Annotated in this window: 36 protein-coding genes (2 of these 36 cut by a window edge); 27 read left to right on the forward strand and 9 right to left on the reverse strand. The window is 62.8% G+C overall.

Annotated features, from left to right (window positions below):
* The 4 genes from V6M89_RS01515 to glnE form a co-directional block, all read right to left on the reverse strand.
* On the reverse strand, positions 1 to 120 hold the 5' end (the start) of the coding sequence (locus V6M89_RS01515) for a TonB-dependent receptor plug domain-containing protein (protein ID WP_332851495.1). Its footprint begins 2,838 nt before the window's first position; only the first 120 of its 2,958 coding nucleotides appear in the window; the start codon lies at positions 118 to 120; its stop codon lies off the left edge, out of view.
* A gap of 143 nt (positions 121 to 263) precedes the next feature.
* Positions 264 to 3,188, reverse strand: coding sequence for a TonB-dependent receptor domain-containing protein (locus V6M89_RS01520; RefSeq protein WP_332851496.1), 2,925 nt, complete (start codon positions 3,186 to 3,188; stop codon positions 264 to 266).
* 199 nt (positions 3,189 to 3,387) lie between these two features.
* The gene (locus tag V6M89_RS01525; RefSeq protein ID WP_332851497.1) at positions 3,388 to 3,849 is read right to left on the reverse strand and encodes a cache domain-containing protein; all 462 of its coding nucleotides are present in this window, start codon (positions 3,847 to 3,849) and stop codon (positions 3,388 to 3,390) included.
* 120 nt (positions 3,850 to 3,969) lie between these two features.
* A complete protein-coding gene (gene glnE, locus V6M89_RS01530) occupies positions 3,970 to 6,717 on the reverse strand; it encodes a bifunctional [glutamate--ammonia ligase]-adenylyl-L-tyrosine phosphorylase/[glutamate--ammonia-ligase] adenylyltransferase (RefSeq protein WP_332851498.1) in 2,748 nt (915 codons plus the stop codon).
* A gap of 176 nt (positions 6,718 to 6,893) precedes the next feature.
* Here glnE and V6M89_RS01535 point away from each other — a divergent pair, with 176 nt between their 5' ends.
* The 5 genes from V6M89_RS01535 (at position 6,894) to V6M89_RS01555 (ending at position 17,955) form a co-directional block, all read left to right on the forward strand.
* The gene (locus V6M89_RS01535) at positions 6,894 to 11,090 is read left to right on the forward strand and encodes a YhdP family protein (protein WP_332851499.1); all 4,197 of its coding nucleotides are present in this window, start codon (positions 6,894 to 6,896) and stop codon (positions 11,088 to 11,090) included.
* A 23-nt stretch (positions 11,091 to 11,113) separates the two neighbouring features.
* Positions 11,114 to 11,911, forward strand: coding sequence for a carbon-nitrogen hydrolase family protein (locus V6M89_RS01540; RefSeq protein WP_332851500.1), 798 nt, complete (start codon positions 11,114 to 11,116; stop codon positions 11,909 to 11,911).
* Between the two features lie 40 nt (positions 11,912 to 11,951).
* The gene (gene tldD, locus V6M89_RS01545; protein ID WP_332851501.1) at positions 11,952 to 13,412 is read left to right on the forward strand and encodes a metalloprotease TldD; all 1,461 of its coding nucleotides are present in this window, start codon (positions 11,952 to 11,954) and stop codon (positions 13,410 to 13,412) included.
* A gap of 273 nt (positions 13,413 to 13,685) precedes the next feature.
* Positions 13,686 to 14,765, forward strand: a complete 1,080-nt coding sequence (gene aroG, locus V6M89_RS01550; RefSeq protein WP_332851502.1) for a 3-deoxy-7-phosphoheptulonate synthase AroG — start codon at positions 13,686 to 13,688, stop codon at positions 14,763 to 14,765.
* Between the two features lie 277 nt (positions 14,766 to 15,042).
* Positions 15,043 to 17,955: a TonB-dependent receptor domain-containing protein gene (locus V6M89_RS01555; protein ID WP_332851503.1), complete on the forward strand. Its 2,913-nt coding sequence runs from the start codon at positions 15,043 to 15,045 to the stop codon at positions 17,953 to 17,955.
* A gap of 73 nt (positions 17,956 to 18,028) precedes the next feature.
* Here V6M89_RS01555 and V6M89_RS01560 read toward each other — a convergent pair whose 3' ends face one another.
* Positions 18,029 to 20,698: a TonB-dependent receptor gene (locus tag V6M89_RS01560; protein WP_332851504.1), complete on the reverse strand. Its 2,670-nt coding sequence runs from the start codon at positions 20,696 to 20,698 to the stop codon at positions 18,029 to 18,031.
* 450 nt (positions 20,699 to 21,148) lie between these two features.
* Positions 21,149 to 23,974 carry a TonB-dependent receptor domain-containing protein gene (locus V6M89_RS01565; RefSeq protein WP_332851505.1) on the reverse strand — a complete coding sequence of 942 codons (2,826 nt, stop codon included), beginning with the start codon at positions 23,972 to 23,974 and terminating at the stop codon, positions 21,149 to 21,151.
* 510 nt (positions 23,975 to 24,484) lie between these two features.
* On the opposite strand from V6M89_RS01565, the gene V6M89_RS01570 reads away from it, so the two are divergent.
* The 16 genes from V6M89_RS01570 (at position 24,485) to V6M89_RS01645 (ending at position 50,586) form a co-directional block, all read left to right on the forward strand.
* Positions 24,485 to 26,269, forward strand: coding sequence for an ABC transporter substrate-binding protein (locus V6M89_RS01570; RefSeq protein WP_332851506.1), 1,785 nt, complete (start codon positions 24,485 to 24,487; stop codon positions 26,267 to 26,269).
* The gene (locus tag V6M89_RS01575) at positions 26,266 to 27,204 is read left to right on the forward strand and encodes an ABC transporter permease (protein ID WP_332851507.1); all 939 of its coding nucleotides are present in this window, start codon (positions 26,266 to 26,268) and stop codon (positions 27,202 to 27,204) included. Before V6M89_RS01570 ends, V6M89_RS01575 begins: the two co-directional genes overlap by 4 nt.
* Entirely contained in the window at positions 27,201 to 28,307 is a 1,107-nt protein-coding gene (locus V6M89_RS01580) for an ABC transporter permease (RefSeq protein ID WP_332851508.1), read from the forward strand. The genes V6M89_RS01575 and V6M89_RS01580 overlap by 4 nt, the downstream gene beginning before the upstream one ends.
* A complete protein-coding gene (locus V6M89_RS01585; RefSeq protein WP_332851509.1) occupies positions 28,307 to 30,031 on the forward strand; it encodes an ABC transporter ATP-binding protein in 1,725 nt (574 codons plus the stop codon). Before V6M89_RS01580 ends, V6M89_RS01585 begins: the two co-directional genes overlap by 1 nt.
* A 25-nt stretch (positions 30,032 to 30,056) precedes the next feature.
* A complete protein-coding gene (locus tag V6M89_RS01590; protein ID WP_332851510.1) occupies positions 30,057 to 31,010 on the forward strand; it encodes a VTT domain-containing protein in 954 nt (317 codons plus the stop codon).
* A gap of 286 nt (positions 31,011 to 31,296) precedes the next feature.
* Positions 31,297 to 32,322, forward strand: coding sequence for a glucokinase (locus tag V6M89_RS01595; RefSeq protein ID WP_332851511.1), 1,026 nt, complete (start codon positions 31,297 to 31,299; stop codon positions 32,320 to 32,322).
* Between the two features lie 320 nt (positions 32,323 to 32,642).
* Positions 32,643 to 33,422: an SMC-Scp complex subunit ScpB gene (gene scpB, locus V6M89_RS01600; protein WP_116993387.1), complete on the forward strand. Its 780-nt coding sequence runs from the start codon at positions 32,643 to 32,645 to the stop codon at positions 33,420 to 33,422.
* Positions 33,409 to 35,643, forward strand: coding sequence for a pseudouridine synthase (locus V6M89_RS01605; RefSeq protein WP_332851512.1), 2,235 nt, complete (start codon positions 33,409 to 33,411; stop codon positions 35,641 to 35,643). The genes scpB and V6M89_RS01605 overlap by 14 nt, the downstream gene beginning before the upstream one ends.
* A gap of 354 nt (positions 35,644 to 35,997) precedes the next feature.
* Positions 35,998 to 36,486, forward strand: a complete 489-nt coding sequence (gene rimP, locus V6M89_RS01610; protein WP_026335094.1) for a ribosome maturation factor RimP — start codon at positions 35,998 to 36,000, stop codon at positions 36,484 to 36,486.
* Positions 36,483 to 38,048 (forward strand): transcription termination factor NusA, encoded by a 1,566-nt coding sequence (gene nusA / locus V6M89_RS01615; RefSeq protein WP_008445733.1) that lies wholly within the window; start codon positions 36,483 to 36,485, stop codon positions 38,046 to 38,048. Before rimP ends, nusA begins: the two co-directional genes overlap by 4 nt.
* 46 nt (positions 38,049 to 38,094) lie before the next feature.
* Complete coding sequence (gene infB / locus V6M89_RS01620; protein ID WP_332851513.1) at positions 38,095 to 40,965, forward strand: translation initiation factor IF-2; 2,871 nt, start codon at positions 38,095 to 38,097, stop codon at positions 40,963 to 40,965.
* 90 nt (positions 40,966 to 41,055) lie between these two features.
* Complete coding sequence (gene rbfA, locus V6M89_RS01625; RefSeq protein ID WP_332851514.1) at positions 41,056 to 41,472, forward strand: 30S ribosome-binding factor RbfA; 417 nt, start codon at positions 41,056 to 41,058, stop codon at positions 41,470 to 41,472.
* A gap of 93 nt (positions 41,473 to 41,565) precedes the next feature.
* On the forward strand, positions 41,566 to 42,489 hold the full coding sequence (truB, locus tag V6M89_RS01630) for a tRNA pseudouridine(55) synthase TruB (protein ID WP_332851515.1): 924 nt from the start codon (positions 41,566 to 41,568) through the stop codon (positions 42,487 to 42,489).
* Positions 42,490 to 42,679: 190 nt separating this feature from the next.
* Complete coding sequence (gene typA / locus V6M89_RS01635) at positions 42,680 to 44,512, forward strand: translational GTPase TypA (protein WP_332851516.1); 1,833 nt, start codon at positions 42,680 to 42,682, stop codon at positions 44,510 to 44,512.
* A gap of 573 nt (positions 44,513 to 45,085) precedes the next feature.
* Complete coding sequence (locus V6M89_RS01640; protein ID WP_332851517.1) at positions 45,086 to 48,211, forward strand: TonB-dependent receptor; 3,126 nt, start codon at positions 45,086 to 45,088, stop codon at positions 48,209 to 48,211.
* A gap of 137 nt (positions 48,212 to 48,348) precedes the next feature.
* Entirely contained in the window at positions 48,349 to 50,586 is a 2,238-nt protein-coding gene (locus V6M89_RS01645; protein ID WP_332851518.1) for a DUF3141 domain-containing protein, read from the forward strand.
* On the opposite strand, the gene V6M89_RS01650 is transcribed toward V6M89_RS01645, so the two are convergent.
* The gene (locus V6M89_RS01650; protein WP_332851519.1) at positions 50,587 to 51,057 is read right to left on the reverse strand and encodes a GNAT family N-acetyltransferase; all 471 of its coding nucleotides are present in this window, start codon (positions 51,055 to 51,057) and stop codon (positions 50,587 to 50,589) included.
* Positions 51,058 to 51,092: 35 nt separating this feature from the next.
* On the opposite strand from V6M89_RS01650, the gene V6M89_RS01655 reads away from it, so the two are divergent.
* The gene (locus tag V6M89_RS01655) at positions 51,093 to 51,665 is read left to right on the forward strand and encodes a helix-turn-helix domain-containing protein (protein WP_332851520.1); all 573 of its coding nucleotides are present in this window, start codon (positions 51,093 to 51,095) and stop codon (positions 51,663 to 51,665) included.
* A 4-nt stretch (positions 51,666 to 51,669) separates the two neighbouring features.
* Here V6M89_RS01655 and V6M89_RS01660 read toward each other — a convergent pair whose 3' ends face one another.
* Entirely contained in the window at positions 51,670 to 52,818 is a 1,149-nt protein-coding gene (locus V6M89_RS01660) for a Fic family protein (RefSeq protein ID WP_332851521.1), read from the reverse strand.
* Between the two features lie 186 nt (positions 52,819 to 53,004).
* On the opposite strand from V6M89_RS01660, the gene dusA reads away from it, so the two are divergent.
* The 5 genes from dusA (at position 53,005) to V6M89_RS01685 (ending at position 57,508) form a co-directional block, all read left to right on the forward strand.
* Positions 53,005 to 54,030, forward strand: a complete 1,026-nt coding sequence (gene dusA, locus V6M89_RS01665; protein ID WP_332851522.1) for a tRNA dihydrouridine(20/20a) synthase DusA — start codon at positions 53,005 to 53,007, stop codon at positions 54,028 to 54,030.
* 347 nt (positions 54,031 to 54,377) lie between these two features.
* Positions 54,378 to 56,126: a methyl-accepting chemotaxis protein gene (locus V6M89_RS01670; protein ID WP_332851523.1), complete on the forward strand. Its 1,749-nt coding sequence runs from the start codon at positions 54,378 to 54,380 to the stop codon at positions 56,124 to 56,126.
* 98 nt (positions 56,127 to 56,224) lie between these two features.
* Positions 56,225 to 56,563, forward strand: a complete 339-nt coding sequence (locus V6M89_RS01675; RefSeq protein WP_116993398.1) for an energy transducer TonB — start codon at positions 56,225 to 56,227, stop codon at positions 56,561 to 56,563.
* A 66-nt stretch (positions 56,564 to 56,629) separates the two neighbouring features.
* A complete protein-coding gene (locus tag V6M89_RS01680; protein ID WP_116993399.1) occupies positions 56,630 to 56,977 on the forward strand; it encodes an energy transducer TonB in 348 nt (115 codons plus the stop codon).
* Positions 56,978 to 57,115: 138 nt separating this feature from the next.
* Positions 57,116 to 57,508: a hypothetical protein gene (locus V6M89_RS01685; RefSeq protein WP_332851524.1), complete on the forward strand. Its 393-nt coding sequence runs from the start codon at positions 57,116 to 57,118 to the stop codon at positions 57,506 to 57,508.
* Between the two features lie 27 nt (positions 57,509 to 57,535).
* Here V6M89_RS01685 and V6M89_RS01690 read toward each other — a convergent pair whose 3' ends face one another.
* Positions 57,536 to 57,671, reverse strand: the final stretch of a protein-coding gene (locus V6M89_RS01690) for a hypothetical protein (protein ID WP_332851525.1). Its footprint extends 1,427 nt past the window's final position; only the last 136 of its 1,563 coding nucleotides appear in the window; the start codon falls outside the window, past its right edge — the gene reads right to left on this strand; it ends in the stop codon at positions 57,536 to 57,538.

Below are 57,671 nucleotides of genomic sequence, written 5' to 3' on the forward strand. Positions count from 1 at the left end.
TTGTACTTTCTGCACCGGCTCCGTAGAGGCATCCTGGGCGTGGGCAGCTTGTAAGCCGAGCGCCAGTCCGCCCACGCAGATCATGCGTACAGAACGGGACAACGTTGTTTCCTTGATCATTACCAACTCCTCCATTTTTCATTAGCATTGCAACTTGCCGGAAAAACATTTTTTCCGATCTGCTAATGTATTGGGTCGATGGTATATTTGTAAACATAAAATGACAAAATAATCAAAAAAGTAACGTTGCTGTTCTTTTTATGCTACAAGGTGATGCGCAAGCCCAGGTAATAGCGCCGGCCGATCGCGTCGTAGGTCGAGGTATCGGTCTCGGTGCCGGTCTGGTTGCCGGGCAGGCCGCTGATGATGGGCGGCGCCTTGGCGTTGAACGCGTTGTCGACGCCCAGGTACAGCTGCAGGTATTTCTTCACGTCATAGGTGAACTGGAAATCGTTGTAGGTGCGCGAACCCACGCCCACCGTGCCCGGCGCGATGCTCAAGCTCTTCAGGAACTGGTCGTCCAGCGACACCGGGCCGGTGTAGGTGGCGCTCCAGTTGATGCCGGCCGGTCCCCATTTGTAGGCGAGGTTGAGCCCGGCCCGGTTGCGCGGCGCGTTGGTGTTGGCCGCCGTGACCTCGCCGACGTCGCTGTTCTTGTCCGCCTCCGGCGTCGCCTTCTGCCACAGCTGGCGCAGCCAGGTCCAGGCCAGGCGGGCGCTCAGGTTGCCGGGGCCGACCTTGTCCGACCACGAGGCCGTGACGTCGACGCCCTCGGTGCCGAAGCCGCCGCTGTTGGTGGAGGCGATGTTGCTGTACTGGATGGAGCCGGAACTCAGGTTGCCGACGGCGGCGGGGCGGCGCGTGATGAAGCTGCAAAACGCCTGGTTGTTCTGGTTATAGCATTGATCCAGCGCATATTGGCGGTCGGTGCTGACGATGGCGTCGGCGATCTTGATGGTGAAATAGTCGAGCGTAAAGGTGAAGCGGCGCAGCATCGGCACCGAGCGCGGCGTCACCACCAGGCCTATCGTGGTCGAGCGGCCTTTTTCCGCCTTGAGATTGGGATTGCCGCTGTTGTAGCCGCTGATGCCCTGCTGGTCGGCCTGATTCAGCGTGAAGATGCCGCCATGTGCCGCCATATTGGCGGCAACTCCCGGGGCATTGCGGCAATTGACGGCCAGCGCGCTGGTCCCGGACGACGCCACGCCCTCGCAGGGATCGACCAGTCCGGTCGGGAAATCCTGGCTGGGCGCCTGGAACAGTTCGTTGATATTGGGCGCCCGGGTCGATTGCGCGCGCGTGCCGCGCAGCTTGAAGTCGGAAGTGACGCCCCATTCCAGGCCGGCGTTCCAGCTGTTGGTGCTGCCGACGGTGGAGTAATCGCCGTGGCGCACCGTGCCGAGGAAGCTCAGCTCGCGGGCGAACGGCCGCTCCTTGAGCAGCGGCACCCTGGTTTCGACAAACACTTCGCGCACCAGGAAGTTGCCGAAAGTGGGGGGCAGGGCGTTGCCGGCGTTCAGGCCGGACTGGGTCAGCGGGTCGGGAATCGCGCTGGAAGCCTCGCTGCGCCACTCGAAGCCGGCGGCGATGCCGATGCGGCCGGCGGCCAGGCCGGGCACCTCGCCGGTGACCGAGCCGCCCACCAGCTTCTGCGTGATCGCGGTTTCCAGCGAGCCGGGCGCGGTCACGTATTTGAGCGCGGCCGGGGTGATGCTGTTGTAGCCGAAGATGTTGATCGGCACGCAACCCTCGGCCGCCGCATGCACGTCGCGGCACACCGGCGCGCCGTCGGGACTGGGAATCGCCTCCAGCGCATTGCGCAAGCTCATCACATTGACCTGGCCGGTGGAATTTTGCGCTTCCTTGGTCTTGCCGTAGGCCAGGTAGGCTTCATAGCCCCAGTCGCGGACCGTGCCCTTCAGGCCGGTGGCCAGGCGGAAGGTGTCGCGGTCGGCCGTCGAGTGGCGCGGGCCGAACTCGGCCAGGCGGCGGGTGAAGAAGTAATCCGGCACGCCGTCGCCGTCGATGTCGCTGATGCGGTCATACAGGTACTGCGGCACCAGCGGATTCTTGACCAGCACGCCGTTGACGAGGGTGGCGGCCGGCACCTGGCCGCTGGGCTTGTACACCTGGTCCGAGCCCAGGGCGAACGGTTCGATGTTGGCATCGACCTTGGACGAGGCATACGTGCCCTCGAAAAACGCGCTGTGGCTGTCGTTGAACGCCCAGTTGCCGTTGGTGGCGAACAGGTAGCGCTCGGTCGGCACGGCGATCAGGCGGTAGGCCGAACGGTTGAAACCGGTGGCGCCGGCGCCGCTGCCGGCCGCGCCATTTTGATTCCAGGGGATAATGTTGTTGTTTGCATCATAGGTGAAATCTTCGCTGTCGCCGAAGAAATGGCCCTGCGGCGCGTAGCCGGAAAAGTTGGGCCGCTTGACCGCGAACGCCAGTTCCGGGTGGCCCTGGGTGATGGCCGAGGTCTGGTCGACGGCCGAGGCCGGCCGGTCGCGCGAGTACACCGCGCCCTGTTTCGAGTAGCCGAAATGGCCCATGACATTGCTGGCGCCGTCGGCGCTGGTGGTGCCGAAAGTCAGCGCCAGTTTCTTTTTGAAGTCGTCGCCTTCGCTGCTGCGGCCGGTTTGCGCGTCGAGCAGTACCCCGCTAAAGTTTTTCTTCAAGATAATATTGACCACGCCGGCCACGGCATCCGAGCCATAAGTGGCGGAGGCGCCGCCGGTTAATAATTCCACCCGGTCGATAAAATCCGTGGGAATAGTGTTGAGGTCAACCGCAGTATCTCCAGGCACGCCGGAAACAAAACGGCGGCCATTCATTAATACCAGGGTGCGTGAATCGCCGAGGTTTCTGAGATTAACCGTGGAAACGCCGGCGCTCGATGTCTGGAAATTCGAATTGGCGCGGCTGATGGTCGGCGTCCCCATCGTCGGATTCTTCTGTAATAAATCCTGCAGATTGGTGGCGCCGGACGCGGCAATATCAACCGAGTTTAATATCTGCAATGGCGAGGGCGATTCCGCCGCCGGCGAGGCAATACGGGAGCCGGTTATCAGCACCTTCTGCATGGGCTCGGCAGTTTCCTGGCCCAGCGCGGTTTGCGTGCCGAATGCCAGGCCGCTGATGCACAGCAGGCGAATTGAGCGGGCGATCGTGGTTTCATTGTTCTTCATTATCCGACTCCTAGGGTGTGCCACGGTTATTTTGGAATGTCACCGCTGATAGACTGACTAGGCTGCCGAAGAGTTCCCCCGACCGTAAGCTCGTTTCTGGCGTTTACACGCCAATTTTTGGCATGATTCCAGAATGAAGGCGAAAAAAAACCGGGACATCGTCCCGGTTGTTGCGCTCCGCTACTGCTTTTATTTGCTTTTATTTGTAGATGCCGGAGCCGACCAACATGTCGTCGACCTTTTCAATATAACCGGACTTGGCTTCCACCGCTTTCGTGACCGGATTCGGCCATTTGAAATCCACCCAGCCCTTGCCCTTGGATTTGGCGAGCTCGACCATTTCTTTAATCATTGGTTTTCCTTCGTTATCCTTGAGGGTAATCAAAGGTTTGCCAACCATTTTAGGATTATTACCATGGGCCAAAGCGATGCCATTTAAATCGTACACATATATATACAGATCGCGGTCATGGAAATTCGTATTGGCCGGATCGGAAATCGCGGCGAAAGCTTTTTCCTTGCCATCGGATTTAATCAGGGCAACCGCTTTCTTTACCATGGCGACCGCTTCGTCAGGCGTTCCCTTGTCGGCGGCCACAGCGGTCGATGACATTGCAAACATGCTCAAGCTTAACGCTGCGGCACCGAATAATGCTTTCATATCATTTCTCCTTTGAATAAAACTGCGATGGCGCTGGGCGCTCTGCTGTTGTGGTTTTCAATATTACTGTAGTTGACGAGTTTAAATCACAACAGCGGCAATTTAACAAAGGAGTCGTTGTTATATGGCAACATTGTCTTCAAAGATAGTACGCCATAACTCGGTGACCTGGGCCGCGTGGACCGCCACCAATTGCCGATCGACGCGCGCCAGGTCCTGGCCTTGCAGGCGCAGCTGGTGTTGTAACTTGCGCAACTGGCGATAGGCGTCGCCGACCCGCGCCGCCAGGCCGGCGTCGATCAATCCCAGCTCGCCGCACATTTTTAAAAGTGCAATGTTGCCGTAATTGGCGGTCAATTGCGGGTAGGCCGCGGCGTGCTGCAAGACCAGGAACTGGACGATGAACTCGATATCGATCATGCCGCCCGGATCCTGTTTCAGGTCGAACAGCTCGCTGTGATTCGGCTTGGCGTCGACCATACGTTTCCGCATTGCAATGACTTCCTGCTTCAGCGGACCGTCGGCCGGACGCTCCTTGCGCAGCACCGCCTCGCGGATTTCCTCGAAGCGCAGGCCGATCGCCGCGTCGCCGGCGCAGAAGCGGGCGCGGGTCAGCGCCTGGTGCTCCCAGATCCAGGCCGAGCTGCTCTGGTATTTCTCGAACGCCGACACGCTCGACACCAGCATGCCGCTGGCGCCGTCCGGGCGCAGCGCGGTATCGATGTCGAACAGGATGCCGGCCGAGGTGTGCGATGTCATCCAGGTAATAAACCGCTGCGCCAGCTTGGCGTACTGGGCCGGCGCCTCCTGGTCGTTGTCGTCGTACAGGAAGATCACGTCCAGGTCGGACACATAACCCAGCTCCTTGCCGCCCAGCTTGCCGTAGGCGATCACCGCGAACTGCGGCACCTCGCGGTGGCGCGTGGCCACCATCTGCCAGATCGCCTTGATGGCGGCGGCGACGATGGTGTCGGCCAGCGCCGACAGGTGGTCGGCCAGCTTTTCCACCGTCAGGTCGCCGGCCAGGTCCTGCGCCAGCAGGTGGAACAGCTGGGCGTGGTGGATCTCGCGCAGGATATCCATCTGCCGCTCGGTGTCGCCGGGCGCCGAGGCCAGTTGGATTTCCAGGTCGGCCGCCAGCGCCACCGGGTCGAACACGGCGTTGCGGACGCGGTCGTCCAGCAGCTCGTCCAGCAGGATGGGGTGCTGGCTGAGGAATTGCGCGGCCCAGCCGCTGGCGTGCACCATGCGGATCACCCGCGCCAGCGTGTGCGGATACTCGGTCAGCAGCGACAGATAGGCCGAGCGGCGCGCGATTGCCTCCAGGAAATCCAGCAACCGGCCCAGCGTGGCCTGCTGGTTGCCGCCGCTCGACTCCAGCGAACACTGCACGATCAGCGGCAGCGCCGCGTTGACCAGTCCCAGCAGGCGGTTGCGGCTGGCTTCCGGCAGCGATTGCAGGCGCGGCGCCTGCCAGGTCGCGATCAGGCGCTTGGCCGCGCCCTCGGGATCGTCGAAACCCAGGGCGGTAAAGCGCGACACCATGGCTTCGCGGTTGTCGGGATCGGCGCACTCGTTGCTGGACTGCGGATTGATATCGTTGTCGCTGCCGCTGGTCTTGTCCGAGAACATTTCATCGAACTGGCCGGCGACGAACTGGCGGTGGGCTTCGATCTGGGTCAGCAGGGTGGCGGTGTCGGCCAGGCCCATCATCTGCGCCACCAGCAGGCGGTCGGCGTCGTTGGCCGGCAGGGTGTGGGTCTGGGCGTCGTCCAGGTATTGCAGGCGATGCTCCAGGTTGCGCAGGAAGGTGTAGGAAGCCAGCAGTTGATAGACGATGGCGTGACTTAATAAGCCCTTCTCGGCGATGATGCGCAGCGTGGTGCGGGTCGAACGGTCGCGCAGGGCGGCGTCGCGGCCGCCCCGTATCAGCTGGAACACCTGTGCCAGGAACTCGATTTCGCGGATGCCGCCACGGCCCAGTTTGACGTTGTTGCTGCGGTCAGGGTGCAGCCGCTCCTGGCGGTTGACCTCGGCACGGATCTGCGCGTGCATATTGCGGATGGCGTCGATCACGCCGAAATCCAGGTAGCGGCGGAACACGAACGGCCGCACGATGGCGTCCAGCGCGGCGATGTCCTCGGCGCGGCCGGTCACGGCGCGCGCCTTGACCCAGGCGTAGCGCTCCCACTCGCGGCCCTGGACGATCAGGTATTGCTCCACCATGCTCAGGCTGGCGGCCAGCGGACCCGAGCCGCCGTTCGGCCGCAAAGCCATATCGACCCGGAACGTGTAGCCATCTTCCGTTATCTCCGACAAAGCAGCGATCAGTTTCTTGCCCAGCCGGATGAAGAACTCGTGGTTGGACAGGCTGCGCTGGCCCGGCCCGGCGGCGGTGTCGCCATCTTCCGGGTAGACGAAGATCAGGTCGATGTCGGACGAGACGTTCAGTTCGCCGCCGCCTTGCTTGCCCATGCCGAGCACGATCAGTTCCTGCGGCAGGCCGGAATCGCGGCCGATCGGCGTGCCGTGCGCCGCCGTCATTTCGGCGTAAACCTCGTGCATATGCTGCTGGATGGCGAAATCGGCGAAGCGGGTCATGGCTTCGACCACCTCGGCCAGGTTGGCCTTGCCTTCGAGGTCGCGGCGGATCAGCACGCATACCAGCAGGTTGCGCAGCCGGCGCATGGCGCGCGGCAACGGCAGCGGCGGGGCGCCGGCGGGCACGTTGGCGGCTTCTTTTGCTAAATAATCAGCAAGATTGATCTGGGCAAGCGATAATTGCGCTAAATCATCAGCCTTGGCGGCGCGGTCGGGAGCGGCGGCCAGCCAGCGCTGGTAAAAACGTGACGCGGTTGGTGCAATCATTGGCAACGTGTTTCCTGAAACAAGTTAGTCGGTAACAGCATGTAAAACCGGTGCAGACCCGTCCTGAGTGGCGCTGGTAGGTACAGGTGATGCGGTAGAATTGCTGCGCAGGCATAAAAGCTTGAAACCGAGTTTAGCGATTTATTTGACGCATGGCCTGATTTATTAGCTTATTGATGCAAAAACCAGAAGAGGAGACTGTGACAGGCGAGGGGCCTTTGGCCGCGCGCTGGCACCGGCTGCGTGCTGCCTATCGCATCTGTAATCTTGCCAGCCATCATGTGCTGGGCTTCACGCTGAAGCTGTTCCTGCTGCTGTATTTCGCCTTCGCCATCCTGTTCCTGACGCTGCGCTACGTGGTGCTGCCGAATATCGACCACTACAAGGGCGATATCGAGCGCCTGGCCAGCGGCGCGGTCGGCAACCGCGTCACCATTTCCCGCATCTATGCTTCGTGGACCGGCCTGCGTCCCAACCTGTTCCTGGGCGACGTGGTGCTGCACGACCAGCAGGGCCAGCAGGCATTGACCCTGCCAAGCGTGTCGGCCACCCTGTCGTGGTGGAGCGTGCTGGCCGGCGCCGTGCGCTTCGAATCGCTGGAGCTGGTGCGCCCCGAACTCGAGGTGCGGCGCGAAGCCGACGGCCGCCTGCTGGTGGCCGGCATCTACATCGACCCGCACAAGCCGAGCGACGGCCGGGGCGCCGACTGGCTGCTGTCGCAGCGCGAGATCGTCATCCGCGAAGGCCGCCTGCAATGGACCGACCTGCAGCGCAACGCGCCGCCGCTGGCGCTGGACGGCGTCAGCATCCTGCTGCGCAACCAGTGGCTGCACCACCAGCTGGCGCTGAAGGCGACGCCGCCGGCCACGCTGGCGGCGCCGCTCGACCTGCGCGCCGATTTCAGCCATCCGGCCTTCGGCGCGCGCGTCTCCAACCTGTCGATGTGGAAGGGTGAGCTGTACGCCGACGTGCGCGGCACCGACCTGCTGGCATGGAAGCCCTGGCTGGACTTTCCGTTCGAGCTCAACAGCGGGGGCGGTTCGCTGCGCGCCTGGGTCGGCATCGACCAGTCGCGCGTGACCGGTTTTACCGCCGATGTCGGCCTGCGCGACGTTTCCGCCGTGCTCGGCAAGGAGTTGCCGCTGCTGGACCTGCGCCAGCTGAGCGGCCGCATCGCCGCCCGCGAGGAAATGTCCGCCACCGCGCCGCTGGTCAAGAAGGGCGCCGTGCGGCCGCGCTTCGGCGCGCTGGGCCACAGCGTCGAGCTGACCAACCTGACCTTGACTACCAGCGACGGCCTGCTGATGGCGCCGACCTCGCTGTCCGAACACTACACCGTCGCCAGCGGCGCCAAGCCGGAGCGCTATGAAATCCGCGCCCGCCAGCTGGACCTGCAAACCATGGCCGGCCTGGCCGAGCGCCTGCCGCTGACCGAGCACCAGCGCAAGCTGCTGGCCGATTTCGCGCCGCGCGGCCTGCTGCAGAACTTTTCCGCCGAATGGCAGGGCGCCTATCCGGCCTTGCAGTCCTACCGCGTCAAGGGCGACCTGGTCGGCCTCGGCCTGAAGCCGCAGCCGCCGCGCCCGGCGCAGGCCAAGACCGCCAAGTCGCCGGCCATCGCCGCCTTGCCCGCCATTCCCGGCTTCGACAACCTGACCGGCGCCATCGACGCCACCGAGAAGGGCGGCAGCTTCAGCCTGGCCTCGACCCAACTGGTGCTGCAGATGCCGGACTACTTCAGCGAAGCGTCCATGCCGTTCGACCGCCTGAACCTGAAGGCGCGCTGGTCGTTCGAGCCGGACAACCAGCTGCTGTTCCAGATCGACAGCATGGACTTCCTGCAGAACGGACTGAGCGGCACGCTGCAAGGTTCGCACAAGATGCCGCTGGGCGGCAAAGGCGCCGGCAATGTCGACCTGACCGGCACGCTGAACGGCTTCCAGTTGAACCGCATCGACAACTACCTGCCGATGCAGACCCCGCACGACCTGCGCGCCTGGCTGACCGGCGCGCTCGAAGGCGGCGTCGCCAGCGACGTCACGCTGCGCCTGCGCGGCGACCTGGCGCACTTCCCCTTCCACGGCGACGGCGGCGCCGACAAGGCGCGCGGCGAATTCCGCGTGGCCGGCAAGCTGACCGAGGGCAAGCTGAATTATTCGCCCAGCCATTTCCTGCACGACGGCAAGGACTTGGGCAAGGACGGCAAGCCGCTGCCGCTGTGGCCGCAGGCCGAGCATATCAAGGGCAGCTTCGTGTTCGAGCGCGCCCGCATGGAGATCCGCGGCGACACCGCCACCACCGCCGGCGTCGCGCTGTCCGGCGTGAAGGCGGTGATCCCCGACCTGATGATCCACGATTCGATGCTGGAAATCGACGGCAACGCCGCCGGTCCGATGCAGGAATTCCTCAAGTACATGAGCATCAGCCCGGTACTGGAATGGATCTCGCACTTCACCGACGAAACCCAGGCCAACGGCAACGCCAGGCTGGCGTTGAGCCTGCGCCTGCCGCTGTCGCACCTGATCGACGCCAAGGTGCAGGGCGCGCTGCAACTGGCAAACAACGACATCACGCTGATGAACGACTTGCCGCCGGTGCAGGCCTCGCAGGGCAAGATCGAGTTCAACGAGCACGGCGTCAACCTGAACCAGTTGTCGGGCAACTTCCTGGGCGGACCGGTCAGCATCACCGGCGGCAGCCAGAAGGACAACGCCATCGTCGTCAAGCTGGCCGGCGCGATGACGGCCGAGGGCTTCCGCAAGACCTATCCGATGCCGGCCATGCAGCGCCTGTCCAGCCACTTCTCGGGCGGCACGCGCTACACCGGCACGGTCACGGCGCGCGATCACCAGGTGGTGGTGGCGGTGGACTCCACGCTGAGCGGCCTCGGCATCGAACTGCCGGCGCCGGTCAAAAAGGCCGCGCCGGACGCGCTGCCGGTGCGCTTCGTGCTCACCAGCGCGCTGACGCCGGACGCCGCCGGCGCCGTGCATGACGAGATGCGCATCGCCCTCGGCGGCAATATCAACGCGCGCTACCAGCGCCAGAAAATCGGCAAGACGCCGTGGAAGCTGGTGCGCGGTGGCATCGGCGTCAACGTGCCGGCGCCGGAGCCGGACAGCGGCATGGCCTTCAACATCAGCCTGCGCGCGCTGAACGTCGACTCGTGGCTGGACTTCGGCAGCGAGATCGCCGGCAAGGCCGAAGCGTCCGCCGGGCCCGATGCCGCCGACGCGGCCGATGTGGCCCAATACGTGATGCCGGACACCATCGCGGCGCGTGCCAGCGAACTGGTGATCGGCGACCGCAAACTGGACAACGTGGTGGTCGGCGTCAGCCGGCAGAAATCGGTGTGGCAGGCCAGCGTCGACTCCAGCCAGGCCAACGGTTATGTGACCTGGAGCGAACCTTCCACCGGCCAGGGCCTGGGCAAGGTGACGGCGCGCCTGTCGTCGCTGGTGATACCCGAGTCGGCCTCGAAGGATGTGCAGGATCTGCTGGACGGCAAGAGCGCGGCCGCCACCATCCCGGCGCTGGACGTGGTGGTCGATCGCTTCGAACTGTTCAACAAGCAGCTGGGCCGGCTGGAACTGCAAGCGAGCAACGCGCAGTTGCCGAACGCGCGCGAATGGCGGATCGGCAAGCTGTCGCTGGCCAATCCGGACGGCGAACTCAAGGGCACCGGCAAATGGGTCACCCGCGACGGCGCCCACACCACCAGCCTGAACTTCAACCTCGACATCGCCGACGCCGGCAAGCTGCTGGACCGCTTCGGCTTTGTCGGCACGCTGCGCAACGGCAAGGGCACGCTCAACGGCGACATCTCCTGGAAGGGCCTGCCGTATTCGCTGGACCTGCCCAGCCTGTCCGGCGACATCAAGCTGAACGTGGAGAAGGGCCAGTTCCTGAAGCAGGATCCGGGTGCCGCCAAGCTGCTCGGCGTGTTGAGCCTGCAAGCCTTGCCGCGCCTGCTCAAACTGGATTTCCACGACGTCTTCTCGGAAGGCCTGGCCTTCGACGGCATCACCGCCAACGCCGCCATCAACCGCGGCATCGCCAAGACCGACAACTTGAAAATGCACGGCGTGGCCGCCACGGTGCTGATGGACGGCACCGCCGACATCGCCAACGAAACCACCAACCTGCATGTGGTGGTGATACCGGAAGTGAATCTGGGCACGGCGCCGCTGGTGTACGCGCTGGCCGTCAACCCGGTCATCGGCCTGGGCAGCTTCCTGGCGCAACTGTTCCTGAGCGCGCCGGTGATGAAGGCCTTGACCTATCATATGCAGGTCACCGGGCCGTGGAAGGCGCCGGTGGTGACCAAGCTCGATGCCTCCAAAGTGGAACCGCCCGCCAAGGGCGCGCAGTGATCAACTCGTTGAACGGGACAGCCATGAATACAGTCGCCGCAGTACAAATGATTTCCTCGCCGTCCGTGACGGAAAATATCGCCACCGCGCGCCGCCTGGTCAAGCAGGCCGCCGAGGCCGGCGCCACCCTGGTGCTGCTGCCGGAATACTGGGCCATCATGGGCTTGCAGGACAGCGACAAGGTCGCCGTCGCCGAGCCGCTGGGCCAGGGACCGATCCAGGACTTCATGTCCGCGCTGGCGCGCGAGCTGGAGATCTGGCTGATCGGCGGCACCTTGCCGTTGGCCTCCGACGATCCGGAAAAAGTCATCAACACCACGCTGGTCTACAACCCGCAGGGTGAACACGTGGGCCGCTACGACAAGATCCACCTGTTCGGCTTCACCAAGGGTACCGAGTCGTACAACGAATCGAAGACCATCGTGCCGGGCCTACATGTCGGCGTGTTCGAGGCGCCGTTCGGCAAGGTCGGCATGTCGGTCTGCTACGACCTGCGCTTCCCCGAGCTGTACCGCGCCATGGGGCCGGTGTCGCTGATCGTCGTGCCGGCCGCGTTCACCTACACCACCGGCCACGCGCACTGGGAAATCCTGCTGCGCGCGCGCGCCATCGAAAACCAGTGCTATGTGCTGGCGGCGGCGCAGGGCGGCAACCATCCGAACGGCCGCCGCACCTGGGGCCACAGCATGCTGATCGACCCGTGGGGCGCGGTCAAGAGCGTGCTGGCCGAGGGCGAGGGCGTGGTCCACGGCGACATCGACCTGATGTTCATGGACAGCGTGCGCCAGAGCCTGCCGGCGCTCAAGCACCGGACGATGTGAACTCCGCTACAATTGCAACACACCACTAGAAGACACCATCATGAAGCCATTTGAACCGAATCTGTCCACCCTTGCCGTTGCGCGCGACATCCTGCTGACGCCGTTCGGGCTGGACGAAGCCAAGCTGCTCAAGACATTGGGCTCGATGTTCACCCACAAGGTCGACTACGCCGACCTGTATTTCCAGTTCACCAAGAACGAAGGCTGGAGCCTGGAAGAGGGCATCGTCAAGACCGGCAGTTTCTCGATCGACCAGGGCGTCGGCGTGCGCGCCGTGTCGGGCGACAAGACCGCCTTCGCTTATTCGGACGATATTTCGGAAGCGGCCCTGATGGATGCGGCCTCGGCCACGCGCACCATCGCCCGCGCCGGCGCCGGCAAGATCAAGGTGGCCAGCGCGATGACGCCGACCGGCGGCCGCTCGCTGTACCTGCCCAACGATCCGCTGGCTTCGCTCGACGCGACCGCCAAGGTCAAGCTGCTGGAGCGCATCGAAAAGATGGCGCGCGCCAAGGACCCGCGCGTGGTGCAGGTGATGGCCAGCCTGGCCGGCGAGTACGATGTGGTGCTGGTGGTGCGCAGCGACGGCGTGCTGGCGGCCGACATCCGCCCGCTGGTGCGCGTGTCGCTGACGGTGATCGTCGAGCAGAACGGCCGGCGCGAGATGGGTTCGTCCGGCGGCGGCGGCCGCTACGACTACGGCTACTTCAGCGACGCGCTGCTGGAAGAATACGCGGCCGACGCCGTCAAATCGGCGGTGGTCAACCTGGACGCGCGTCCGGCGCCGGCCGGTCCGATGACCGTCGTGCTGGGACCGGGCTGGCCCGGCATCCTGCTGCACGAGGCGATCGGCCACGGTCTCGAGGGCGACTTCAACCGCAAGGGTTCGTCGACCTTCTCCGGCATGATCGGCCAGCGCGTCGCCGCCAAGGGCGTGACGGTGGTGGACGACGGCACGCTGGCCGACCGCCGCGGCTCGCTCAACATCGACGATGAGGGCAACCCGACCCAGTGCACCACGCTGATCGAGGACGGCATCCTGAAAGGCTACATCCAGGACACCATGAACGCGCGTCTGATGAAGATGCCGGTGACCGGCAACGCCCGCCGCGAATCGTTCGCCCACCTGCCGATGCCGCGCATGACCAACACCTATATGCTGGGCGGCGACAAGGACCCGGCGGAGATTTTGGCGTCGGTGAAGAACGGCCTGTACGCGGTCAACTTCGGCGGCGGCCAGGTCGACATCACCAACGGCAAGTTCGTGTTCTCGGCCAGCGAGGCCTACATGATCGAGGACGGCAAGGTGACCTATCCGGTCAAGGGCGCCACCCTGATCGGCAACGGTCCGGAAGTGCTGAACCGGGTCTCCATGATCGGCAACGACATGCGCCTCGATCCGGGCGTGGGCGTGTGCGGCAAGGAAGGCCAGAGCGTGCCGGTGGGCGTCGGCCAGCCGACCTTGCGCATCGACGGCGTGACCGTCGGCGGCACGGCTTAAAACTTCGGGCGGTGAGGCATTAGCTTATAGCCATAAACTACTTGCCAAGCCGTTAGCAATAGCGTTATAGTCATTCCAATACTTTCGGAACACCATCATGACCCGCTTCTTCTTTACCACCTACTTTTACTTTAGCGATTCCAACCTCGAGGCGGTGGAGTAGCGGCCGGTGCACGTAGAAGCAAAGACGAGTTCCTGCAAATTCCTAAAAAACCGCCTCTCGAGGCGGTTTTTTTTTACCCTGACTTTTAGATTCATTACCTGGAGAACAGCATGCCCCGTACCGATGATTTGCGCATCCGCGAAATGAAGGAATTGACGCCGCCGTCCCATCTGATCCGCGAATTCGCCTGCACCGAAAACGCCGAGCAGACCGTGGCCGACGCCCGCATTGCGCTGCACCGCATCCTGCACGGCCAGGACGACCGTCTGATGGTGGTGGTCGGCCCGTGCTCGATCCACGACCCCAAGGCGGCGATGGAATACGCGCGCCGCCTGGTGCTGCTGCGCCGCGAACTGGCGGGCGACCTCGAGATCGTGATGCGCGTCTACTTCGAAAAACCGCGCACCACGGTCGGCTGGAAGGGCATGATCAACGACCCGTACATGGACAGCAGCTTCCGCATCAACGACGGCCTGCGCATGGCGCGCGAATTGCTGCGCGACATCAACGAGCTGGGCTTGCCGGCCGGCACCGAATACCTGGACGTGATCAGCCCGCAATACATCGCCGACCTGATCAGCTGGGGCGCGATCGGCGCCCGCACCACCGAGTCGCAGGTGCACCGCGAGCTGGCTTCCGGCCTGTCGTGCCCGGTCGGCTTCAAGAACGGCACCGACGGCAACGTCAAGATCGCGGTCGAGGCGATCAAGGCGGCTTCGCAGCCGCACCACTTCCTGTCGGTGACCAAGGGCGGCCACTCGGCCATCGTGTCCACCAACGGCAACGAGGATTGCCACATCATCCTGCGCGGCGGCAAGGCCCCGAACTACGACGCCGCCAGCGTCGACGAAGCCTGCAAGGCGATCGCGGCCCAGGGCCTGGCGGCGCGCCTGATGATCGACGCCTCGCACGCCAACAGCTCCAAGAAGCCGGAGAACCAGGTGCCGGTGTGCGCCGACATCGGCCGCCAGGTGGCGGGCGGCGACAACCGCATCGTCGGCGTGATGGTCGAATCGCATCTGGTGGCGGGCCGCCAGGATCTGGTGCCGGGCAAGGAACTGACTTACGGCCAGTCCGTCACCGACGGCTGCATCGACTGGGACAGCAGCGTGCAAGTGCTGCACGGCCTGGCCGCCGCCGTGCGCCAGCGCCGTCTCGCCACCCAGGCGGCGGAGTCTGCGTCCAAGTAACAAAACGTCGCGCCGTTACACTCAAGATACAAAGGGACCCAATCGCCATATGGGTCCCTTTGTTTTTGCGGATCGCTATCAATAGTGTTGTAAGAACCCCGCATGCGTCACGAGTTCGATTGACGTTAGCTTCCGTACATGTTTTTATACTAAGCATGGATGGTGTCGTCGAACACCTTCCTACGTTACCCACCCGTCCTGTTGTCTGCGCGACCTGTTGCCACCTCGGCAGCGGGCGTTGGATCGGTGTATTCAAAAATAATATCGGAGGTAAGTCATGATTCAAGAAAGAGTGTTGTCGCGTTCCTTGCGATTGATGTTTTCGGGCGGCGCCATCGCCGGCTTCGGTTTGCTGGCGCTGCCGGCCATCGCGCAAGATGCCGCAACCGACAAGCAGCCCATCCAGCGGGTCGAGATCACCGGCTCGGCGATCAAGCGCATCGCCAAGGAGGGCGCGCTGCCGGTGCAGGTGCTGACCGCGGCCGACATCAAGCAGAGCGGCGCCACCTCCGCGACCGACCTGATCCAGATGCTGCCGTCGATGCAGGGCTTCGTGCCGGCGTCCAGCTCGGTCAACGGCGGCGGCGCCGGCGTCACCACGGCGGCGCTGCACTCGCTGCCGTCGAAGTACACGCTGGTGCTGCTGGACGGCCAGCGCCTGGCGCCCAGCCTGCTCGGCACAGGGCAGGGCGGCGGCTACGCCGTCAACATCGAGAGCATACCGCTGGAGGCGGTGGAGCGGGTCGAGATCCTCGGCGACGGCGCCTCGGCGCTGTACGGCTCGGACGCGATTGCCGGCGTGGTCAACTTCATCCTGAAAAAGAACATGACCAAGGGCGAGGCTTACGCCACCTACGGCCAGCCGCGCAAGTCCGGCGGGCGCTGGTCCAGCGCCGGCCTGACCAAGGGCTGGGGCGATCTCGACACCGACAAATTCAATATCCTGTTTTCCTACAGCCATGACGAGCAACAGCGCCTGACGGCCTTGCAGCGCCCCTTCTCGGCGCAGGGGGCTTTCTTCAAGTTCGGCAGCGGCGGCAAGCAGTACTGGTTCGACCAGCGCACCGGCAATACCGAACCGGCCAACATCACCTTCAATGTGCGTCCGCGCGGTTCGGCCAGCACGGTCGAGACCAGCGGCGTGGCGATCAATCCCTACCTGGCCGCCAACGGCAATTGCGGCGGCCCGCTGGCCGGCCCGCTGGGCACGCAGTGCCGCTTCAACTACGGCGCCACCGTCGAGGACGTGCCCGGCTCGCGGCGCGACAGCGGCCTGTTGAAAGGCACCTGGCAGCTCAACGACGACACCAAACTGTGGGGCGAACTGGTGCTGTCGAGCTATTCGATGACCGCCCAGTACGCGCCGTCGGCGCAGCCGATGGGCGTCAATTCCACCGACCGCTTCCCGCAGCTGTACCAGCGCTACATCCAGCCCTACCTGGACGCCAACAACCTGGAGAACCCGACCGGCGACGGCACGCTGGGCTACCGCTCGGTGCTGATCGGCGGCCGCGCCGACGAGTACATCACCGACGCCCGCCACTTCGCCGTCGGCGTCGACGGCAACGCCTGGGGCTGGAGCTACAACGCCAGCCTGATCCTGTCGGAAAACAAGATCAAGGACAACGCGGCAGGCGGCTACTCGGACTTCGACAAGCTCAACGCGCTGGTGGCGTCGGGCGTCTACGATCCGGTGATGGGCACCGGCGCCGACCAGTTGCGCGGCGCGCTGGTCAACGGCACCACCTTCTCGACCAACACCTCCAAGCTGAACACGCTGCACGCGGGCGCGCAGCATGACCTGTTCAACTTGCCGGGCGGCACCTCCATCATCTCCTTGGGCGGGGACTATTCCAAGACGCACTACCAGATCGCCTACCACCCGACCATCCTGGCCAATTCCGGCTACGCCAGCCAGCCGGCGTCGGCCAACTACCCGGTGGGCGGCAACTACGGCCAGGTGCCGTTCGACGCCCGCCGCGACAACTGGGGCATCTACAGCGAGGTGCTGCTGCCGTTGGCGAAGACGTTTGAAGCGACCGTTTCCGGCCGCTACGACAGCTACGACAAGACCCACAGCGACTTCATCTTCGCCAAGCTGGCCGACGCCAGCGGCCTGCGGCCGCAGCTGGCGTCCGGCGAAGTGGGCAACTCCTTCAGCGCCGGCACCTACAAGGTCAGCGCGCGCTGGACGCCGGTCGAGACGCTGCTGCTGCGCGCCGCCTACGGCACCGGCTTCAAGACGCCCAACATCAGCGACATCGCCGGCGCGCCGACCTTCTACGGCAGCACCGCCGGCAGCTATGCCTGTCCGTTCCCCGGATCGCCCGGCTGCCAGGTGGGCCAGGCGCAGTACGACTTGCTGACCGGCCCGAACGGCGCCAGCGGCAGCGAAGGCCTGCAACCGGAAAAATCCAAGCAATGGACCTTGGGCGGCCGCATCGAAGCGCTGGGCGGCCTGTCGCTGGGGCTGGACTTGTGGAATGTGCAGATCCGCAACCAGGTGCTGTCGGCCGGCGTACCGGAGCAGGTCGGCTTCGCCAATCCGCAGCAGTACCAGCGCCTGTTCGTCAATCCGTATCCGGATCCGGCCGGCTACACGACGATCGGCTACCTGCAGGCGCCGATCAACGGCGGCGTGGCCAACTACCGCGGCGTGGACTGGGACTTCAGCTACCGCAACAAGTCGCCGTTCGGCGACTGGAAGGCGGCCTGGACCGGCACGTATATGATCAAGCAGAACTACACCACCCAGGCCGGCGGCGACATCAATTCCAACCTCGGCCGCTTCGGACCGGACAATGGGGTGGTGTTCCGCGTGCAAAGCAACCTGGCGCTGAGCCTGACCAACGGCAAGCTGACCAACACCCTGACGGCGCACTACAAATCGGGCTATCACGACCAGGCTTATCCGCTGGACACGGCCATCTTCGCGGTCAACCCGGACGGCAGCGTGGGCGATTCGGTGGCCTTCGGCGGCTTGTGGACGCCGTCGTACACCACCGTCGACTGGCAGGGCAAGTATGACTTCGGCCGCTTCACGTTGACCGGCGGCATCAAGAACCTGTTCGACCGCAATCCGCCGCTGACCTTGCAGAACGCCGGCGGCGGCAACCAGCTGGGCTACGACGGCCGCTACACCGATCCGGCCGGACGCTCGTTCTACCTCACGGGCAACTACAAGTTCTAGGCGCCCAAAAGAAAGTGGCGATGCGCCGGCCGGAGCCGGGGCATCGCCACTGGGGCGTGCTGCTTAAACTAGCTTAGAAGGTGTAGCTGGCGCGGGCGTACAGTGCGCGGCCGACCGGATCCGTGTAGCGTGGATCGTAGCCCTTCTGGAACAGCGTACCCTGGTTCGAGAACGGCGGTTCCTTGTCCAGCAAGTTCTTCACGCCGGCGGTCAGGCTGACGCCCTTGAAGCCGGTGTAGGTGCCCGACAGGTTCCACAGCGAGTAGGACGGCACCGAGTTCACGAACTGCGGCGCGATGTCCAGGTTCTGGTCTTTGTAGCCGGACTTGTACGATTGCGCCAGCGTCGCGCTCCAGGTGCCCAGACGCCAGTTCAGCGCGGCGTTGTGCTTCCAGCGGAACACCGGATTGTTGGCGGCGTAGCGGCCGACGTTCTGGATGAACGGACCGTCGCGCTCGTCCTGGTACTCATACTTGTGGACATAGGTGCCGTCCACGGTCAGCGTGAAGTTGCCGTAGGCGCTAGGGTTCGAACGCAGCGTCAGGCTCATGTCGACGCCGTCGGTGTTGACCTTGCCCAGGTTTTCCTTCAAGTCCAGGATCGCGAACGGCGAACCGTCCGGGTTGCGCAGGAAGCGCGCCTGATACTTGGCGTAGTCGCCGTAGATGGCCTCTTCCGGCAGCGCGTTGATCTTGTCCTTGAGCTTGATGTTCCAGTAGTCCAGGGCCAGCGTCGCTTGCTGGATAGGCTCAAGCACGATGCCCATCGAGAAGGTCTTCGATTTTTCCGGACGCAGATCCTGGTTGCCGCCTTGCAGCTTGAACTGTTGCAGGTCGCAGTCGCGCAGCGGGTTGGCGATCGGGTTGGTCGACAGCACGCCGCCCGGGCACAGGATAGGATCGTTGTACGAGTTGTTGGTGTCGTTCTTCGAGCGCGGCGCGTTTTTCTCGAACAGCGTCGGTGCGCGGAAGCCGGTCGAGGCCGAACCGCGCAGCAGTACCTGCTTGGTCGGCTGGTAGCGCACGCCCAGTTTCGGATTGGTGGTGCTGCCGACGTCGCTGTAGTCATCGTAGCGGGCGGCGAATTGCACTTCCAGGTCCTTGATCAGCGGCATGTTCAATTCGCCGAAGATCGCCTTGATGGTGCGGTCGCCGGCGGTCGACTGCGAACCCGACAGGCCGGAGCTGGCGGCCTGGCCGGCGATGTCGCGGTTGACGAAGAAGTCCGCCTCTTCGCGGCGCAGTTCGGCGCCCACGGCCACCGCCATCTTGCCGCCGGCCAGGTCCATCAGCTCGCGGCTGGCTTTGGCGTCGATGCCGGTATTGCGGGTTTTTCCGCTCTGTACCTTGCCGCGCAGCGCGGTGCTGTCGAGGTAGGTCTTGCCGGCCGCGTCCTGCAGGCCGAACGGGTTCAGGATGCCATTGGCGACGCCGGCGGCGAAACTATCGTCGCGCACATAGCCGCCGGTGAAGTATTCGGACGAGCGGCTTTCGGACAGCGTGAAGCCGGCCTTGTAGTCCCAGTCCTTGTACAGGCCTTCGGCGGCGATGCTCAGGCGGTCAGCCGCGCCCTTGGAGTTGATGGTGCGCTGGCCGGCTTCGGTCGGACGCCAGTTGACCGACAGCGGGTCGCCCGACAGGCCAGGCATGGCCGGCACGCCGCCCGAATTGCCCGGATAATATTTGCTCGACTTCGGCAGGATCAGGCCGGTTTGTGGCGGCGGCGCGGTGTGCGACACCACATCGTTTTCCGCGTGCAGGTACTCGATCGAGGCCTGGTGGTCGTTGTTGATCTTGAAGGTGGCCTTGCCGAAGAAGGCGGTCTGCTTTTGCGCCGGCAGATCGTCGATCAGGCGGGTGTAGTCCTCGCGGCAGGTGCCGTTGCTGGCGCGCGGCACCGACAGCGGCGCATCGCAGCCCTTGGCGAAGCCGGGGTTGCCGGTGGCGCCCGAGGTCGGATCGAAGTAGTTGCCCGGATAAGTGGTGCCGGAGGTCAGGTTCAGGCCGCGTTCAGGGATCACGCCGGTCTTGGAGAACTCGCGCTGCTGCGAGGTCAGGATGTCGAGCTTGTGGTAGTCGAACACGCCGAACACGTTGAAGCCATCGGCGTCCAGGTCGCCGTAGCCGGTCGACAGGTTGAGGCGGTGTTCATCGGCGCCGACCTTGCGTGGCGCGACCGCTTCGGCCGTGATGGTGGTGGTCTTGACCGAACGCTTGGTGATGAAGTTGATCACGCCGCCGATGGCGTCGGTACCGTAGATCGCCGAGGCGCCGTCGCGCAGCACTTCGACGCGTTCCAGGGCCGACACCGGAATGATGTTCAGGTCGACGCTGGCGCCGTCATACGGGTGGTTGGCGATGCGGCGGCCGTTCAGCAGCACCAGGGTCTTGTCGCCGCCCAGGCCGCGCAAGTCGGCGCTGGCCTGGCCGCCGGTCGGCAGGCCGCTGCTGTTGCCGCCGACCACGTTGCCGGAGCTGAAGCTCGAGCTGTTCGACGGAATGCGGTCCAGCACTTCCTGGGCCGTGGTCAAGCCTTGCTTGATGAAGTCGTCCGATTTGAACACGGTCAAGGGGTTGGCCGTTTCCGAGACCAGGCGCTTGATCGACGAACCCGTCACTTCGACGCGTTGCATAGGCTGGTCGGTGGTTTGGGCTTGCGCCAGTGGAGCAATCAGGCCCAGGCCCAGCAAGCCGCCGGTGCACACCAGACGCACAGATCGCGCCAATACTGTTTCAACCATCATTATTTCTCTCTCCCATTTGAAAACAATGAACACCAAGTAAGTACTGTCTTTTAGGTCTTATGCAAAGAACCAGATGTTCTTTGCTTCTTCATAAGAGCATCTGCCCGTCTTTACTGTCAACGAGCAAATGTTTGTGAATGTACAAAATTGCCGCGTCTTGGGGGAGAACAGTGCCGCATTAAATTTGAGCAGAAAAACACTCTAATTCGGTGCGGAACGCTTCTCAGTACATAAAACATTGTTTGAATATTAAAAAGCAGGGAAAGTATTGCGGGGGCGTCGCGGGCGTGCAACATGCTGGTGCGTAGGAAGGGGGGCAGGTGCCGTCCGGTCGCGTACACATGACGTTACATTAATGCCACAGTTGTCGCTGCCCAGAACGCAAAAAGCCCCGTCTTCCGAAAAAGACGGGGCTGCAAGGCCGTCGGCGTGGAGCCGATGGCCTGGGGCTTAGAACTTGTAGGAACCTACCAGGTAGAACTGGCGGCCCAGCGGGTCGGCGTAGCGGCCATCGTAGCCAGCCTGGTTACCGCCACCGGCGTTGCGGATGGTGAACGGCGGCGCGATATCGAACAGGTTCTTGATACCGGCGGTCAGCGTGAACTTCTTGCTGAACGCGACCTTGCTCTGCCAGTCGAAGGTGGTGTACGACGATACCTGGCGCTTGAACGCCACGGCGTCGCCCTGGCTGCCGTCGGCGTTCAGCACGTTGACCACGCTGTCGTCTTCGCTGTACACCTGGTCGGTGTAGCCCGAGTGGTAGTTGGCCGTCAGCGCGTGGGTGTAACGGTCGTTGACGCGCAGCGAGGCGGTCAGCTTCGAGATCCAGCGGAAGGTCACGTCCGAGTAGGAGTTGAAGCGGCCGATGTTCTTCTCGACGCCGCTTTCAGGGGTTTCCTGTTCAGCCTTGGTCATGAAGGTACCGGTCCACTGCACGTTCAGCTTGCCGAACGGGGTGGCGGTCTTGTAGGTGTGATCCCAGTCGATACCCTGGAAGTGCGAGGAAGCCAGGTTGAACGGGGTCAGCGCGGCCGCCAGCACGTTTTGCTTCTGGATCGGGTCGAAGTAGCTGCGCAGCAGGCTGTCGTAGACCTTAGGGCTGCCGAACACGGTGTCTTCCGACAGGGTCTGGATCTGGTTGGTCAGCTTGACGTCCCACAGGTCGAAACCGATCGACAGACTAGGCATCGGTTCCAGGCGGAAGCCGGCGGTGAACTGCTTGGACTCCTCTGGCTTCAGCGCGCCGGCGCCGGTTGCGCCGTTACCACCGGTCAGCAGATTGTATTCCGACGAACCAGGGTTGCACAGCGGGAAGCGCGGATCGGTAGGCGAGGTGATCGGGCAGGCGTGGAACTGCGACGAACCACCGTTGACCAGCGGCTTGACGATGTTGGTCAGCGTCGGCGCCTTGAAGCCGGTACCGTAGGAACCGCGGATCAGCAGCGACTCGACCGGATTCCAGCGCAGCGCCAGCTTGTAGGTGGCTTTGCTGGCGCTTTCGCCCTGCTTGCCCGGAGCAATCAGGTTGCCTGCGGTGTCGAAGTTCTTGTCGTTGGTGACGGCGCTGAAATCATCGTAGCGGGTCGATGCGGTCAGGTCCATGTTCTTCATGACCGGCAGCAGCAACTCGGCATACGTACCCCAGTTCTTGCGGGTGGCGTCGATCGGCAGGGCGCCGGCGCCGCCGCCGACGATGGCGTCGGTGAAGTCAGGCTGCTGCTTGTTCTGGCCTTGCGAGTAAGCGTCCGGCGCTTCCGTGTAGTGCTGCTTGGTGTAGTCGGCGCCGACCGCCAGCTGGGCCATGCCGGCTGGCATCGCGAACAGCTCGCTCGAACCGCTGACCTGGAACACGTCGATCTTCGACTTGGTTTCGCTCAGCACGTTGTGCAGTACGGCCGGAGCCAGCACGCCTTGCGAGCTGCCCGACGGTGCGAACGGATCGAACTTGCCGGAGCTGACCAGCGCGTCGAAGGCGTTCAGGCTCATGTAACCACCGGCAGCCGTATCCTTCTGGGTGTTTTCCGAGTGGGTGTACGCGGCGCGGTAGTCGAAGCCCTTGAACGAGCCGTCGACGCCGAAGGCCAGGTGACGGGCGTCGGTCTTGTATTCGTCGGCGCGGCCGCCGGCGTCCACCAGGCGCAGGTTCATCGCCACGCTGGTGACCGATGCCGGGTCGATGCCCAGGCGGGCCAGGTATGGCAGGATCGATTTCTTGTACAGCGCGCTGCCGACCGGGATGCCCAGCGGCTGTGCCGGCGGAGCGTACTGGGCGGTGTTGCTGAACGATGAACCCAGCGCTTCAGCGAAGAAGGTGGTGTCGTTGTTGATCTTGTAGTTCAGCGAGCCGAACAGGGAATCGCGTTTCAGGCCAGGCGTGTCCTGCACGGTGGCGGCGTAGTCGAACAGGCAGCGGTTGCCGACGTTGAACAGGTTGGGGCCGTTGCACTTGCCGGTTTCCAGGAAGTTGGGACCGAACGCTTTGCTGGTGGCGGTGCCGGCGGCGTTCTTGTACTTGACGGTGGCGTTGCCCGGAATCGAGTTCGAGCTCAGCTGGTACAGATTGTATTGCTTGCCGTTGTCCATGAACGGGATCACGCCGCTCTTGGAGAAGTCGCGGTCCTTGGCGTACAGCGCGCGGCTTTCGTCGTGGGCGGCCGAGACCAGGATGTTGTAGCCATCCTTGTCCATTTCGCCCCAGCCTTTGGAGATCGACACGTTGGAGCTCTGTCCACCGCTGCTCTTAGGCGAGTTGAAAGTGCCTTCGACGATCAGGTCGGTCTGGTTTTTCTTCAGGATGAAGTTGACCACGCCGGCAATCGCGTCCGAACCGTACAGCGTGTTGGCGCCGTCGGTCAGGATCTCGACGCGCTCGACCGCGGCCAAAGGAATGCTGGCCAGGTTGACGGTGGAGCCGGAGGTGGCTGGCGCCAGGCGGCGGCCGTTCAACAGCACCAGGGTGTAGCCTTCGCCGATGGCGTGGATCGACGCGGTCTGGATACCACCGCCGCCGCCGTTGACCGACATCGAGGAAGTGGTGAAGCCTTGCATCGATGGCAGCGTCGCGATCAGGTCGGCCACGCTGCTGGCGCCGCTCTGCTCGATCTGAAGCTTGGACAGGGTCTGGACCGGCAGCGCGCCTTCTGCGGTGATGCGCTTGATGCTGGAGCCGGTGATCTCTACGCGCTGGATCGGTGCGTCCGGCGCGGTCTGAGCAACAGCCGCTTGCATGCCGATCGCCAGGCCACTGGCGCAGATCAGGCGTACAGAACGGGACAATACAGTTTCAACCATCATTATTTTTTGCTCCCAATTAAAAACGATGAAACACACGGGTGTGAATTATTTTTTTTATCGGCGATAGCTCGCCGTTCGAAAAAAACACTAACGTTCTTTTCATTTGTTCATCAGATCACCCGGCGACATTTACTGTCAACGGACAAACTTTCAAATCGATAGCTAAAGGTCATTCTTTACGTGATGGCAACAGTGCGCCAAAAACGTACTGAAAAACGCTCTAATTTGGTGCGCGTAGCAAAAAAAACGCGCGAAACATTGCCTGACTATCAAAAAAGAAGCGAATATCTTGCGGGTCCGTCGGGTGCGTGCAACAAGTTGGTGCATTGCAACTCCATGAACCTATATTCATTCCGAAATGCAACGTTACATTTATGCGACAAGAACGGGCCTGCGGGGAATGGTTGTTATTTAATCGCTATCAAGCCGCCATTTCAGCTATGGAAGATTTGTTGTATTGTTTCGGCACTTACCAGCGGCTTGAGGACGCGTATGCAGTGCATTAAATTCGCCGTCGCGGTGGCCGCCGCATGCTGGTGCCTGTCGGCGCAGCCGGCGGCGCCGGTCAAGACCCTGCGTTACATCCTGCCGGCCGCCGAAGCGAGCTTCGATCCGGCCCTGGGACGGGATCTCTACACCGGCCACATCACCGAAGCGATCTTCGAAACCCTGTACACCTACGATTACCTGGCGCGGCCGGTCAAGCTGGCGCCGGAGACGGCGGCGGCCCTGCCGGAAGTGTCGGCCGACGGCCGCACCTACCTGATCCGCCTCAAGCCGGGTGTCCACTTCACGCCCGACCCGGCGTTCGGCGGCAAGCCGCGCGAGCTGACCGTGGCCGATTACGTCTATTCGTGGAAGCGGCTGTTCGACCCTAAGCTGGCCTCGCCGAACAGCTGGCTGCTGGAAGGCAAGGTCGTGGGCCTGGACGCGCTGGCCGAGCAGGCCAAAAAGACCGGCCGCTTCGACTACGACGCACCTGTGCCCGGATTCGAGCAGGTCGACCGCTACACGCTGCGCATCCACCTTACGCATACCGACTTCAGCCTGGGCATGATCCTGGCCTACGAACCGATGGCGGCGGTGGCGCGCGAGGTTGTGGAGAAATACGGCGACAGCAAGGGCGAGGTGGCCGGCCATCCGGTCGGCACCGGCGTCTACCGGCTGGGGCAGTGGATACGCGGCAGCCGCATCGTGCTGGAAGAGAACCCCGGCCACCGCGCCGAGTTCTGGGACTTCGAGCCCAGCGCCGAGGACCGCGCCGACGACGAGCGCATCGTGCGCCAGATGAAGGGCAAGAAGATCCCGCAGATCGGCCGCATCGAGATCAGCATCCAGCTGGAGGACCAGTCGCGCTGGCTGTCCTTCACCAGCGGCGAGGCCGACTTGTTCTGGCTGGACGGTCCGCTGTCGCCCAAGGGCCTGGTCGACGGCAAGCTGCGGCCGGAGCTGGCCGCGCGCGGCATCCAGCTGTCGCGCATCGTCGATCCGGTGCTGACCTATTACTACTGGAATATGCGCGACCCGGTGGTGGGCGGCTTCGGCAAGGAGAAGATCGCGCTGCGGCGCGCGATCGCGATGGCGCACGACGTCGACGAGGAAATCCGCCTGGTGCTCAACAGCGAGGCGCGGCGGCTGGAATTCCCGATCCCGCCCGGCGTGGCCGGCCACGATCCCGCCTACCAAGGGCTGCTGCGCTACGATCCGGCGCTGGCCAACCAGCTGCTGGACCGCTACGGCTACAAGAAGGGCGCGGACGGCTGGCGCACCCTGCCGGACGGCAAGCCGCTGCTGATCCACTACACTTCGCGCAACGAGGCGGCCGGCGTGCTGATGGCCGAGCTGTGGCGCAAGACCTACAACCGGCTCGGCATCCGCATGGAAAACCAGCGCATGATCTTCAGCGACATCCAGCAGGCCGAGCTGCTGTGCAAGCTGCAGACCCGCACTTATCAGTGGATGGCCGACTACCCGGACGGCGACAATTTCATGCAGCTGTTCTACGGCAAGAACATCAACCAGAACAACAACGGCTGCTACCAGGACGCCCAGTTCGACCAGTGGTACGAAGCCAGCCACCGCATGCCGCCGGGACCGCAGCGCGACGCGTTGTACCGCAAGATGGCGCGGCTGCTGGAAGTGCAGGCGGCGGCCATGCCGGCCTATTCGCGCTACCGCAGCATGCTGGCGCAACCGGCCGTGCTGGGGTATAAGAAGCATCCCATCCTGCATCAGGAATGGAAGTACATCGATATCGAGCGCAAGGACCAGGAATGATTGCTTATGTTGTGCGCCGCCTGTGGCAGATGTTGCCGACCATGCTGGGCGTGGTGCTGCTGGTGTTCGTGCTGTTCAACTGGGTGGGCGGCGATCCTGCCTTCATCCTGGCCGGCAAGATGGCCAACGCCGACAGCATCGCCAACATCCGCCACCAGTTGGGCGTCGATGAACCGTCCTACGTGCAGCTGTGGATCTTCATCAAGCAGATCGCCACTTTCGATTTCGGCCTGAGCTGGGCGACCGGCGAGCCGGTGTCCCACATCATCGCCACACGATTGGGGCCTTCGTTGACGGTGCTGCTGCCGCTGACCTTGCTGGAGACCTTGCTGGGCATCGCGCTGGCGCTGACGGTGGCCTTCGTGCGCGGCTCGCTGACCGACCGCGCGGTGATGATCGCCTGCACCGTCGGCATGTCGATCAGCATCCTAGTGTACATCATCGTGTTCCAGTACGGCCTGGCTTACAAGCTGGGCTTGTTCCCGGTGCAGGGCTGGGGCGAGAGCTTCTGGGAGAACCTGCTGCGCTACGCCACCTTGCCGATTCTGATCGGGCTGGCGGTGTCGATCGCGCCGACCTTGCGGCTGTACCGCAGCTTCGTGCTGGACGAGGTGGGGCAGGACTATGTGCGCACCGCGCGCGCCAAGGGCCTGAGCGAACGCCGCGTGATGTGGGTGCACGTGCTGCGCAACGCGGCCATCCCCATCATCACGCATGTGATGGCCAACCTGCCGGCGCTGCTGATCGGCGCCTTCCTGCTGGAACGCTTCTTCGGCATTCCCGGCATCGGGCGCGAGGTGATCCTGGCGGTGGAGCGCAGCGACTTCCCGGTGATCAAGGCGATCACCGTCTACGTGGCGGCGGCCACCATGCTGTTCAACCTGTTGACGGACTTGATGTACCAGGCGGTCGATCCGCGGGTGCAGCTGACATGACGGCCGTCGTGCACAACGTCTCGCCGGGACTGTGGCGCCTGGCTTGGCTGCGCTTGCGCGCGGACCGCGTGGCGATGGTGTCGCTGGCCGTGGTGGCGACCTTCCTGTTGATGCTGGCGCTGTCCGCCAGCGGGCTGATCGTGGCCGACTGGGAGGACGAGGTCGGCGTCAATTATGCGCCGCCCGGTTTTGTCGGCGCGATGCAGGCGGCGCCCGCCACCCCGGTCCAGGCAGCGCAAGCCTTGCCGGACAATCCCTTCGATCCGCTGGCCGATGACATCCGCGCCTTGCGCGCGCAGCTCGCCGGGGAGGGCGCGCCCGACATGTATGGCGTGATCGATCCGTTGGCCGACGATCTCGCGCAGCTGCGCGGGCGGGCGCGGGCGGGCGATGCCGCCGCAGGCCCTGCTGGCGCTGGTCGTCTGGCGACCCTGCCGTTCGGCGGCGACAAATGGGGCCACGACATCATCAAGAAAACCATCAAGGGCGGCGAGACGTCGATCGTGGTCGGCCTGGTGGCGGCCTTGCTGGCGGTCAGCCTGGGCACGCTGTTCGGCGCCTTGTCCGGCTACTTCGGCGGCGTGGTGGACGATCTGTTTAACTGGTTCTACAGCATCTTCACCGCCATCCCGTCGGTGCTGATGATATTGGCCGTGGCCGCCGTATTGCAGCAGAAGGGCGTGCTGACCATCGTGCTGATCCTCGGCCTGACCGGCTGGACCGGCCCGTACCGCCTGATCCGCGCCGAGTACATCAAGCACAAGGCGCGCGAATACGTGCTGGCCGCCGACGCCATCGGCGCCTCGCACTGGCGCAAGATGTTCACGCACATCTTCCCCAACGTCAGCCACGTGGCGCTGGTGCAGATGTCGATCCTGGTGGTGGGCTTCATCAAGGCCGAGGTCATCCTCAGTTTCCTCGGCTTCGGCGTGCCGGTCGGCGTGGTCTCGTGGGGCAGCATGCTCAACGAAGCGCAAAACGAATTGATACTCGGCCGCTGGTGGCAGCTGACCGCCGCCGCCATTGCCATGGCGCTGCTGGTGACGGCCTTCTCGCTGTTCACCGACGCGCTGCGCGACGCCCTCGATCCCAAGGTGAAATAATGAGCGATAACACTTTGCTGGAGATCGCCGACCTGCGCATCGCCTTCCGCACCGACCGCCGCACCACGGTGGAGGCGGTCAAAGGCGTGTCGTTCCGTGTGCCGCGCAACGCCACCGTCGCGCTGGTGGGCGAATCGGGCAGCGGCAAGTCGGTCAGCTCGCTCGCCGTGATGGGCCTGCTGCCACCGGACACCACCGTCATCGACCCGTCCAGCCGCATCCGCTTCGACGGCCGCGACTTGCTGGCCTTGTCCGCCGACCAGCGCCGCGCCCTGTGCGGCAAGGACATCGCGATGATCTTCCAGGAACCGATGTCGTCGCTGAACCCGGTCTTCACGGTCGGCGCGCAGATCGGCGAAGTGCTGCGCCTGCACATGGGCATGAGCGCGGCCCAGGCCCGCCGCCGCACGCTGGAGTTGCTGGACGAAGTCGGCATCCCCGACCCGGCCGTCAAGATCGACGCCTATCCCAGCCAGATGTCCGGCGGCCAGCAACAGCGGGTGATGATCGCCATGGCCATCGCCTGCGAACCCAAGCTGCTGATCGCCGACGAGCCGACCACCGCGCTCGACGTCACGATCCAGAAGCAGATCATGGAGCTGATCGCGCGCCTGCAAAAACGCCATGCGATGGCGGTGCTGTTCATCACCCACGACCTGGGGCTGGTGGCGGAGATCGCCGACCACGTGATCGTCATGCGCCACGGCGAGGTGCGCGAGGCCGGCCCCGCCCAGCAAGTGCTGGAGCGGCCGCGGGACGGCTACACCAAGGCGCTGCTGCATTGCCGGCCGTCGCTGGATGCGCGGCCATGGCACCTGCCGGTGATCGCCGATTACCTGGCTGTTGAGCCGCAGCGTTATGCCGGCGGCGACATCGCCGAAGGGCAGGGCGTAACGCCGCTGCATCCGCTGGAACGCCAGCGCGGCTACCAGCCGGACGATGAGCCGGTGCTGGTGGTGAACAATCTGAGCAAGAGCTTCTATGTGCGCGAAGGCTGGTTCGGCCAGCGCGAGTTCCGGGCCGTGAAGGATGTATCGTTCACGCTGGCGCGCGGCAAGACCCTGGGCGTGGTGGGGGAATCCGGTTCCGGCAAGACCACCGTCGGCCTGACCCTGCTGCGGCTGCACCAGGCCACCGGCGGCAGCGCCATGTTCGACGGCCGCGACCTGCTGGCGATGACTGCGCGCGAGTTCCAGGCCTACAAGCGCCGCATCCAGATCATCTTCCAGAACCCGTATGCCTCGCTGAACCCGCGCTTCACGGTGGGGCAGATCCTGCTGGAGCCGATGCGCATCCACCGCATCGGCGCCGACGACCGCGAGCGCACCGCCATCGCCCATGGGCTATTGGAAAAGGTCGGACTGCCCGCATCTGCCTTCCAGCGTTATCCGCACGAGTTTTCCGGCGGCCAGCGGCAGCGCATCGCCATCGCGCGCTGCCTGACGATGAGGCCGGAAATCCTGGTGTGCGACGAATCGGTGTCCGCGCTGGACGTGTCGGTGCAGGCGCAGGTGCTGAACCTGTTGCAGGATTTGCAGGACGAGTTCGGCCTGTCCTACATCTTCATTTCGCACGACCTGTCGGTGGTGAAATACATCGCCGACCAGGTGATGGTGATGCACCAGGGTTCGGTGGTGGAAATGGCCAATTCGGACCAGTTGTACCGCGACCCCGCGCACCCCTACACGCGCGCGCTGCTGGCGGCGATCCCGCGGCACAGTTAAGCGATTTTTAAGATAAGATATCCGTATGGCGAATTTAATCCTTCTATTGCAAGAGTACGGCGTACTGATCGTGTTTGGGATCGTGCTGGTTGAGCAGATCGGCCTGCCGATTCCCGCGTTCCCGCTGCTGATCGTGGCCGGCGCCCTGTCGGTGGACGGCGACAGCAACTGGCTGGCCGTGCTGTCGGTGAGCGTGATCGCCTGCCTGATCAGCGACTATTTCTGGTTCCGCGCCGGCCGCTACTACGGCAAGCGCATCCTGCGCCTGCTGTGCAAGATTTCGCTGTCCCCCGATTACTGCGTCAGCCAGACCGAAGACAATTTCAACCGCTGGGGCCCGAAGGCGCTGGTGGTGGCCAAGTTCATTCCCGGTTTCAATACGATCGCGCCGCCGCTGGCCGGCGCCATGGGCACCAGCAACGCCGCCTTCCTTGGTTTCAGCATCGCCGGCGCCATCGTCTGGAGCGGCACCGGCATCGCCATCGGCGCCGGCTTCCACACCCAGATCGACCAGGTGCTGGAAATCCTGAGCACCATGGGCACCACCGCGCTGATCGTGCTGGGCGTGTTGCTGGTCCTGTTCATCGCCTTTAAATATGTCGAGCGCAAGCGTTTCCGCCAGTCGGTGGAGATCGACCGCATCACCATCGACGAGCTGAAGAAATTACTGGAGCAGGGCAAGGCGCCGGTGCTGGTCGACGCCCGCAGCGTGACGGCGCAGATGCTGGAGCCGGCCGTGCCGGGCGCGCTGCTGTTCAACGGCGGCGAGCCGATCCCGGAACTGATCGCGCTGGACAAGAACCACCACATCATCGTCTATTGCAGCTGCCCGAACGACGTCACCGCCGCCCATGTGGCGAAGGAACTGATCGGCCACGGCTACACCCGCGCCAAGCCGCTGCACGGCGGCCTCGACGCCTGGAACGCCGCCTTCGGCACGCCCCGCGAAGTAGACGAAGGCAATACGGCTTCCGTTTAAGCAATCCGAACAATCCGGGGTCAGGTCCCCCATTTGAGCATCAGCTCGCTTGGATAGCCAAGCTCATGCTCAAATGGGGGACCTGACCCCGGATTTTTTTCACGGGAATGGAAGCGCTTCCGCTGTTTTTGAGGTGGTAAAAAATCGTAGTCATACTACGCAAAAAAAAATCAAATTTGTAATTCCATGTGGCAAAGCTGCTGCATGTGTACTAAAACTACAAACTTCGCTTGCCTCCCTGAGTGAAAATACCTTAAGCTTAGGCCTCAACTATTTTCGATCTATCATGACAGCTCAGTCCCTCCAAACGCCTCCCTCCCTGACCACTGCTTTCCCTGGTGGCCCGCGTCTGCTGGCGGACATCGGCGGTACCAACGCGCGCTTTGCGCTGGAGACCGCCCCGGGCAAGATTGAGGCGATCGAAGTATTGGCTTGCGCCGCATATCCAACCCTGGCCGCCGCCCTGGTTGCCTATCTGGCCTCGCCGACCGTAGCCCAGGCCGGCGTCACCGGCATCCGGAACGGCGCGATTGCCATCGCCAATCCGGTCACCGGCGACATGGTGCGCATGACCAACCACCACTGGGAATTCTCGATCGAGGCGCTGCGCCGCGAAGTCAACTTCGACATCCTGGTCGTCGTCAACGACTTCACCGCGCTGGCGAGCTCGCTGCCGCAGCTGTCCGCCACCCAGAAGCACCAGGTCGGCGGCGGCACCGGCATCGCCGGCACCCCGCTGGGCCTGATCGGCGCCGGCACCGGCCTCGGCGTTTCCGGCCTGATCCCCGGCAAGGACGGCTGGACCGCCTTGCTGAGCGAAGGCGGCCACGTCACCTTCTCGCCGGCCAACGCCACTGAAGTCGCTATCCTGCAATATGCCTGGAAAGAATTCGACCACGTGTCGGCCGAGCGCCTGATGTCCGGCGCCGGCATCGAACTGATCTACCGCGCCCTTGCCGACCACACCGACATGCCGGCCGAAAAGCTGAGCGCCGCCGAAATCTCGCGCCGCGCGCTGGCAGGCGAATGCACGCTGTGCGACGAAGTCATCGAAGCCTTCTGCTGCATGCTGGGCACCGTTGCCGGCAATCTGGCGATCACCCTGGGTGCGCAGGGCGGCATATATATAGGCGGCGGCATCGTCCCGCGCCTGGGCGAACGTTTCGACCGCTCCGGCTTCCGCGCACGCTTCGAAGCCAAGGGCCGTTTCTGCCATTACCTGTCCGAAGTGCCGACCTGGGTCATCACCGCCGAGTACCCTGCATTTGTAGGCGTTTCCGCAATCTTGTCGGAAAGACTTGCTGCCGCGTAAGCCTAGTTACATTTCGATGACGGCGAAATGCGCTTTTTGCCGTTTTATCAGGTACAATTCGGCTTGTTGGATGAAATGTCTTTGATCGGTCACGTGTGTTTTCGCCCGAAAGCTGCGCTCCCCGGCCACGTTTCACGTAGAAAGCAAGGGCCTCGGCCATTGCCGGCATGTCCCTCTCTCCCGCCTGGCGCACATCGGCCCAGGCGTCGGAAAACAGCTTCAGCGAGTTATACCAGCAGGCAGCATCATCGATGCCGGCCATTGCCTCACTGAATGTGATTGAATTCTTTCTTGCATGAAAATGCAACCACAAGATTGCTATGGATACAGCAGAGGCTAAAAGAGTCCTCGAAACCGCTTTGCTATGCGCTCGTGAGCCATTGTCGATCCACAGTCTGAAGAAGCTGTTTGTCGAGGTGGATGACCAGGACAGGCCGCGCGGACCCGGAGTCGGTTCCGATACGATCAAGGAACTGCTCGAAGAATTGAGGCTGGACTGGGCCGGCAAGGGCGTTGAAGTCATCAGCCTGTCGACCGGCTGGCGCTTCCAGAGCCGCCCCGAGATGAAGTTGTACCTCGACCGCATGAACCCGGAAAGGCCGCCCAAGTACTCGCGGGCGACGCTGGAAACACTGGCGATCATCGCCTACCGGCAGCCGGTGACGCGGGGCGATATTGAAGAGATACGCGGCGTAGCCGTCAATTCGCAGACGATCAAGATGCTGGAAGACCGTGGCTGGGTAGACGCCATCGGTTACCGCGACGTCGTCGGCCGCCCGGCATTGCTGGGCACCACCAAGCAGTTTTTAGATGATTTGGGCTTGAATTCGCTGTCCCAGCTGCCTCCTTTGCAGCAAATCAGCGATACGCAAGGCGGTGGCCCGGACATGGCAGCGCTGGAAGCGGCCTTGCAGGAAAACTTTGACAAAGCGGCACACAATGCCGCGCAACAAACAGATGGTACGGATAGCGAGTTGCCAGTGGCCGAAGCAGAAGCCGCGACTAGCCCGGAAGCCGGCCACGAAGCACAAACACAACCCGCGCCCGATGTAACGGTTGACGCTGAGCACAACCAAGAAACGAATAATGAACAATCCTAATTCCCCAGAGACAGTCAACGACGTAGTGCCGGCCGAAGTGGCCGCCAAGCCTAAGCGTCGCACCAAAGCCCAGATCGAGGCCGATACGGCAGCAGCAGCCGCCGGCGATGCGCCAGTCGCCGCCAAGGCCAAGCGCAAGACCAAGGCGGAAGCCGAAGTTGTCGCCGCCGATGCCGATGCGCCGGCCCCGGTGAAGAAGCCGCGCGCCAAGCCGGCCGCCAAGTCGGCCGAAGCCGTCGAGGCCGCGCCGCAAGCCGCCGCGCCTGCGGCAGTCGAAGCGCCGGCCAAGGCCCCGCGCGCCAGGAAGCCGGCCGCCGTGCCGGCAGCAGACGCCGCGCCGGCAGCAGTGCAAGCCGCCCCAGCCGCAGTCTCGGCTCCAGCAGTTGAAGCGCAAGCCGCTCCTGCCGAAGGCGAGCGCGCAGCACGCGGTCCGCGCGGTCCGCGTGGCCCACGCCAGATGCGCGAACAGCGCGCCGTGCGTGAAGCCATGATGCCTCCGCGTCCTGAACCGGTGGCCGCCGCCGAAGGCGAAGCCGCTGCCGCAGTCGACGGCGCAGCGCCAACCGAAGGCGGCAAGCCACGCCACGAGCGCGGCCCACGTCCTGACGGCCAGCGTAACGGCAAGAACGGCAAAGGCAAGAACGGCAAGCCGCAACGCGGCGGCCCGAACGCCGGCGGCACCAAGCTCAACGATGCGGATGCCGCATTCTCCTACGCCACTTCGGACGCTTTCGACAGCGACGAGCCGGCCAAGGGCCGTCACGCCGCACCGAAAGTGGTGCGCCGCGACCTGACCTCGGACGACGACGCGCCGAAGCTGCACAAAGTCCTGGCCGAAGCCGGCCTGGGTTCGCGCCGCGACATGGAAGACCTGATCGTTGCCGGCCGCGTGTCGGTCAACGGCGAGCCGGCCCACATCGGCCAGCGCATCCTGCCGACCGATGCCGTGCGCATCAACGGCAAGCTGATCCAGCGCCGCGTCAGTAAGAAGCCGCCGCGCGTGCTGGTGTACCACAAGCCAGCCGGCGAAATCGTCTCGATGGACGATCCGGAAGGCCGTCCATCGGTGTTCGATCGCCTGCCGACCATGAAGGCCGGCAAATGGCTGGCCGTCGGTCGCCTGGACTTCAACACCGAAGGCCTGCTGCTGTTCACCACTTCCGGTGACCTGGCCAACCGCCTGATGCACCCGCGCTACCACATCGACCGTGAGTACGCAGTGCGTACGCTGGGCGTGCTGGAAGAGGGCATGCGCCAGAAGCTGCTGGCCGGCGTCGAGCTGGAAGACGGCCTGGCGCAGTTCACCAAGATCGCTGATGGCGGCGGCGAAGGCATCAACAAGTGGTACCGCGTGATCATCGGCGAAGGCCGTAACCGCGAAGTGCGCCGCATGTTCGAAGCGATCGGCCTGACCGTGTCGCGCCTGATCCGTACCCGCTACGGCGCGATGACCTTGCCAAGCAGCCTGAAACGCGGCCGCTGGGAAGAGCTGGAAGAGAACACCGTGCGCGACATGTTGAGCGCGTACGGCGTCGACAAGAAGGGCAGCGATGCGCCGGCCGCGCCGCGCGGCAAAGGCCCGCAGCAAGCCAAGCCGGCCCAGAACAAGGGTCCGGAAAAGCGTCCGCAGCGCGGCCGCGACGCCGAGCGCGATGATCGCGATTTCGACGACGACGAGGACGATCACGACGAACCGAACTTCAACCGCGCCGACGTCAGCAATGACAACGCCATGCCATTCGCCAAGGCCCCACGCGGCAATGGCCGTGGCCAGGGTGGTTTCGGTGGCGGCCAGGGCCGTCCGGGTGGTGGTGGCCAGGGTCGTCCAGGCGGCGCCCAGGGCAGCGGTCGTCCAGGCGGCAATGGCCAGGGTCGTCCGGCCGGCGCGCAGACGTCCAGCCGTCCAGGCGGTCGTCCGCAAGGCATCGGCGGTTACGCCGGCGGCCGTCCGCTGGGCGAAGGCCCGGCGCGTCCGCAGGGCCAGGGCGGTCGTCCGCAAGGCCAGGGTCGTCCGCAAGGTGGCCAAGGTGGGCAGGGCGGCCAAGGCGGTCAAGGCGGCCAGGGCGGCGGTCAATCGGCCAAGGGTCCGAGCCGCGGTCCGCGTCAGCCGGATCCGCTGCAAACCACCTTCGGCTTTGGCAATGCCGGCGCGCCGCGCCGCAACCAGCCACCGCGTGGCGGCGCCATCGATCATGGCATGCCGCGCCGCCGCAAGGGTTAATTGTCGGCCTTACCCCCGCAAGGCGATGACGCCGCGGGGTCTGACCCCAGGCGGGGTCAGACCCCTCTTGCGCAGTGCGGGGTAAAACGCCGCATCGCCCCTGTTTTCGGGGCTTGTAGCCGGTTATGAACTGTTGCGTACCTGCTTTTCCGCCCCGTGCGGCATTGCAGCGCAGATCATATAAGGTTATAATAACCAGCCTAGTAAAAGTTCTTCTCGGGTTACTTCCCTAAGAATGCTTTCATCTGGCTGGTATTACAAGAAGATGGGCAGATGCCCATTTTTTTTTTGGTGAACCGTTTTGAACGGCCTGTTTTTAATAAGTTGGAAACAGGCCTTGATTTGGAGAATTTCTTGCAGCTGCCGGATTTAATTGAAAAGACCGTCGCCGGTCTGGGCTATGAGCTGGTTGATGTCGAACGGGCCGAGCGCGGAGTGCTGCGCGTGTTTATCGATTTCACCGCCGCCGATGCCGAAGAAAAAGGCCCGATCACCGTAGAGGATTGCGCTACGGTCAGTCATCAGCTGTCGCACGTGCTGACGGTCGAGAACGTGAATTACGAGCGTCTCGAAATCTCGTCGCCAGGGCTGGATCGCCCGGTGCGCAAGCTGGAAGATTTCGTGCGTTTTGCCGGTTGCGAAGCAATCGTCAAACTGCGCACCGCGATGCCGGGTACGAACAACCGGAAATCGTTCCAGGGGATTCTGCAAGAACCCCAGGGCGATAATTTGTCGTTGGAATTTGAAGGTACTGATGGTCCGGCGCTGTTGGAGTTTACGCTCGCCGATATGGATAAGGCACGCTTGGTGCCACAGGTGGTTTTTAAGGGACGCAAAGCATGAGTCGCGAAGTTTTGTTATTGGTAGACGCGCTGGCGCGTGAGAAAAACGTCGATAAAGATGTGGTTTTCGGCGCGTTGGAGTTCGCGTTGGCGCAAGCCACGAAGAAACGCTATGAAGGTGAAGTCGATATCCGCGTTTCGATCGACCGCGAGTCGGGTGAGTTCGAATCCTTCCGCCGCTGGCACGTTGTGCCCGACGAGGCTGGCCTGCAACTGCCGGACCAGGAAATCCTGCACTTCGAAGCCAAGGAACAGATTCCGGACATCGAAGTGGACGACCACATCGAAGAGCCTATCGAATCCGTCGAATTCGGCCGCCGCTTTGCGCAAGACACCAAACAGGTCGTCCTGCAGCGCGTGCGTGACGCCGAGCGCGAACAGATCCTGGTGGACTTCCTGGAACGCGGCGACTCGCTCGTCACGGGCACCATCAAGCGCATGGAACGCGGCGATGCAATCGTCGAATCGGGCAAGATCGAAGCCCGCCTGCCACGCGACCAGATGATCCCGAAAGAAAACCTGCGTATCGGTGACCGCGTCCGCGCCTTCATCCTGCGTATCGACCGCAATATGCGCGGCCCGCAAGTGATCCTGTCGCGCACCGCTCCAGACTTCATCATGAAGCTGTTCGAGCTGGAAGTGCCGGAAATCGAGCAAGGCATGCTGGAAATTAAATCGGCGGCACGCGATGCCGGCGTCCGCGCCAAGATCGCCGTCTACACGGCCGACAAGCGCATCGACCCGATCGGTACCTGCGTCGGCATGCGCGGTTCGCGCGTGCAGGCCGTGACCGGTGAGCTGGGCGGCGAACGCGTCGACATCGTGCTGTGGTCCGAAGATCCGGCGCAATTCGTTATCGGCGCGCTGGCTCCGGCCAATGTCTCGTCGATCATGGTCGACGAAGAGAAGCACGCGATGGACGTCGTGGTCGACGAAGAAAACCTGGCGATTGCGATCGGCCGCTCCGGCCAGAACGTGCGCCTGGCTTCCGACCTGACCGGCTGGAAGATCAACATCATGACGGCCGAAGAATCGGCCGACAAGGCAGCCCAGGAAACCGCGGCAGTGCGTGCACTGTTCATGGAAAAACTGGACGTCGACCAGGAAGTCGCCGACATCCTGGTGGAAGAGGGCTTTGCCAGCCTGGAAGAAATCGCCTACGTGCCGATCTCCGAAATGCTGGAAATCGAATCGTTCGACGAAGATACCGTCAACGAACTGCGCACCCGCGCCCGTGACGCCCTGGTCACCGAAGCGATCGCTTCGGAAGAAGGCCTGGAAGGCATGGACGAGGCGCTGGTCGGTCTGGAAGGCATGGACCGCATCACCGCCGGCAAGCTGGGCCTGGCTGGTATCAAGACTGTAGAAGCATTTGCTGCACTGGCTTACGACGAATTTGGCGCCATTTTGGCCCTGTCCGCCGACCGTGCACGAGAACTGATTAAGAGTGAATTTGAAGATGTGACCGACGATGAGATGAAGTTGGTTGACTCAAAGTACGACGATCGTGCCAAAGGCTTGCAAGCCAAGGCATGGAGTCTTGCCGAATCCGCAAAGGCTTAATTTGAGTATCTTTATCATCTCCGCGACACATAGAAAAGAGGACTGAATGGCGAGTAACAACGTAGCCCAATTTGCCACCGAACTGAAGATGCCTGCAGATTTGCTGCTGACGCAGCTGCGTTCTGCCGGCGTCGAAAAAAGTTCGACGTCAGATCCATTGTCGAAAGATGATAAGGATAAGCTGCTTGATCACTTGCGCCGTACCCACGGTGCATCGGCTGATACCGAAAAGAAGAAGATCACGCTGACGCGCAAAGAAACCACTGAAATCAAGCAGGCCGACGCCAATGGCAAGGCCCGCACGATTCAGGTCGCTGTGAAGAAGGTACGCACCTTCGTCCAGCGCGACGAGCCGGTTGCTGCCGCGCCGGCGGCGCCTGCCGCTCCGGTGGTGGACGAGGCCGAAGTCGCTCGCCGTGAAGAAGAAGCACGTAAGCAAGCAGAACTGATCGCACGTCAGGAAGCGGAACTGCGCGAGAAGCAGGAACGCCTGGCCAAGCTGGAATCGGAGAAGGAAGCGCAAGCGAAAGCCACCGCCGCCGCCGAAGCCGAAGCCAAGAAGGAAGCCGACTCCGAAGCGAAGAAAGCCGCCGCCAAGGCTGCTGCCGCCGCGACCGCCACCGCTGCCGGCGCTGCGCCGGTTGTGGCCGACGCCGCCGCCGAAGAGAAGAAGAAAGCCGCTGCCGACGAAGCCAAGAAGAAGGCCGCCGCCGCCGCCAAGGAAGCCGCCGACAAAGCGGCCGCCACCGAGCTGGCACGCAAGGCCGTGGCTGACGAAGTCGCCCAGATCAAGGCCATGATGAACGCGCCGCGTCGCGCCATCAAAGCCCCTGAACCAGTGCCTGTGCCGGTCAAGGCCAAGGTTGCCGAAGGTACGCTGCACAAGCCAGCCACCGGCGCCGTCGCCAAACCGGGCGACAAGCCTGGCGACAAGAAGCCTGTCACCGCGGACAAGAAGTCGATCAAGTCGGCCAATGTCTCGTCGACCTGGCAGGACGACGCCAAGAAACGCGGCGCACCTGGCAGCACCGCCAACAAGGGCCGTGGCAACACCGGTTCCGGTGGCCGTGACGGCTGGCGCAGTGGTGGCAAGGGTGGCGGCCGTCGTGGCTCGCACTCCGATGACCGCGAAACCAATTTCCAGGCGCCGACCGAAGCCGTCATCAAAGACGTCTACGTGCCGGAAACCATCACCGTGGCCGAACTGGCGCACAAGATGTCCGTCAAGGCTTCCGAAGTCATCAAGCAACTGATGAAGCTGGGCCAGATGTGCACCATCAACCAGGTGCTGGACCAGGAAACCGCGATGATTCTGGTCGAGGAAATGGGCCACAAGGCGTTCGCCGCCGAGATGGACGATCCGGAAGCACTGCTGGCCGACCAGGGTGAGCACGCTCACTTTGAATCGCTGCCGCGCGCTCCCGTGGTCACCGTCATGGGTCACGTCGACCACGGTAAGACCTCGCTGCTGGATTACATCCGCCGCGCCAAAGTGGCGTCGGGCGAAGCCGGCGGCATTACCCAGCACATCGGCGCTTACCACGTCGACACGCCGGGCGGCATGATCACCTTCCTCGATACGCCAGGTCACGAAGCCTTTACGGCCATGCGTGCCCGCGGTGCGAAAGCAACCGACATCGTCATCCTGGTGGTGGCGGCCGACGACGGCGTGATGCCGCAAACGAAGGAAGCGATCGCCCACGCGAAAGCGGCCGGCGTGCCTCTGGTTGTCGCGATCAACAAGATCGACAAACCGGGCGGCAACGTTGACCGTGTAACGCAGGAACTGGTTGCCGAACAAGTGGTGCCGGAAGAATACGGTGGCGAATCGCCATTCGTGCCGGTGTCGGCCAAGACCGGCCAGGGCATCGACGCCCTGCTGGAACAGGTGCTGCTGCAAGCCGAAGTACTGGAACTGAAGGCCCCGATCGATGCGCCTGCGCGCGGTCTGGTGGTCGAGGGGCGTCTGGACAAGGGCAAGGGCCCGGTCGCGACCATCCTGGTGCAATCCGGTACGCTGAAGCGCGGCGACGTGATCCTGGCTGGCTCCTCCTTCGGTCGCGTTCGTGCGATGCTGGACGAGAACGGCAAGTCGATCAACGAAGCCGGTCCTTCGATCCCGGTCGAAATCCAGGGCCTGACCGAAGTGCCGCAAGCCGGTGAAGAAGTCATGGTCATGGCTGACGAGCGTAAAGCCCGTGAGATCGGCCTGTTCCGTCAAGGTAAGTTCCGCGACGTGAAACTGGCCAAGCAGCAAGCCGCGAAGCTGGAAAACATGTTCGACCAGATGGCCGAAGGCGAAGTCAAGAACCTGCCGCTGATCATCAAGACCGACGTGCAGGGTTCGCAGGAGGCGTTGGTCAGCTCGCTGCAGAAACTGTCGACTTCCGAAGTGCGCGTACAGGTTGTGCACGCAGCGGTCGGCGGCATCACCGAATCGGACGTCAACCTGGCGGTCGCCTCGAAAGCGGTCATCATCGGCTTCAACGCCCGTGCCGATGCACAGGCGCGCAAGCTGGCCGAGTCGAACGGCGTGGACATCCGCTACTACAACATCATTTACGATGCGATCGACGAGATCAAATCGGCGTTGTCGGGCATGTTGGCACCGGAGAAGCGCGAAACCGTTATCGGTCAGGTCGAGATTCGCCAGGTTATCCTGGTCTCGAAAGTCGGCGCCATCGCCGGTTGCCTGGTCACCGATGGCGTGGTCAAGCGTTCGTCCTCGGTACGCCTGCTGCGCAACAACATCGTGGTGTGGACCGGCGAGATCGACTCGCTCAAACGCTTCAAGGACGATGCGAAAGACGTACGCGCCGGCCTGGAATGCGGTCTGTCGCTGAAGAACTACAACGACATCCAGGTGGGCGACTCCCTGGAAGTGTTCGAAGTTCAGGAAATCGCTCGTACGCTGTAATCAGTTGCGATTAGAGTAGTTTTAACCGGGTGGACGGGAGCATACTTGCTACCGTCCACTTGGCGTTTATGGAAAGCAGTACCGTATATCATGGCTAAACATAGTAAAAACATACCCCAGCGCGGTCAGCGCGTGGCCGACCAGATCCAGCGCGACCTGTCCGAAATCATCGCTTACGAGCTGAAGGACCCGCGCGTCGGCATGATCACCATCACCGAAGTGCAGGTGACCCCGGATTACGCGCACGCCAAGATCTTCTTCACCATGCTGAAAGACAGCAAGGAGCAGGTCAAGAACACCGTCGACGGCCTGTCCGCCGCGGCCGGCTATATGCGCGGCCAGCTGGGCAAGCGCCTGCACATCCACACGCTGCCGATGCTGCACTTCGTGCACGACACCTCGACCGCGCGCGGCATGGAACTGTCCTTGCTGATCGACCAGGCCAACAGCACCCGCTCGCTGGACGACGACCAGGCGCCGGCCGAAGAGGGCAAGGACGCGGAGTAATCCTGCGTTCTATGGATTCCCGCCTGCGCGGGAATGACGCTGCGCGCCGTCGTTCCCGCGAACGCGGGAACCCATACTGAGCATCCAATACCTATGAAGCAAAACCATCCTAAAAAAGTCCGCGACCTGGTCGACGGCGTGCTGCTGCTCGACAAGCCGGTCGGCTTCTCCAGCAACGATGCACTGATCAAGGCCAAGCGCGTGCTGAACGCCAAGAAGGCCGGCCACACCGGCACCCTGGACCCGTTCGCCACCGGCCTGCTGCCGCTGTGCTTTGGCGAGGCCACCAAGTTCTCGCAGGACTTGCTGGAAGCCGACAAGACCTACGAAACCACGGTGCACCTGGGCCAGACCACCGACACCGGCGACACCGAGGGCGAAGTCATCGCCAGCCACGACGTCAATGTCACGCTGGAGCAGATCCACGCCGTGCTGGAAAAATTCCGCGGTCCGATCGCGCAAGTGCCGCCGATGTATTCGGCGCTGAAGCGCGACGGCAAGCCGCTGTACGAGTACGCCCGCGCCGGCATCACGCTGGAGCGCGAGGCGCGCAACGTCATCATCCACAAGCTGGAGCTGGTGTCCTACGAGGCGCCGTTCCTGAAGCTGGTGGTCACCTGCAGCAAGGGCACCTACATCCGCGTGCTGGGCCAGGACATCGGCGAAGCGCTCGGCTGCGGCGCCCACCTGAACGCGCTGCGCCGCACCCAGGTCGGCGCGCTGACCATGGACGGCATGCTGACCTTGGAGCAGTTGATCGCCCACGAAGCGCCGCTCAGCCTGCTCGCGCCGGTCGATGCCTTGCTGGCCAGTTTCCCGGCGGTGCAGCTGAACGCCGAGCTGGCCAAGCGCTTCCTCAACGGCCAGCGCCTGGCGCTGGGCAAGGAGCCCGTGGCTGTACCGGCCGAAGAGGGCAGAGTCCGCGTCTACCTGGACGACAAGCTGCTCGGCACCGCCCAGTTGGGCGAGTACAGCATCCTGGCGCCGGAACGTTTGATCGCCTTCGTCAACCCCTAAAGCAAGGGGTCTGACCCCATACGGGGTCAGACCCCGGCCGTAGCGTTTTGCGGGGTACAAGCAACTCTTTGAAAATATTCAGGATTTCAGAGGGAGTTGCACCGCAACATGCTATACTACGCGGTTCCAGAAATTGGCCACTCCCGTACGTCATGTACGCACCCGCAGTTTTTCAGCAAATATAACGACCATGTCTACTACAAAACGCGCAATTCGTAATATCGCCATCATCGCCCACGTTGACCACGGTAAAACTACCCTGGTGGATCAACTGCTGCGTCAGTCCGGCACCTTCCGTGAAAACCAAGCGGTCGACAACCGTGTCATGGACTCGAACGACCTCGAAAAGGAGCGCGGCATTACGATTCTGTCGAAGAACTGCGCTGTTGAGTACGAAGGCACCCACATCAACATCGTCGACACCCCAGGCCACGCCGACTTCGGCGGCGAAGTGGAGCGCGTGCTGTCGATGGTGGACTCGGTTCTGCTGCTGATCGATGCGCAGGAAGGCCCGATGCCACAGACCCGCTTCGTGACCCGCAAGGCACTGGCGCTGGGCCTGAAGCCTATCGTCGTGGTCAACAAGGTCGACCGTCCAGGCGCACGTCCTGAGTGGGCGATCAACCAGACTTTCGAACTGTTCGACAAGCTGGGCGCGACCGATGAACAGCTGGACTTCCCAGTCGTCTACGCTTCGGGCCTGAACGGCTACGCCGGCCTGACCGAAGAAGTGCGCGATGGCGACATGAAGCCGCTGTTCGACGCCATCCTGGAACACGTGCCTGTGCGCGATGACAATCCAGAAGGCCCGCTGCAGATGCAAATCACGTCGCTGGACTACTCGTCCTACGTCGGCAAGATCGGCATTGGCCGCGTCAACCGTGGCACCGTCAAGGTCGGCCAGGACGTCCTGGTCATCAATGGCCCAGGCGCCACCCCGATCAAAGGCCGCATCAACCAGGTGCTGAACTTCAAGGGTCTGGAGCGCGTGCTGGTGAACGAAGCTGTCGCCGGCGACATCTGCCTGATCAACGGTATCGACGAAATCGGCATCGGTTCGACGCTGTGCGCGCTGGACACCCCTGAGCCGCTGCCAATGCTGACCGTCGACGAGCCTACCCTGACCATGAACTTCATGGTCAACAACTCGCCACTGGCCGGCCGCGAAGGCAAGTTCGTCACCTCGCGCCAGCTGCGCGATCGTCTGGACAAAGAACTGAAAGCCAACGTCGCGCTGCGCGTGGCCCCGACCGACGACGACACGATCTTCGAAGTCTCGGGTCGCGGCGAGCTGCACCTGACCATCCTGATCGAAAACATGCGTCGCGAAGGTTTCGAGATGGCCGTGTCGCGTCCACGCGTGGTGTTCAAAATGGTTGATGGCGTGCGCCACGAGCCGTTCGAGCAACTGAGCGTTGACGTCGAAGAAGCCAACCAGGGCGGCGTGATGGAAGAACTGGGCCGTCGTCGTGGCGACCTGCAGAACATGGAATCCGACGGCAAAGGCCGTGTGCGTCTGGAATACAAGATCCCGGCGCGCGGCCTGATCGGCTTCCAGGGCGAATTCATGACCCTGACCCGCGGTACCGGCCTGATGTCGCACGTGTTCGACGAATACGCGCCAGTGGACAACACCAAGGGTGAACTGGGCGGCCGTCGCAACGGCGTGCTGATCTCGCAGGACGACGGCGCAGCCGTGGCCTACGCCATCTGGAAACTGCAGGATCGCGGCCGTATGTTCGTGGTCCACAACGACCCGGTGTACGAAGGCATGATCATCGGTATCCACTCGCGCGACAACGATCTGGTCGTCAACCCGATCAAGGGCAAGCAGCTGACCAACGTGCGTTCGTCGGGTACCGACGAAGCAGTGCGCCTGGTGCCGCCTATCCAGATGTCGCTGGAATACGCCGTGGAATTCATCGACGACGACGAACTGGTGGAAATCACCCCGAAATCGATCCGTCTGCGCAAGCGCTTCCTGAAAGAGCACGAGCGTAAGAAGGCATCGCGCGACGCGTAATACGGCGTCCGCAGCAGTTCAAACCGCCGTCAAGGCGTGAAAGCCGCCCAGTGCAAACTGGGCGGCTTTTTGTCATTTTGACCCTCTGCCGGAGGCTGTTTTCCGAAAAGGGCCGTCTGCGTAAAATTTAGTGGCATGCGAAATCAGCATATCTTTATGCGGTTAAGAGGTTGAATTAATTAATATAGTTTCGCAAAATCCGGGATTTGCCCGCACCGTCATAGTGAGTTTTGCACCAAAATGGTGCGTTACAATATGACATAAAAATAAACGTTGTTTTGTTGATGAAACTCTGCATGCGCAATTGACACTATTTTAGGCCGCGTGGTTTTATCGATGCTTGAGCTCGTCTTGCTAACCGCAAGTCAGTTTCAACGGGCGCGTCAAACAGGCGTTTCCGTGACCGGAAAAAGTTGGGGCAAATATAAAACATAGCTGGTGACGGTCGGACGTGCTTACCCACGTACCGGCCGTCAACCAAGCTTTTTTCAAATCGGAAAATTGGGAAATCACATGTTAAGAAAAACTGTTATCGCTCGCGCGTTAACTATCGCCTTTGGCACGGCGGTAGTCATGACCGGCGTGGTCCAGCCGGCCATGGCGCAGTCGAATGCTTCGGGGATTATCTTCGGTACCGTGGAATCGCCTGCGGGCACCTCCATCACCATGACCAACACCGAGACCGGCCTGAAGCGCAGCATCAGCGCCGACGCCGGCGGCCGCTACTCGGCCACCAACATCCCGGCCGGCCACTACCGCGTCGAGCTGGTACGCGACGGCAAAATCGCCCAGACCACGGAAATCGACGTGCTGGCAGGCCAGGGCAGCAACGCCTCGTTCAGCGCCGTGGTTGCGGCGGTGCAGGTGACGGGGCGCCGCAACCGCATCGACGTTTCCAACACCAACAACGGCGCCGTGTTCACCGCCAAGGACCTGGCCAAGCTGCCGGTCCAGCAAACCCTGAACTCGATCGTGCTGCTGGCGCCGAACACCACCAAGGGTGACTCGGCCTACGGCAACACAGCTTCCTTCGGCGGCAGCGGCCAGTCGGAGAACGCGTTCTACCTGAACGGCTTCCCGATCACCAACTCGCTGTCCCAGCTGGGCGCGTTTGAACTGCCGTTCGGCGCCATCCAGCAGGCTTCGGTGATGACCGGCGGCTTCGGCGCGGAATTTGGCCGCTCCATCGGCGGCGTGCTGAGCATCACGTCGAAGAGCGGCACCAACACCTGGGAAGCCGGCGCCACCTACAGCGTCCAGCCCAACGGCCTGCGCGCCAAGCGCCAGAACCTGTACTACCCCGTCACCGGCGACAAGAACAACGTCACCACCGATGGAAAGCTGGACAATCGCTACGATACCCGCAGCATCACGGCCAACGAATACGGCGCCTACGTCGGCGGTCCGATCATCAAGGACAAGCTGTTCATGTTCGTGTCGGCGGACCAGACCATCACCAAGGATTCGTACATCGGCGTCACCTCGGTCACCAACCCGATCACCATCGGCCAACAAGGCTTCAACTCCAACCGTACCTGGGACAACCGCTGGCTGGGCAAGCTGGACTGGAACATCACCGATGACCATCGCCTGGAATTCACCAGCGCCGGCAACAGCACCCGCACCCGCTACCAGAAATACGGCTTCACGCTGAACCCGAACAACCCGAACGCCGCGGCGATGCTGGACGGCACCCCGACCGGCAATCTGTACAATTCGGCCACCGGCAAAAACCTCGGCGCCACCGATCCGGCTTACCCGAACAACACGCCGGGAGCTGAGCTGAACATGCTGAAGTACACCGGTCAGATTACCGATGACTTCGCCATCAACGGCCTGTACGGCCGGATGAAAACCGAGCGCGGCACCAGCTACGAGGTCGGCGGCGCCTACTCCGGCAGCTCGGCCGGCCTGCCACCGAGCATCGGCACCACGGCTGCGGCCAGCCAGTGGCCGCAGGTTCCGTCCAGCCTATATCGCAACTACAACGTGTTCTCCGGCAGCCGCGCCGGTCCTGGCTCGGACGAAGTCAAATCCGGCCGTCTGGACCTCACATATAAACTCGGCACCCACCTGCTGCGCGCTGGTATCGATTCGAGCAAGATGGAAACCATCGGCGCCGGCTACTCGACCAGCGGCGGCTCCTCGTGGACCTACCGCTTCGTCGGCATCGGCAAAGCCAACCAGCCGGTGCCGCTGTCAGGTTCCCGTCCTGGCGTGGTCGCCAACTTCGGCGGTTCCGGCGTGGACGGCTACTATGCCCGCCAGAGCATCTTCAGCTCGATCACCGACGCCTCGGCCACCCAGTCGGCCCAGTACTTCGAGGACGTGTGGCAGGTCACGCCCAAGCTGCTGGTCACCGCCGGCATCCGTAGCGACGCCTACAGCAACTCGAACGGCGACGGCGAGAAGTTCATCGACATGAAGAACGAAATCGCGCCGCGCCTGTCCGCCTCGTGGGACGTGAACGGTGACGCTACACTGAAGATCTTCGGTAGCGCCGGCCGCTACTTCCTGCAGCTGCCAACCGGCGTTGCGGCCCGCGCCGCCAGCCGCTCGACCCTGACCACCCAGGACTTCACCTACACCGGCATCGATCCAACCACCGGCGCACCGCTGGGCCAGCGCGCCATCAACGTGCCGGTCTCGGTGGACGGCGAATACGGTACGCTGAAGAATCCACGCGCAGTGGTGGCGGCCGACCTGAAGCCGAACTACCAGGATGAAATCACGCTGGGTTTCGAGAAGATGTTCAGCCCGGACCTGAACTTCGGCGTCAAGGGCACCTTCCGTAAACTGGGCGCCGGTATCGACGACAGCTGCGACACCCGTCCGTTGTACGCCTTTGCGGTGGCGCACGGCATTGAAGTGCACGGCACACAGTTCATGAACTGCTTCATCTACAATCCGGGCAAGGACGTGACGGTATGGGTCGATGGCCACGACGTCAACGGCAATCCGCTGGTGACCGGCAAGGGCCAGCTGGCGCACTTCACGGCCGCCGAAATTGGCGAACCGGAAGCGAGCCGCAGCTACGCCGCGCTGGACTTCTACCTGGAGCACCCGCTGCGCAACGGCTGGTACGGCAAGCTGTACTACACGCTGTCGCGTAGCAAGGGCAATATGGAAGGCCAGACCCGTTCCGACACCGGCCAGAAGGACGTCGGCACCTCGGCCGCCTGGGACTTCCCTGAGTTCGCTCCGGGCAACGATGGCCTGCTGCCTAACGACCGCAAGCATCAGCTGAAGGCCTACGGCTTCTACCAGGTCACGCCTGAGTGGTCGGTCGGCGGCAACCTGCTGGTCCAGTCCGGTCGCCCGGTGGTCTGCCTGGGTACCAATGACGCTGCCGACCAGGGTACCGATCCAGCCTACCCGAACGGCATCACCTACGGTGGTCCTGGCTATGGTCCTGAGTACTTCAGCTGCGGCGGCGTTGCCGTGCCACGCGGTACGCTCGGCCGCCTGCCTTGGGAAAAGCGCCTGGACCTGAACCTGGTCTATGCGCCGGCCTTCGCCAAGGGCCTGTCGCTGAAGCTGGAAGTGTTCAATGCGCTGAACGCCCATGCCGCCTTGTCGCAGGAAACCGCCTACGACGCCGGCGACAGCACGGTGATCGATCCGCGCTACAACCAGCTCACCACCTTCCAGACCCCGCGTTCGGCCAAGTTCACTGTGGAATACAACCACAAGTTCTAATCCGCGTGTAGCCTGTCAAAACCGCAGCTTAGTCTGCGGTTTTTTTATGCGCCGCCGCTACGTGGGTTTCGTTTGCGTTTTCGTTTGCGCTAGGGTACTTTGATGCATGGCAGCATAAATCGCATGGAGGAAGTCCCGTGAGCGACGACAAGACCAACCCGTGGCCGCAATGGCCCGGCAATCCCTTTGCGCTGGCCCAGCAGGCGACCGATTACTGGGTCGACGCCTGCCAGCGCAGCGTGCTGTTCATGGATGTGCTGCGCCAGCGCGGCGACGAGCGCAACCATCGCCACGAGCAGATCGCGCCCCATGTGCTGAGCTTTGACTTCGACACCATTCTTGACGGCCGCCACCTGGAGCGCCCGGTCAACTACGGCCTGCTGTATATCACGCCGCCGGACGGCGTCGCCCCCGACCCGCACAAGCGGCCCTTCATCGTGTTCGATCCGCGCGCCGGCCACGGACCCGGCATCGGCGGCATGAAGCAGGACAGCGAGATCGGCGTGGTGCTCAAGGCCGGCCATCCCTGCTACTTCGTCGGCTTCCTGCCGCAGCCGGTGGCGGGCCAGACCATCGAGGACGTGTGCCGCGCCGAGGCGCTGTTCATCGCCAAGGTGGCCGAGCTGCACCCGCTGGCCGACGGCAAGCCCGCGCTGATCGGCAATTGCCAGGCCGGCTGGCAGATCATGATGACCAGCGCCCTCAATCCCGACCTGGTCGGCCCGCTGGTGCTGGCCGGCGCGCCGCTGTCGTACTGGGCCGGCGTGCGCGGCAAGAACCCCTTGCGCTACCTGGGCGGCGTGCTCGGCGGCACCTGGATGACGGCGCTTGCAGGCGACCTCGGCAACGGCATTTTCGATGGCGCGCAACTGGTCGCCAACTTCGAGAAAATGAATCCGTCGAACACGCTGTGGAGCAAGAACTACAACGTCTATTCGAAGATCGACACCGAGGCCGAGCGCTTCCTGGAATTTGAAAAGTGGTGGGGCAACCCGGTGCTGCTGAACGCCGGCGAAATGCAGTACATCGCCGACTCGCTATTCGTCGGCAACCGCCTGAGCGACGCCGCGCTGATGGACAGCAACGGCCACCGCATCGACCTGCGCAATATTAAATCGCCGATCGTGGTGTTCTGCTCGTGGGGCGACGACATCACGCCGCCGCAACAGGCGCTGGGCTGGGTGCTGGACCTGTACGAGAACGATGCCGCGCTGGTGGCCGGAGGCCAGACCATCATCTACTCGATGCACCAGAGCATAGGCCACCTGGGCATCTTCGTCTCGGCCTCGGTGGCCAACAAGGAGCACGAGGAATTCACGGCGGCGATGGACATGATCGACGTCATGCCGCCGGGCCTGTACGAGGCGGTGTTCCTCGACAAGGACGAGGAAATGCTGCAGGCGGAAATCGCCTCCGGCGACATGTCGGCCGGCGACTACGTGATGCGCTTCGAGCGGCGCGGCCTGGACGTGCTGCGCGCGCTGGGCGGCAACGACATCGAGGACGAACGCCGTTTCGCCACCGTGGCCCGCCTGTCGGAAATTAACACCGGGCTGTACCGTACTTTCGCCAGTCCGCTGGTCAAGGCCATGGTCACCGAATCGAGCGCCGAACAGCAGCGCGAGACGCATCCGCTGCGCATGCGCTACCGCATGTTCTCCAGCAAGAATCCTCTGCTCGACGGCATACCGGAGATGGCCGCCAAGGTGCGCGCCGAACGGCGTCCGGTGGCGGCGGACAACGTCTTCATGCAGATGCAGGAAGCGATGTCGCAGCAGATCGTCGACGCGCTGGACCGCTACCGCGACCTGCGCGACCAGGCCACCGAAAAAATCTTCCTCGACATGTATGGCTCGCCCTTGCTGCAGGCGCTGGTGGGCTTGCGCACCGACGGCGGCCGTCCGCGCCGCATCGGCCGCGACATCGCGCGCGAGGCCATGCTGAACGCGCACCGCGCGGCGGCGGCGCTGAAGACGGCGGAAGGCGGCGTCACCGAGGCCATCATCCGCGGCCTGCTGTATATCTACCGCAGCCCGGAAATGAGCGCCGCCGACGAGCGCGCCTTCGCCACCATCCGCCAGCTGCGCCTGCGCACCTCGGACGACAAGGAGCTCAGCGTCACGCACTTCAAAGCCATCCTGCGCGAGCAATACCTGATGCTGCAAGTGGACGAGGAGGCGGCGGTGCGCGACCTGCCGCTGCTGCTGCCGGACGAACCGAAAGCGCGCGCGACGGCGCTGGCCATCGTGCGTCAGGTGGCCGGCGCCACCGGCACCCTGACCGGCGATGGCGCGGTGCGGCTGGAGCGCATCGCGGCGATGTTCGAGACGCGCGCGCCGAAGCTGGCGGTGGTCGGCAAGAAGAGCAAGGCGTGATCAGCGGCTGAGCGGCTTCTGCATGAAGACGCTCAGCGGATCGTCCGGGTAATCGCCGTAGGGGCCGCAGCGCCGGAAGCCGTGGCGCTCGTACAGGCCCAGCGCCTCCGGCTGAGACGGGCCGGATTCCAGCACCAACTGCGGGCAGCCCTGGTCCAGCGCCGCCTGTTCCAGCAAGGCCAGCACGCCGCGCGCCAGCCCCTGGCCGCGTGCGGACGGCTGCACATACATGCGCTTGATCTCGCCGTACTCCGGCGTCAGCACGATGGCGCCGCAGCCGACGATGGTCCCCTGCGCATCGCGCGCCACCGCAAACCGGACATGCGGCTGCATCAGCGACGGCAAATCCAGCGCATACACGCTTTCCGGCGGGTACAAGCTCAGTTGATAGGCGTCGAGGTCGGCAATCAGGGCGATGACTTCGGGCTGGTCGGGCGATTCAAAGGCGATCTGCATAATGGCGGCGGTCATTTTAATGGATGGAAAAATCCAGTATAATGGATTTCATGGACATCAACAAACTAATTGCCAGCCGCTTGCTGGCCTTGCGCGACAGCCGCGGGCTGTCGCTGACCGCGCTGGCCGAGCGCAGCGGCGTGAGCCGCTCCAACATTTCATTGATCGAGCGCGGCGAGAGCAGCGCCACCGCTACCGTGCTGGACAAGCTGGCCGGCGCGCTCGGCGTCACGCTGGCGGCCTTGTTCGAAGCGGGGGAGGGCGAGCCGGCCGCGCCGTCGCCGCTGCAACGGGCCGTCGACCAGCCGGTGTGGACCGACCCGGCCTCCGGCTACGTGCGGCGGCAACTGTCGCCGGCCGCGCGCTCGCCGATGCAGCTGGTGGAAGTGGTGTTCCCGCCGGGCCAGCGCGTGACCTATGAGCAGGTGGTGCGCGACGCCGACGTCCACCAGCAAGTCTGGCTGCTGGACGGCGTGATGGACATCAGCGCCGGCGACCGGCACTGGCGGCTGGAGGCGGGCGACTGCCTGGCCATCCGCGAAGACCAGCACATCAGCTACGCCAATCCCGGCCAGACGCCGGCGCGCTACCTGGTCGGCCTGGTGACGTTGCCGTTTGCGTGACTGCTTAGTGCAGCGAGCTCGGAACAAATCCCTCTGCCGACAGCGCCTTGATGACGCCTCTCAGCAAGTAGTTATTGGTAAAGCAAAGTGCATATTGTCGGGCGCCTTCCCGTATGGGCTGTAGCATCTTTCGTTCAACCAGTTTTTTAATCTGATAGGTGCGTTGCGCGTCGCTGAGTGTGGGCGTTGCCTCATGGAGGTCGGCAGATTTGGCGATGCCTTGCTTCATGACTTCACTAAGTATTGCGTGCTCATCTTTGGTGATGAGCGTTCTTTGTAAGGAGAACGCAAGTGCAGGGCCAAGAATTTTTTCCTTGAGATAAGCGTAGTCCGTGAGCCTGTCGATTTTTTTGAGTTCGTCCAGTATTCCGGACAACACGTAAGTACACCAGCGTTCCCGGTCCGCCGGCGCACCCTTGTCGGCACACGCCAGCATTTCGTAATACCGCTCCCTGTCGTTACAAAATACTGCGGTGGGATTGAGAACCCGGCCACCGCCCTGTACGTTGTATCCATATTTGATGAGCAGGGCGTACGTCACGAGCCGGACCACGCGGCCATTTCCATTGCTGAACGGGTGGATCCAGCCAAAGCGATGATGAGCCGACGCCACTTTGATCAGGTCGTATTTCGGTGGGGCGTCGCGGTTGATGAACTCCGTCAGTTCCCGCATATACATCGGGACGCTGAGCGCGTCGGGTGGGACATGGTCTGATTTGGCGATTCTGACCGGGCCGGATCGATATGCGCCGGGTGTGCGATCTCCCTCGCGCTCCAGGCCGTGGACAGCGAGGTCATGTAACTCACGAATAAATTGTTCGGTCAGAGTCGCCTTGGGCTGCATCGTTTCTTCAACATACTTCATTGCGCTTTCGATGTTGGAGATCTCGCGTATCTGATCGGATTCTTTTCCTGTTCCGTCGACGAAATTTTCCACATAGTCAGCCAGCGTTGTATGGTTGCCTTCGATGCGCGCGGATCCCAGGCTTTCAAGCATATGGAAAATATGTTTGAGCTGGAAAAAAGTCGGGGCAGGCGTGCTGCCGCCAATCTGGAGCCGCCTTAAATACTCCAACTCGGTGAGTACGTCGACCAGCTGTGAGTCGAAAGACGGGTTGAGCAGAGTGAGGTCGAAATGACGAAATTCTGGCATGGCTGATTCTGTTATCTCGAAATTATGGAAAAAATCCTATATTTTTCAAGTGCTTGAGGAAATCAAGTGTGGAAGCTAACTCAAATATGCTACATCATTTTCTGTACTGGTGTTGTCCGGCAGTGAGCACGGCCACACACTCCGCTGTATAATGGCGACCCCCAAGCGATTCCCATAGTTGCCGCCATGACCATCATCACCCTGCCGACCACCGACACCGCGCCCGTGAAAGCGAGCCGCCGCCTGTCCGTCGCGCCGATGATGGACTGGACCGACCGCCACTGCCGCGTGTTCCACCGCCATATCAGCCAGCACACCTGGCTGTACACGGAGATGGTCACCACCGGCGCGCTGGTCTACGGCGACGTCGAACGCCACCTGCGCTTCAACGATGAAGAGCACCCGGTGGCGCTGCAACTGGGCGGCAGCGATCCGGCCGACCTCGCCACCAGCGCCAAGCTGGGCGAGAAGTGGGGCTACGACGAAATCAACCTCAACTGCGGTTGCCCGTCCGAGCGCGTGCAGAAAGGCGCGTTCGGCGCCTGCCTGATGGCCGAGCCGCAACTGGTGGCCGACTGCGTCAAAGCCATGCGCGACGCCGTCAGCATCGACGTCACCGTCAAGCACCGCGTCGGCATCGACCAGACCGAAAGCTACGACTTCGTGCGCGACTTCGTCGGCACCGTGGCCGAGGCCGGCTGCAAGACCTTCATCGTGCATGCGCGCAACGCCATCCTGAAGGGCCTGTCGCCCAAAGAGAACCGCGAAGTGCCGCCGCTGAAATACGAATTCGCCTACCAGCTCAAGCGCGATTTTCCTGACTTCGAAATCATTATCAACGGCGGCATCAAGACCGAAGCCGAGATCGACGAGCATTTGAAGCATTTGGACGGCGTCATGCTGGGCCGCGAGGCCTATCACAACCCCTTCGTGATGGCCGGTTTCGACCAGCGCTACTACGGCGACGCGCGCGCCCCCAAGAGCCGCGAAGAAGTGCTCGAAGCGATGATCCCCTACATTCAAGCCCAACTGGCCCAGCACGGCGCCCGCGGCTTGAAGCTCAACACCATCACCCGCCACATGCTGGGCCTGATGACCGGACTGCCCGGCGCCCGTGCATTCCGTCAGGTTCTGTCTGACTCCAAAAAACTCGCCCTCGGCGACGCCGATTTGCTGCGCGAAGCTGCCGCCCGCCTACGTATTGCTGCGTAGTTCACAGCACAAACTGACGTTTCTGGCAAACAATATATTGGACTGTTGGTATTTCCACGCAGAAAGTTCGTTTGCGTATTTTTTAGGCGGGTTTTGCTTGCTTTGAGGCAAAATTTGCATCTATAATTCCTGAATATACACACATATCCACCTTTATTTCACGTTTGTATAGTGCGGTAAAACTACATGCATGCAGCTGGTGGAGCCGCAAGTTTTTGCATTCGCAGTCATTGTTTGCTACTGTCATAGATATTACCTAGCAGCAAGGGCCGGGTGGATGGTGTCGTGCACGAGACGAGACTTTCCAGGGCACTCTTATCAACTGTGTCATTTACGAAGAAGACGAAATGAATTTAGCAAAAATGAAAGTCGGAACGCGCCTGGGTCTTGGATTCGCGCTGGTTCTGTTATTCCTGGTGGCGGTGACCACCGTGGGTATCTTCCGCATGGCACAGATTCAGGATCGACTGGATCACGTGATTTCGGTGAACAACGTGGTGTCGCGCCTGGTGGTCGACATGCGTTCGAACGTGGGCGATCGCGTGACCTCGCTGCGCATCCTGACCATGCTGTCCGATGCCGGCGACATGGAAGCGGACATGAACCGCATCAAGGAACTGGCTGCCAAGTATGCCGATGCACAGAATAAACTGAGCGCGCAGTTCGCCACCGAGGCCAGCGCTGAAGAAAAAGCGCTGCTGGCAACGGTCAAGGAGCAGGAAGCGATCGCCATGCCGGCCATCGCCAAGGCGTCCGAAATGTGGCTGTCCAACAAGGCTGAAGACGCGACCAAGGTCCTGATCAAGGAAATTCGCCCGGCCCAGAAAAAATGGATGGCCGCGCTGGATCAACTGGGCGCGCTGGAAGAAAAACTGAATGCGCAAGTGCAGGTAGACGCCGCCGCCGGCTTCTCGTCGGCCCGCAGCTTCATGATCATCCTGGGCGTGCTGGCTGTCGCCATCTCGGTCGCCGCCGCCTACATCATCACCCGCGGCCTGCTGAAACAGCTGGGCGGCGAACCTGACTACACCGCCTCGATCGCCGGCAGCATCGCCAACGGCGACCTGTCGATCTCGATCGACACCGACGGCAACGACAAGGACAGCCTGCTGTCCGAGATGAAGGAAATGCGCAACAGCCTGGTCGACATCGTGGGCCAGGTCCGCTCCGGCACCGAAACCATCGGCACCGCTTCGCGTGAAATCGCCGCCGGCAATATCGACCTGTCGTCGCGTACCGAAATGCAGGCCAGCTCGCTGGAAAAAACCGCCTCGGCGATGGAAGAGCTGACCTCGACCGTGAAACAGAATGCGGACAATGCCCGTGAAGCCAATCAACTGGCGTCGGCGGCATCGGACGTGGCGATCAAGGGCGGCAAAGTGGTGTCGGAAGTGGTTCACACCATGAGCTCGATCGATGCTTCGGCCAAGAAGATCGTGGACATCATCGGCGTGATCGATGGCATCGCCTTCCAGACCAACATCCTGGCGCTGAACGCGGCAGTGGAAGCAGCCCGTGCCGGCGAACAAGGCCGCGGCTTCGCGGTGGTGGCGTCGGAAGTGCGCAACCTGGCCCAGCGTTCCGCTGGCGCCGCCAAGGAAATCAAGATGCTGATCGACGACTCGGTGGAAAAAGTCGGCGCCGGCACCAAGCTGGTCGGCCAGGCCGGCGTGACGATGGACGAAGTGGTGGCCTCGGTGCGCCGCGTGACCGACATCATGAGCGAGATCGCCAACGCCAGCCAGGAACAGAGCGCCGGCATCGAGCAGGTGAACCACTCCATCATCGAGATGGACAGCATGACCCAACAAAATGCCGCGCTGGTGGAAGAAGCCGCCGCCGCCGCACAAAGCTTGCAAGACCAGGCCGCCGAACTGTCGCGCGTGGTCAGCATCTTCAAACTGGTGGAAGGCGAGGAGCGCGTGTCGGCTCCGGTGTACCAGCCTGCCGCCGCCAAGGCAGTGATCAAGCCGATCGTTGCCCGTGCTCCTGTCAAGAAACTGGCGTCCGCGCCGGCGTCTGCCGCAGCAGCCAAACCGAAGAAAGTCGCCTCGGCAGCTAGCGCAGCCGGCAGCGATGAGTGGGAAGAGTTTTAAAACTTTGCCGCAGTCTGCCGTCGCGCTTTTGCGCGGCATGTAGGTCCGCTGTGGGATTCGATCAACCAGTTTTTAATAATAAGTTTGGAAATTGTAAAATGAATAAGTTTTCTACCAGTGTATTCGCCGCCGTCATCCTGTCCGCCGCTTCGACCGCTTTCGCCGGCGAAGTGCCAGCATCGCTGGATGCCAAGAGCTGCAAGGCTGAATACCCTAAAGCATCGCTGCTGAACGAAGAGCAGGGCGATGTCACCATGTCCTTCCTGGTGGCCGCCGACGGCAACGTCGTCGAGTCCAAGGTTGAGAAGTCGAGCGGATACAAGAACCTGGACAAGGCTACGGTCAAAGCCCTGAGCGCTTGCAAGTTCAAGCCGGGCACCAAGGACGGCGCAGTGGCCCAGACCTGGACCAAAGTCGACTACAGCTGGAAGCTGTAATCAGTGTCAATCGGGCTGCGCGGTTCCGCGCGGCCTGAGTGCCGGATATCTACACTTGGGGAAATCATGTCTACAAATAAGCGTTGGTTAAGTGTGATCGCAGCAGTGCTCGTTTCGAGCGCACCGGTAGCGTTTGCTGCCGAAGTCCCGGCCAGTTTTGATGCCAAAACCTGCAAGGCCGAATACCCGAAAGCGTCGTTGATGAACGAAGAGCAGGGTACGGTGTCGATGTCTTTCCTGATCAAGGCCGACGGTAGCGTGGCCGATTCCAAGATCGACAAGAGCAGTGGTTTCAAGAACCTGGACAAGGCGGCGATCAAGTCCCTGAGCGCTTGCAAGTTCAAGCCGGGCACCAAGGACGGCGCTCCCGCCGAAACCTGGACCAAGGTCGACTACGCCTGGAAGCTGGACTAATTCCCCCGGAGTATCAAAAAAGGAAGCGCACGCGCTTCCTTTTTTTTCGCCTGTTACAACCGATGTAACAAGCTGTAATCGGGCTCCGACGGCGGCGCACTTGCTTATATAGTAGACTCTGAGACTAGGAGGAGTGCCATGAAAACCATCATCGCCGTTGCCGCCGCAGTGGCGGCCCTGAGCCTGGGCGGCTGCGCCGTTCAGCAGCCCGGCTATTACGCCACCACCACCCGGGTCCAGGACCCGTACCAGTGGCACACCGTTGCAGTTGCGCCGACGGACCGCGCCTACGCCGGCGGCTCGTCCTCGGGCACCTGGTACGAGGACGCTCCGGCGCCCAGCTCGCGCGTGGTCTACGCCAGCGAGCCGGCCTACACCACCACCTACATCCAGCCGGCGCCGGTGTACTACGCGCCTGCGCCTGCCTATTACTACCCGCCGGTCAGCATCGGCCTGGACTTCTCGTTCGGCCACTGGTGCTGCGGCGGCCATCGCGGCTGGGGCGGACGCGGCGGCTACCGCCACCGCTGATCGATCGCCGGGGCTTAACCCACGCAGTTAGCCCACATACTTGTGGGTTGCGACCCGGGCGTGAGCCGGCGCCATGCCGGCTTTTTTCTTGAGGTACAGGGTCAGGCCTTCCTTCAGCTTGTCCATGCCGCTTTTCTCCACGAACATCCCCTTGTTTTGCCGC

It is taken from the genome of Duganella sp. S19_KUP01_CR8 (genome assembly GCF_036688705.1).
GTDB lineage: Bacteria > Pseudomonadota > Gammaproteobacteria > Burkholderiales > Burkholderiaceae_D > Rugamonas.

Bases quoted from the DNA above. Each gene is read 5' to 3' on its own strand.
- V6M89_RS01585 (WP_332851509.1), top strand. From the start codon at position 28,307: ATGAGCGATAACACTTTGCTGGAGATCGCCGACCTGCGCATCGCCTTC.
- V6M89_RS01580 (WP_332851508.1), top strand. From the start codon at position 27,201: ATGACGGCCGTCGTGCACAACGTCTCGCCGGGACTGTGGCGCCTGGCT.
- V6M89_RS01670 (WP_332851523.1), top strand. From the start codon at position 54,378: ATGAATTTAGCAAAAATGAAAGTCGGAACGCGCCTGGGTCTTGGATTC.
- V6M89_RS01520 (WP_332851496.1), bottom strand. From the start codon at position 3,188: ATGAAGAACAATGAAACCACGATCGCCCGCTCAATTCGCCTGCTGTGC.
- rbfA (WP_332851514.1), top strand. From the start codon at position 41,056: ATGGCTAAACATAGTAAAAACATACCCCAGCGCGGTCAGCGCGTGGCC.
- V6M89_RS01605 (WP_332851512.1), top strand. From the start codon at position 33,409: ATGAACAATCCTAATTCCCCAGAGACAGTCAACGACGTAGTGCCGGCC.
- V6M89_RS01655 (WP_332851520.1), top strand. From the start codon at position 51,093: ATGGACATCAACAAACTAATTGCCAGCCGCTTGCTGGCCTTGCGCGAC.
- V6M89_RS01535 (WP_332851499.1), top strand. From the start codon at position 6,894: ATGCAAAAACCAGAAGAGGAGACTGTGACAGGCGAGGGGCCTTTGGCC.
- V6M89_RS01595 (WP_332851511.1), top strand. From the start codon at position 31,297: ATGACAGCTCAGTCCCTCCAAACGCCTCCCTCCCTGACCACTGCTTTC.
- aroG (WP_332851502.1), top strand. From the start codon at position 13,686: ATGCCCCGTACCGATGATTTGCGCATCCGCGAAATGAAGGAATTGACG.
- V6M89_RS01675 (WP_116993398.1), top strand. From the start codon at position 56,225: ATGAATAAGTTTTCTACCAGTGTATTCGCCGCCGTCATCCTGTCCGCC.
- V6M89_RS01525 (WP_332851497.1), bottom strand. From the start codon at position 3,849: ATGAAAGCATTATTCGGTGCCGCAGCGTTAAGCTTGAGCATGTTTGCA.
- V6M89_RS01560 (WP_332851504.1), bottom strand. From the start codon at position 20,698: ATGATGGTTGAAACAGTATTGGCGCGATCTGTGCGTCTGGTGTGCACC.
- V6M89_RS01570 (WP_332851506.1), top strand. From the start codon at position 24,485: ATGCAGTGCATTAAATTCGCCGTCGCGGTGGCCGCCGCATGCTGGTGC.
- dusA (WP_332851522.1), top strand. From the start codon at position 53,005: ATGACCATCATCACCCTGCCGACCACCGACACCGCGCCCGTGAAAGCG.
- V6M89_RS01660 (WP_332851521.1), bottom strand. From the start codon at position 52,818: ATGCCAGAATTTCGTCATTTCGACCTCACTCTGCTCAACCCGTCTTTC.
- infB (WP_332851513.1), top strand. From the start codon at position 38,095: ATGGCGAGTAACAACGTAGCCCAATTTGCCACCGAACTGAAGATGCCT.
- V6M89_RS01540 (WP_332851500.1), top strand. From the start codon at position 11,114: ATGAATACAGTCGCCGCAGTACAAATGATTTCCTCGCCGTCCGTGACG.
- truB (WP_332851515.1), top strand. From the start codon at position 41,566: ATGAAGCAAAACCATCCTAAAAAAGTCCGCGACCTGGTCGACGGCGTG.
- V6M89_RS01640 (WP_332851517.1), top strand. From the start codon at position 45,086: ATGACCGGCGTGGTCCAGCCGGCCATGGCGCAGTCGAATGCTTCGGGG.
- V6M89_RS01575 (WP_332851507.1), top strand. From the start codon at position 26,266: ATGATTGCTTATGTTGTGCGCCGCCTGTGGCAGATGTTGCCGACCATG.
- nusA (WP_008445733.1), top strand. From the start codon at position 36,483: ATGAGTCGCGAAGTTTTGTTATTGGTAGACGCGCTGGCGCGTGAGAAA.
- typA (WP_332851516.1), top strand. From the start codon at position 42,680: ATGTCTACTACAAAACGCGCAATTCGTAATATCGCCATCATCGCCCAC.
- glnE (WP_332851498.1), bottom strand. From the start codon at position 6,717: ATGATTGCACCAACCGCGTCACGTTTTTACCAGCGCTGGCTGGCCGCC.
- V6M89_RS01650 (WP_332851519.1), bottom strand. From the start codon at position 51,057: ATGACCGCCGCCATTATGCAGATCGCCTTTGAATCGCCCGACCAGCCC.
- V6M89_RS01685 (WP_332851524.1), top strand. From the start codon at position 57,116: ATGAAAACCATCATCGCCGTTGCCGCCGCAGTGGCGGCCCTGAGCCTG.
- V6M89_RS01680 (WP_116993399.1), top strand. From the start codon at position 56,630: ATGTCTACAAATAAGCGTTGGTTAAGTGTGATCGCAGCAGTGCTCGTT.
- V6M89_RS01590 (WP_332851510.1), top strand. From the start codon at position 30,057: ATGGCGAATTTAATCCTTCTATTGCAAGAGTACGGCGTACTGATCGTG.
- V6M89_RS01555 (WP_332851503.1), top strand. From the start codon at position 15,043: ATGATTCAAGAAAGAGTGTTGTCGCGTTCCTTGCGATTGATGTTTTCG.
- tldD (WP_332851501.1), top strand. From the start codon at position 11,952: ATGAAGCCATTTGAACCGAATCTGTCCACCCTTGCCGTTGCGCGCGAC.
- scpB (WP_116993387.1), top strand. From the start codon at position 32,643: ATGGATACAGCAGAGGCTAAAAGAGTCCTCGAAACCGCTTTGCTATGC.